A 55917-nucleotide genomic window follows, 5' to 3' on the forward strand; every position below is an offset into this window, starting at 1 on the left:
GGTGGCATTTTCTTGAGGACCTTGCCGCTCCTGGCGTCATAGAACCATATTTCGATGAGGTTTATGTAAACATAATGATACCTGCCCAGGTAGGTGCCCGGATTCTCGGCAGCTGCCTGTGACTTATTTCCTCGTACGAGGTATATGGCGCCGCAAGCCTGCCCACGAGAAGCGCCATGATGCCGCCTTCAATACGTCCTGCCTCTTCGGGTGTCATTTTTATTACCGCCGCGATCGCCTCGCGGCCTGATCCCTTATTCCCGCTGCGCGGCTTCCTGTCGTCCCCTGCATTTGCCGTCGCGGTCGTTTCTATTGGAAGGGCCCCGGTATTAACGACGACCACCGCATACTCGCTGAACTTTATCTCTTCAATGTTCACCCTGGAGCCGTCGCTTTTTGTTATCGTATACCTGTTGTCGAGCTGGGGAAGGTACCTGACCATGAAGGCCCTTTTCATTCCATCCTCCCTGCCCGCCTCAAACGCGGCGGACAACGGACAGCGCACACGCATGGCCTGGTCTTTCCGGTCGTAGAGGACTTCTTCGGGGCTGATCCTGAAGGCGTAGATGCTGTCAAAATCCATGGCGCCCATAAGGGGAAGGGATATCTCCCGGTCGATCCTGGCCCTGTACTGTTCCTCGGTTTCCCGGGAATCCTTTGCCGCCATGTGTTTCCTCATTTGAATGTTGTTGTAGAGAAGCTGCAAGTTGTGGCCCGTGTACCCGGGGGCAAGCTTGTCGACTGCCATATTGAAAGGCCTGCCATCGAACGTGGTTGAAAGAAAGATCCCTCCGGGTCCTCCCGGGTGTCCCTGCGGTCCGCCTTTTGGTCGCGTGCAGCCGGCAAAGAAAAGAATGCAGCACGCGATAAAGACGGCGATGGAAACACTGATCCTCGGATGATGATTCATGCTCTTCCCTTTATCGTTGTGCCTATCATTCTGGAATCCCAGGCCGCTGATTGTCAATATGAAAAGACCGTTCATACCTTTCCCGCCCCGCTCGTCCATGCGTTCAGGCTTAGCCCAAACGCTTCCTGAACCTCAGTGAGCTTGCGGCTACGACCGACGCACCAAGGATGAAAAGCGCCAGGAACTGGGGCCAGAGGATGGACATGCCGCTGCCCTTCAGGAAGATGCCCCGGATAATGACGAGAAAGTATCGGAGCGGATTGAGATAGGTGACGAACTGAACGGCTGCGGGCATGTTCTCTATGGGGAACATGAGACCCGAGAGGAGAACGGCGGGGGCGAAGAAAAGGAATGTCGCCATCATCGCCTGCTGTTGTGTCCGGGAAATGGTGGAGATGAAAAGACCGAAGCCCAAAACGGAAAGAAGATATACCGCGGTGGCAAGGACGAGAAGGGGGATGGAGCCCCTTATGGGCACCTCGAACCAGATGACCCCGACAAGGGTGACGAGGAACATGTCGAAGAAGCCGATGATGGCGAAGGGGATGGTCTTGCCGAGAATGAGTTCGGCGGGGCGTATGGGTGTGACCATAAGCTGTTCCATGGTGCCTATCTCGCGCTCCCGGACGATGGCCATGGATGTCAGCAGCAGGCAGACGACAAGGACCATGATGGCGATGACCCCGGGCACGTTGTAATTCTTGCTCTTGAGGTCCGCATTGTACCATGCGCGCGGCCGCACATCCAGGGAGCCCTTCGCCCGGTAGGCCGTTTTCATCGCAATGTCACGGCTGTACCGGGAAACAATGCCGTTTGCATATCCCGCCGCAACAAGGGCCGTATTGGAATCCGTACCGTCAAGGAGTATCTGCAGGGACACCTTCCTTTGCGCCTGAAGATCGGATGTGAATCCGCGGTCAAAATGGAGCGCCACCGTGGCATCTCCCTTATCGAGAAGGGTCCTGACCTCTGAATCCGACCCCGGGAAATGATCGATCCTGAAATATCCCGATGCCTCGAAGCGCCTTGCGATCTCGCGCGTTACCGATGTCTTGTCCAGGTCAAAGACGGCCATCCTGATGTTGGTGACATCCATTGTCACGGCATAGCCGAAAACAATGAGCTGGATAACGGGTGTGACGAAGATGATGGGTTTCATCTTCCTGTCCCGGAAGATCTGGATGAACTCCTTGATCACCATGTGTTTGATGCGCCGCAGCATTTCTCTCATGCTAGGCCACCCGTTTCCTGAATTTCTTCACGGCCACGGTGAAGACAATGAGGCCGAAGAGGGCAAGGAGCCCCATCTCGGTCAGAAGCATGCCGGCGGTGTTGGCCTTGAGAAATATGCCCTTGATGGCGGAGACAAAATAGCGGGCCGGTATCAGGTAGGTGATGGCCTGAAGGGGAACGGGCATATTCACTATGGAGAACATGAAACCTGAAAGAAGCAGCGCCGGCAGGTAGGATGAGACCACCGCCGCCTGGCTTGCTGCCAGTTGTGATTTCGTTATTATCGATATAAGGACGCCGATGCTCAATCCGCCGAAAAGGAAGAGGGAGGATATGAAAAGAAGGAGAAGAACACTCCCCTTAAGGGGCACGCCGAAGAGCGCCACGACGATGATGATGGATATTATGGTGTCGATGATCCCGATGGCGAAATAGGGGGCCATCTTTCCGACGATAAGCTCCGCCGGTTTTACGGGCGTGGAGATGATCTGTTCCATTGTCCCCCGCTCCCATTCCCTGGCGATGGTGAGCGACGTCAGGAGGGCCGCAACGATGGTCATGATGACTGCGATGAGCCCCGGGACGATGAAATTGCGGGATTTCAGCTCCGGGTTGTACCAGATACGGGTGCGGACGTCGATGAGGGGTATCGCGGCCCCGAGTCCGGCGTGCCTTGCCGCCTGTTCCAGCGCCGAATTGAGATAGCCGAGGGCAATGGTGGCGGTATTGGAATCGCTGCCGTCGACGATCACCTGTATCCGGGCCTCGCCTCCGGTCAGGGCGTACCTGGAAAAGTTTTCGGGTATTGATATCGCCACCCGCGCTTTTCCCTCATCGAGGGTTCTGTCGATCAGAGCGGGATCGTTCACATACCCGACCACCGAAAAATAGCGCGATGCCTCGAGCCCGCGAATGATGTCCCGGCTCAGCCTGGACATGTCCCTGTCGTAGACGACGGTCGTCAACCGGTCGACGTCGACGGTGATGGCGTACCCGAAGATAAAGAGGAGCATAACGGGCATGAGAAAGGCCAGCGCAAGGCTCAGGGGGTCCCTTCGAATCTGGATGACCTCTTTCCTGGCGATCGCCAGGACCCTGTTCAGGTTCATCTCAGGATGCCTCGATGAGCGATACGAAGACATCTTCGAGAGAAGGGCGCACCGTTGTGATATTGGAGACGGCGATACTGGCGCCGCTGAGCGACGAACGGATGGCGGCTGTCGCTGTCTCCGAGTCATCGACGGTGGCGTGGATCACGCTGCCGAAGAGCGCTACGTCAAATCCTCCCCTTCCCAGGACATCGAGGGCTTCAACGATATCGGCAACGGAAACCTCGAGGATCTGCTTGTGCATATGCTCCTTCTTCATCACGTCGGGACGCCCCCCGGCGATGATCCTTCCCCGGTAGATGAGGGCCAGGCGGTCGCAGTATTCGGCTTCGTCGAGGTAATGGGTGGTCACGAAGACCGTTGTTCCCCGGGAGGACATTTCGTAGATGAGGTCCCAGAACCTGCGCCGGGAAATGGGGTCCACGCCGGATGTGGGCTCATCGAGGAAGATGATGGACGGCTCGTGGATCACGGCGCATCCCAATGCCAGGCGCTGTTTGAACCCGCTTGCCATGGTACGTGTGATGGCCTTGCGTTTTCCCCCTATGCCCGCCATTTCGAGGACCCATTCCTTGCGCTCCTTCTTTCTTTCGTCTGGGACGCCGTAAATGCCGCTGAAGAAATCGATGTTCTCCTCTATAGTCAGATCGTCGTAGAGGGAAAATCGCTGAGACATGTAGCCGATATGCTTCTTGATCTCCTCCGATTCCCTCATGATGTCGAAACCGCCGACGGCGCCGGCGCCGGCGGAAGGAAGGAGGAGGCCGCAGAGCATGCGGATCGTTGTCGATTTACCGGCGCCGTTGGGCCCGAGGAATCCGAAGATCTCGCCTTTTGCAACAGCGAGATCGATGTTGTCGACGGCACGGAAATCGCCGAAGGTCCTCGTGAGGCCCGTGACGGCGACTGCGGTGTCCCCGGGCGGCAGAGTTTGCAGCAATGCCTGTGTCATGGTCCCGCCTTCCCGGCACGGTCGCCGATCATTGCGAAGAAAATGTCCTCAATGGAAGGTGTGATGGAGCGGTATCCCCCGGTGGCGCAGCCTCTGTCAGAGAGTATTCCCATCACAGCCTCTATATCTCCCTTGTCCTTGAAGCCGATGTGGATCCTGTCGCCGTACAGGCCGACGCTTGCGACCCTTTCGTCGTCTCTTACAACCTCCATGATCTCACGTGCCCTGTCGCACCACACCTCGATCATGGGCATGCCATGTTTTGCCTTGATTGACGACGGTGTGGCTTTCTCGAGGAGTTTGCCCTCGTAGATGAGGCCCACCTCAGTGCACCGCTCCGCCTCGTCAAGATAGGAGGTGGAGACGAAGATCGTCACGCCCTCTTTGAGGAGTTCGTAAAGGATCTTCCAGAAATCGCGCCGCGAAACGGGGTCGACGCCATTCGTTGGTTCATCAAGAAAAAGGATCTCCGGTGTGTGGATGAGGGCACAGGCCAGCCCGAGCTTTTGTTTCATCCCTCCGGAAAGCTGTCCGGCCAGCCTGCCGGTGAAAGGTGTAAGGTTGGAAAAGCCGAGCAGCCTGTCTATGCGTTCGGGGCGTTCGCCCCGGGGCACGCCGAAGATATCGGCGTAAAAGACCATGTTCTCCATGACCGTCAGGTCTTCGTAAAGACCGAAGCGCTGCGGCATATAGGCTATCTTTTCCTTGATCCTTTCCGACCCCTTCCTTATGGGATGGGCCGCCACCCAGGCGTCGCCGGACGTGGGTTCCATAACGGCAGTCAGGAGCCTTATGAGCGTTGATTTTCCCGCTCCGTCGGGGCCGACAAGGCCGAAGAGCTCTCCCTTGCGGACCTCCATGGTGATCCCATCAACGGCCGTGACGTCACCAAAGGTCTTTGTCAGAGAACCGGTCCTTATTGCGGAGAGATCATCCATGGTCACCTGAGAATGATCCTCACGTCGGCCGGCATGCCCGGTTTAAGCTCCTGATCTTTGTTTTCCACTGTGACCTTGACCCCGAAGACTAGCTTGACCCTCTCCTCCTGGGTCTGAACGTTCTTGGGAGTGAATTCAGCCTCGGAGGAGATGAAGGTGATTGTTCCGTCGTAGACCTTGTTTTTGAAGGTGTCCACGGTTACCCTTGCTTTCTGCCCCAGTTTTACGAGGCCCAGCCTGTCTTCCTTGACGTACACCTTGACCCAGGGACGGTCGAGATCACCCACGGTGAGGACGGCCGCTCCTGGCTGCACGATCTCGCCGAGCTCGACATTCTTTCTGAAGACGACGCCGGATATTGGAGCATGGAGCAGGGTGTCGGCGAGCTTCTCCTCCGTGTTTGCAACGAGCGCCGCCAGCTGTTTCACGCGAAGCTCCGCGGCCATGATGTCCTCCTTGCGCGGCCCTTCCTCGATGAGGCTCTGCTGCTGGCGGGCGCTTTTGAGCTGGCCAAGGCGCGTCTCGTAGGAGCTTTTTGCGGTGTCGAACCGTGATGCCGATATGGCCCCGTTCGCATAGAGCATCTCGGCGCGTTCGAAATCCTTGCGTACCCTGACCAACTCGGCCTCGAGGGATTCCGAATCGGCCCGGGCCTTCAATATCTCCTGACGCCGCGAGCCGCTTCTGAGTTCCTGGAGCTTCACCTGCGCCTCTTCCAGGGAGGCGCGCGTCTGGTCGACAAGCGCCTTGATGTCGCCGCTTGAGATCGCGGCAAGGAGATCACCCTCTTTTACCCGGGCGCCTTCATCGACCTTGAGAACGGCGATCCTGCCGGACACCTTGAAGCCGATATTGCATTCCGTTACCTCAACGTTACCCGAAAGTTTCATTGTCCCGTCATCGCGGTTGCGGACATAGCTGATAACGACTATGGCGGTGACGACTATGGCGGTGACGACCGCCAAGGGAATGATCTTTTTCCTGGGGATCATTTTGTATCCTCCGTCATGGATCGTGTCGGCGCGGCGGGAGTTGCCTGCGAACCTCTGCCGCCCGGAGGTGTATCCGCCGGCTTGTTCGTCGAGCCCATCGCCATTTCCAGGGCCGCGACGGCTGTATGGCGGTCGAAGCGCGCCTGGCAGTGGTCTGCCCGGGCGCGTATGAGAGCAGCCTCGGCGTTGATGACATCGGTACTGGTGTTGTCTCCCGACCTGTACCGGAGGTCCTCGATCCGCGCCTGTTCCTTTGCCGAAAGGACGGCTTTTTCCGATACGGCGATGCGTTCGTCGGCATTGACGATGGAACTCCGGGCTTCCTTGAGCTCCCTGGCTATGGAAAGGCGCAAGGCCCGCTCCTCTTCCCTGGCCTTCATGAACTCCAACCGTTCGCGGTCTATCTCCGCATCTATGCGCCCGAAATCGAAGACGGGCAGAAGGAGGCGGACGCCGACGCTCCAGTTTTCCCTGAAAGACATCCTGTCGCCCGCTTTTCCGCCGTAATCGCCGGCGCCGTAAATATCGGGCAGGCGCTTACCCCGTGCCGATGCAATGCGCTCTTCAAACATTTTTACCTTGCTCAATGCCGCCTTGTAGTCGGGCCGGGCGGCAAGGGCGCCCTCGAGGCTGGCATTCATGACCGCGCCGTTGCCGAATGGCATATCGTTGAACACAATTACCAGTTCGCCCGGGTCGTCCATGCCTATAATTGATCTCAAAAGCTCCGTCGTGTTGGTGATACTGTTCCTGGTCTGTATCCTTCTTTCCATGGCGGCTCCCAATTCCGTGTCGGCCTTGAGGAGGTCGAGCATCGGCACTGTACCGGCTCTTAGAGAGGACTCTACGTCGCGGCGATGTGATTGGAGGCCCTTTACCTGAGCATCGCAGGCACGAAGGAGTTCGTCGAACTGGGCAAGCTTGTAGTAGACAGCGGTAACATTATACGTGAGCTCGTGGAGATTGCGGGTATGGAAGTCCTGGGCCATGGACCTCTTGAGTCCCGCGATGGTGACGCCTCTCATGAGGCGCCCCCCCTTGAACAAGGGGATGGAAAAGGTGGCGAAGCCGTCATAGACATTCTTTTCGAAATCGGGAAAGTCAACGGACGTCAGGGGCGGACCGGTGATGACGATGGGTGTGAGCGGGGCAGGGTAGCGGTAGCGTGAATAACCTCCCGTAACATCGATCCGGGGCATCCGTTCCGCTCTGGCCGCCTTGAGGCCCTGGTCCTCTATCTCTACGTTCCGCTGTGCCATCTTGAGCGCGGGGTTGTGCTTCATGGCATAGCGGATGAGCGAGGAAAGGTTGAAAGAAGCCGTTGCCGGGGTCTCCTGCGCCGGGGTTGCGCCGGGGAAGAGGATGGAAGAGGCAACGGCGAGTACGATGAGTCCCGACATCCATTTCATGATGATGCTCCTTCCCGGTCTTCTCGTATCTCTAAAAGCGCCGCGATAGAAAAACGCGTGATGTGATCGGCAATATCGACCATGCTCATCGAGTTGACCCGGTCGTCACCGACCAGACGTCGAAGGACCGGCCTGGCATAGAGGAAATACAAACACTGGCCGACGATGCTGGCACAACAATAGAGCACCGTATCGCTTGCCGGGTCCCGGCCGGTGATGCGGGCGGTAATGGCCGAGATGAGATGGAACATGGGGCGTGCCGCCTCCTCCACGATCATGTCGAGCGCCGCCGTCGGCTCCGCGAACTCCCTGGCCATAAGCTTGCCGAACCGCGATTCGATCCCCCCATCGAGTATGCGAAAGACAAAGGAACGGATGAAACCCCGAAGCCTCTTTTCAGGCTCGTCGGTCTGAGAGGTCCCCAGTTCGCGGGGATATTTCCCGAATGCAACGTCCTTCCAGTACCGCAGCGTCTCCAGATACAGGTTATCCTTGCTCTGAAAATGATAATTGATCGCCGCCACGTTGACACCCGCGCGGTTGCTGATCTGCCTGATCGTTGTCTGGCGGAGTCCGGATTCAGCAAAGATCTCGCCGGCCGCTTCCAGTATCCGCTGTCTCGTGTTCGGTCTGATCTCTGTCATTGAATTGTCCCCCAATTAAACAAATGTTTCATACATCTATTTTAAACTGTTGTTTGTTCCTGTCAAGAAATTTTTTTCACATATTCCTTGTGAAGAGAATTACATGCTGAGGCAACAAAGCCCCTTTGTTATCAACAGGATGAGAGGGGTTAACGAAACGGGTATTCATTATCCTGAATCGTTTGCGGGCCAAATATGTATTGACAAGGAAAATGGAATTAGTGTTAAATACCAACAGGTTTTAAGGGGTATAGTTCATTGATAAGCAGTCTAGTTCTGTTGGCTCACTAATAGTGTTCACTATAGTGAATACATTTTCCGGAGCAGTTATTGACGAGTTCACGGGCAGAATTTAACTCTGGTAAACGGGCTCGCTGCTGCCGGCTGCAAAGGTTGGTTAATCTGAATGGATACGATCAATTTATCTGAAACAACCAATTGGGCTTTCATTGAAGAGGTCAAGAAGGAATCCGGCCAGAACCCGTCACTGTGCTATCAGTGCGGCAACTGTACCGCCGGGTGTCCGTACACCCAGTACTTCGACTATCCGGTGAGCATGGTCATGCGCCTTTTGCAGACCGGGCAGAAGGAGGCGGTTCTAACGTCCAAGGCGATATGGCTCTGCGCCACCTGTGAGACATGCACCACCCGATGTCCCTGCGAGGTCGACGTGGCTCATATCATGGACACTCTGAGGATCATGGCCCGGCGCGAGGGAAAGGTTTCCGAGAAGGACGTCCAGCTTTTCTACGATTCATTCCTCGATTCAATGAAGAAACATGGCAGGATCTTCGAGATGGGCATCCTCATGGGCTACAAGTTCAAATCAGGTCAGTTCATGGGGGATGCGGAACTCGGGCCGAAGGTCATGAGCCGCGGGAAGATCAGTTTGTTCCCCAAAACAATTAAAGGCGCCGACAAAGTAGCTCAGATTTTCAATAGATACCAGGAAAAGGCGAAAAAGCATGGCTGAGAAAGAATACGCATATTTCAGTGGTTGTTCGCTCGAAGGTACCGCGAAGGAGTACGACGATTCCCTGAGGGTTGTCATGAAGGCCCTGGGGGTGAACCTTGTGGAGCCCGATGATTGGAGCTGCTGCGGTTCCACACCGGCTCACACCGTCGATCACGTACTTGCCGCGGCGCTTGCTGCGCGGAACCTTACCCTCGTGGAGAAGATGAACAAGGACGTACTTACGACACCGTGTCCTTCCTGTCTCATGGCATTCAAGAAGGCGCAGTTCAGTATGTCCAGGGACGAGGCTTTCAAGGGCGAGGTAAACGAGCTTCTTGATGAGGCCTATAACTGCGGCGTTGAGTCGAAGTCATCTCTGCAGATAATCTACGAAGATATCGGTCTCGATGCCATCGCCGAGAAGGTCACGCATATCATGCCTGACCTGAAGGTTGCGCCGTATTACGGGTGCATCCTGTCGAGGCCGCCCGAGATTGCACAGTTCGATGATCCGGAAAACCCCGTTTCCATGGACAAGGTGCTCGCGGCCGCGGGTGTTCAGGTCCAGGATTTCGCATTCAAGATGGAATGCTGCGGGGCCGCTTTTGGTGTTCCCAAGCGGGAGATGGTGAACAGGCTGTCGGCCAAGGTACTCGAGATGGCTGTTGACGCCGGGGCGAACTGCATTGCTGTTGCGTGCCCGCTGTGCCAGCAGAATCTTGACCTTCGGCAGGAGCAGGTCAACAAGACAACGGGTTCCAACTTCGATATCCCCGTCATTTATTTCACCCAGCTCATGGGCCTTGCTTATGGATTTTCACCCAAGGAATTGGGTATGGATAAGGTGATTGTCAGCGCCGATAAGATAACGCGCAGGATCACCAAAGAAGAATACGCGAAAATAAAAGAAGAAGAAGCAGCAGCGAAGAAGCCTCAGAAGGCAAAGAAAGATGCGGCTGCGGAAGAGACCAATTAAGGAGACCTGATCGATGCGGGTTGGTGTATTTATCTGCCATTGTGGAAGCAACATCGCGGGAACCGTTGACGTCGCGAAAGTGGCCGAGGAAGCCCGGAAGATGCCCGGCGTCGCCTATGCGACGGCGTACATGTATACCTGTTCTGAGCCGGGGCAAAAAGAGATCACGGATGCCATCGAGCGGGATAAGCTCGATAGGATCGTCGTCGCTGCATGTTCGCCTCGTATGCACGAGAATACCTTTCGAAGAACGATTATGAAAGCGGGTCTTAACCGCTACTTTTTCGAACAGGCGAACATCCGGGAGCATGTGTCCTGGATCGGGCTGGACAAGGAACTCAACACGACGAAGGCGATCGATGAGGTGAGAATGGCCGTTGCAAAGGTCATGAGAAACAAGCCTCTGTTCTCATCGTCGTTCAAGATCAACAAGAGGGTTCTTGTCGTCGGCGGCGGCGTTGCGGGAATGCAGGCAGCGATCGACTGTGCCGACGGCGGACTCGAGGTTGTCATGGTCGAGAAAAGCCCGTCCATTGGCGGCATGATGGCGCGTCTCGACAAGACGTTCCCCACGGTCGACTGCTCTATCTGTATCCTCGGCCCCAAGATGGTCGACGTTGCTCAGCACGATCTTATTAAACTTCACGCATACAGTGAGATAGCCGAGATTAAGGGCTATGTCGGCAACTATCAGATAAAGATCAGGAAGAAACCGCCGTACGTTGACTGGACGAAGTGCACCGGCTGCGGGCTCTGCATGGAAAAGTGCCCTACCAAGAACGCCTACGACCATTTCAACTTCGGGGCTGCGCCGACACGGGCCATCAATATCCCCTTCCCGCAGGCGATTCCCAAGAAGGCGACAATAGACCCCAATTACTGCAGACAGTTTGTCAAGGGTAAATGCGGAGTATGTGCGAAGGTCTGCCCCACGGGTGCAATCAACTATGAGATGCAGGAAGAGTTTGTCACGGAAGAGGTTGGCGCCATCATCACGGCAACGGGATATGGCCTCATGGATATCGAGAGACTGACAGAGTATGGCGGGGGAAGGTATCCCGACGTCATCAGCGGTATTCAGTACGAGCGGTTCCTGAACGCCTCCGGGCCGACATCGGGCCACATCATCAGGCCTTCGGACCACGAAGAGCCGAAGACCATCGTTTTCGTCGCCTGCGCTGGTTCACGTGACAAATCACTGGGCGTTCCGTACTGTTCGAACTTCTGCTGCATGTACATCGCGAAACAGGCGATCCTGACAAAAGACCATATTCCCGATTCCCAGTCCTATGTTTTCTACATGGACATCAGGTCCCCGGGCAAGGGTTACGATGAATTTACACGCCGTGCTCAGGAAGAATACGGCGCTAAGTATATCCGCGGCAGGGTATCGCGGATCTATCCGAAGGGAAAGAAGATGGTGGTAAGGGGAGCAGACACGCTCCTTGGTACCCAGGTAGAGATAGAAGCCGATCTCGTGGTTCTCGGAACGGCTGTGGTCTCCGCACCCGGTGCGGCGCAGATGGCTGAAAAGCTTCACATTTCCTACGATACCTTCGGTTTTTACGTTGAGTCGCATCCGAAGCTGCGGCCCGTTGAGACGAACACTTCCGGTGTTTACCTCGCCGGTGCCTGCCAGGGTCCCAAAGACATTCCGGCATCGGTCGGACAGGGATCCGCCGCTGCGGCCAAGGTTCTGTCCCTTTTCTCGAAAGATATGCTCGAATCCGACCCGGCTATCGCCCAGGTCAATCAGAATACATGTGTGGGCTGTCTCAAGTGCCTCAAGACCTGTCCCTTCCAGGCCATCGTTGAAGATACCTTAAGAAACGGCAAGAAGGTGGCCAAGGTCATAGAGACGGTCTGTGCGGGATGTGGTGTTTGCACATCCACCTGTCCCTGCGGTGCAATTCAACTGCAGCATTTCACGGACAACCAGCTCTTAGCGGAGGTTAATGCAATATGTCAGAAGTAGCAGCCAAAGAACTGCGGATCGTTGGTTTTCTCTGTAACTGGTGTTCCTACGGCGGTGCCGATACCGCGGGTGTGGGACGGTTCAAACAGCCTACGGACCTTCGGATCATCAGGGTTCCCTGTTCGGGCCGTGTCGACCCCATGTTTGTGGTGCGCGCTCTTCTTACGGGTGCCGATGGTGTTCTCGTTTCCGGATGTCATCCGAGGGATTGCCACTACACGGACGGCAACTTCTACGCAAGGCGCAGGTTGGAAATGCTCAAAAGGCTCCTGCCGTTCATGGGCATCGACGATAAGAGATTCCACTATACATGGGTTTCAGCCTCGGAAGGCCAGAGATGGCAGCAGGTCGTGACGGATTTTACGAAACAGGTTCACGCGCTTGGGCCCATGCATCAAAAGTAAGGAGAAGGCAGATTGAGTACTCAGAAGCTTAAAGAGATCATCAAACAGGTCCTCCCCGAAGTGGAGACCGTTATATGCTGGCAGGAGGGTTTTGACAAGCTCAATGTGACGCCGATCTTTATAACGTCGTCTGAGCAGGCCGATAAGGTCGTGTGGAACCCGCTGTGCGCGCAGAACCTCGCGAGCTACCTCCCTTCACAGAAAAAGAAGGTGGCCGTTGCCGTGAAGGGGTGCGATTCGAGGACCATCGTGCAGTACATGCAGGAAGGCCTCATTGACAGGAATAACGTTGTCATCATCGGCATCCCGTGCAAGGGCATCGTGAGCAAGAAGAAGATTCAGAAGGCGATAGGGAACGAGCCGGTGGAAGACGTCACTTTTGCAGACGGTTCGGTGAAGGTTAAGACGCCGTCAGGTGAGAAGACGTTTGCAATTGCCGACGTCTGTCCGAGCAAGTGCACGTCCTGCCAGTACCCGACCCCCATTGTCTATGATCAGCTTACCGGAGATGCCATTAAATCGGACAAACCGGCCGAGAGCGTCTATGCGGACGTGGCGGAGCTGGAAGGCAAGACGGTGGAGGAGCGCAGGGCATATTTTATGGGCCAGTTCGATAAATGCATCCGCTGTTATGCCTGCCGGAACGCATGCCCCATGTGTGTGTGCCAGGACAGCTGCATTGCCGAGACACGCGACCCGCACTGGATCACGCAGAAGCTTAGCCTTGACGAAAAGCTGATGTTCCACATGATCCATGCGCTCCATCTCGCCGGGCGTTGTGTTGAGTGCGGTGAATGCGAGCGCGTGTGCCCGATGGAGATTCCCGTGGCGAAGCTGAAGAAGAAGATAAACAAAGAGATGAAAGATCTCTTCGATTATACCCCGGGAGTCAACCCCGAGGATAAGCCACCGATGTATACCTTTAATGTTGACGAAGCTAAGATCAAGGAGCATAAACTCTAATGGCGGACAAAGGATACCTTCCGAAAGAGAAGATAAAGGAATTCGTTGAGGCCCTCGGTAAAGACGCTGCTGTCTTCGCTCCGTGCCTCGAAGGGGACACGATCATCTTCCGTCAGTACACACCTGACAAGGAGATCTCCCTCGACCGGCCGGCAAATACGCCGCCCAAAGGGGCGATCTATCCCCAGTGTGAGACGCTGCTTTCCTTCGAGTTTAAGAAGGAAGCCGATAATCCCCAGAAGATGGACGTAGAGCTCAAGGTGAACACCGATTTTCCGAAGGCTGTGGTTTTCGGCGGGCGTCCCTGCGATGCAAGGGGTTTTACGGTCATCGACAGGGTATTCGTTGATACCGACACAGCCGACCCGTATTACAAGAAGCGCCGCGAGAATACGACGGTCGTTACAAAATGTTGCAATGGCCCGTCTGCCGGCTGCTTCTGCGTAGGCGTGGGCGGAGGCCCGGCTGTCACTGAAGGGTCCGACGTCGTCATGACAGAAGTGGACGGCGGGTATTACCTTGAGGCGGTTACTGATAAGGGCAAAGCCGTGATGTCATTACAGATGATCCAGGATGGAGCATCCTACGAGGCAAAAGCTAAAGAGGCCAACGTGAAGGCGACAGCGGCCGTTAGGAATCCTTTCCCTGAGGGCGCAGACAAGATATCGCCGGAATTGTTCGACAGCGGTGATTTTTGGGGGCGGGTCATCGACAAGTGCCTGAGCTGCGGTGCCTGTACATTCCTGTGTCCCACCTGCTACTGCTTCAACATTACCGACGAGCAGGCGGTAACCACGGGCGAACGGTTAAGATCATGGGATTCATGCATGTTCCAGCATTTTACACTGGAGACAAGCGGCCACAACCCGAGGCCGGTGAAGCATAAAAGATTCAGGAACCGCGTCGGGCATAAGTTCTACTACTACCCGGAAAAGTACGACGGCGCAATAGCCTGCACGGGCTGCGGACGGTGTATTCGGTACTGCCCGGTGTCCGTGGATATAAGCGAGATCGTAGGGTACCTGAGAGACCCGAAGGCGGATCCGAAAGAGTGGGCCGCGAAAAAAACAGACGCAAAGAATTAGGAGTGCGTGATGACAGGGAATGAGAATCCATACCTTCCTGAATTGGCGACGGTCACGAAGGTAATCGAAGAGACACCAAACATTAAGTCTTTCCAGGTTGTTTTCAACAATCCGGAGACGATGAAGAAGTTCACGTTTGAGCCGGGCCAGGTCGGTCAGCTCTCGGTTTTCGGTGTCGGGGAATCGACCTTTGTTATCAATTCCCCGCCGACGCGTATGGAGTATCTCCAGTTCAGCGTCATGAAGGCGGGAGAGGTGACAACCGCCCTTCATGGGATCTATGAGGGCGACGTCATCGGTGTGAGAGCACCTCTTGGGAACTGGTTCCCGTATGAGGAGATGAAAGGAAAGAACATCCTCTTTATCGGTGGCGGCATTGGGCTTGCGCCGTTGAGGACTCTTATTCTCTATATGCTCGATAACAGGGCAGACTACAAGGATATCACCATTATCTATGGATCGAGGACGCCCCCTGATCTGTGCTATAAGGATGAATTGAAGGAATGGGAAGAACGATCTGACGTGAACCTCATCCTCACCGTAGATAATGAATTTCCTGGATGGGAGAAGAGAACGGGTTTCGTGCCTACGGTGCTGAAAGAAGAGGCACCGAAAAGCGAGAACACGATTGCCATTACGTGCGGGCCTCCCATTATGATCAAATTCGTTCTCGAAGGGCTGGCGGAGCTGAAGTTTCCCGAGGAGAACATCATGACCACCCTTGAAGCGAGGATGAAATGCGGTATCGGTCTGTGCGGCCGCTGTAACCTTGGCCACAAGTACATATGTAAGGACGGACCGGTTTTCTCGCTGAAGCAGCTTAAGGAGCTTCCGAGCGACGAGTAGGAAGAAACAGTTTCAGCTTTCAAGTGGAAGATTCAGGCGGCCCCCCGGCGGGGGTCGCTTTTTTTTGGTTTCGCCTTAAATCTCTATTTTCCCAGGAATTTCAGCTCTTCGGGGTCGAAGGAGGTTATTCTCCAGTGGGTATGGGGGGAGGGCGACCTGGCCATGGTGAAGCTTACCCTGTCTTTGCCGCGCTGGCGCACTTCGGCGGTATCGCCGTGGGTTGTTACGGCCAGGGCGAATACCGTGGCCCTGCGGAGGTTGCCGAAGAGTTCTTCGTCGTTGTAGGAGAGGAGCAGGTTTGTTATGGCTTCGCCCATCTGGGCCTTGAGCTGGGGCAGAAGCTGGGCGGCGAGATCCTTGCCGGCGCTGCGCATGTGCTGCTCGAACCTGTTGCGGGGAGCTTCCTTCTTGTCCATCCGCGTAAAGACATCCCGGGCCATATTGTCAAGGATGCTGTCGGTATCGAGGTACTTCAGGACCTCGCGGGCGTCACGGCTCACAATTGCCTTTTTCAACATGTAGAGGCTGTAGTAGGGCGTGGTGCGGGCGTAGAGAAAAGCAGCGATGGCGACGATGATCGGAACTATACAGACAGAGGCAATGACGATGAGACGTTTCCTGCGTACCGGATCTTTATTCTCCATAGGGTACCCGGCCGTTTAGTGCATCTCCACTGCGGTGATGACCCATTGTTGGTTATCCGTTCTCTGCAAGGTCACTAATGTGTCCTGAACTGGTTGGGCCGTCGCTGTCTGTTGATCGCCCGCCACGGTGATGGGCCCCCGGATGACGGACCAGCCCTTCACCTCCGAAAAATAGCTCTTCTCATGAGGGGAGTCTATTTCATAGAGGAGCCGGTTCTTCACCTCTTCGTCAGGTTGACCTTGCGTGACGCTCGCGGGCAGCGCCGCGACGACCCTGTCGAAATCCATGACTTGCTGGGCCGTCTCGGAACTACTGAAGAGGATGGCCTTCTTGAACTGGATCATAGCGTAACGGGGAGTTTTCTTGAAGTACTGATAGCCGTAAAAACCCGCTGCGATGATTATAAGTATGACTATCCATCGTGTTGCGCCGCCCCGTTCATTTCCGAGATAAGCCTTCATCGATCCCTCGACCTCCTCCCCTTGCGGGTGACCGTCGCTAGAGCCCGAGCTTGTTCCTTAGAAGTTCACCGAGACTGCCCAGTTTCTCGTCAGACCTTTCCTGTTCTTTTACTTTGTCCCTGTACTGTGTGTAGCTGTCGAGCTCGATCTTTTCATCGACCTTGGTCCGGCTGAGGCTTACGCGACCCCGGGACGGATCGGTGGCGATGACGACCGCCTGAATGGTCGATCCCACAGGGAACATTCTGTTGTGGTTGGTGCCCTTGAGCGTCCCCATTTCAACGTTGGGAATGAAGCCTGTCAGGCCATCTTTGATTCTTACGATGATTCCCGACGAGATGACACGCTCCACTTTTGTCTCAAGAAGTGTGCCGACCGCCGGCAGGTCTACCTCCTCCATCACGATCTTGCGCTCCATCGAGAGGGTAAGTCTTCTCTTTTCGGTGCTTATATCGACGACTCTGGCCTCGACCTGCTGGCCCGGTTCGAGTACTTCCTTGGGATGATTGATCCTTCTGCCTGCCCCCAGTTTCGAAATGGGGATGAGCCCATCGATGCCGGGTTCGAGGTTCACGAATGCACCAAAGCTTTCGAGACGGACGACCACTCCCTGGATCGTTGAGTCCACGGGATATTTTTCCGGAACCAACAGGAAGGGGTCGGGAAGGACTGCCTTCAGGCTTAGTGTGATCCTGTCTCTCGCCCAGTCGATCTCCAGTATCCTCGTTCTCAGTTCGTCGCCGATACTGACGAGGTCCCCGGCTTTTCCTCCCTTGATCCACGAAAGCTCGCTGAGAGGTATAAGGCCATCAATCCCGCCGATGTCGACGAAAACGCCGAATCTCTGGATGGAACGCACCTTACCCGCGATATCCATGCCGATGGTGAGGGTTTCCTTCAGCTTTTCCTTTTCCTTTTCCTGTTCCTTTTCCAGCAGGGCGCGGCGGGAAAGGATGATATTGCGCCCCCTTTCTTTATATTCAAGCACCTTGAAGGGATATGTCTCGCCAATGTATGTTCCCGCAATCCTGCTTCCCTTGAGGTCCATCTGCGAGTACGGGCAGAAGCACCGCACCTTGCCGACGCGGATCTCGTAGCCGCCCTTGAGTTCCGATGCTACCTTTCCCGTAACGGGAATATCGGCATCGAAGGCGTTCTTGATGCTCTGCAGGGTGATGCTCGGAAAACTGTGGATCAAGGTGGTGAACTTTCTTGCTCCATTCTCCACGGTTACGAAGTAGGCCTCGAGCTCGTCGCCATCCTGAATGGTCACGGCCCCTTCCTCGTCGAGAAATTCCTTTCTGTCGATAACTCCCTCGCTTTTACCGCCGAGATCGATATAAACAAAATCACCCGAGATGCCGGCGACCCTGGTGGTCACCCTTTGTCCCGGTTCGAGTCTCTTGACCGACAGCGCGCTCTGTTCGAAGAGCTGCGCAAAATCTTCTTCATGTCCACTTTCCGCTGAGCTCCTTTCTTCAATATTTTCCTGATTGCTGATCTGTTCGTCTGACATCGTCCAATCTCCTGAAGTTGATTAAAAATTTTTTGTTGGAGTAATGTACAATTTCTTTAGTGTGATGTAAAGCTATAGTTCTCGTGGACAATGAATTTGACAATTCTAAGGCCATGGAATAGCATATGAAACATCAAAAACGCATGGATCGGTGCATGTGGGAGGAAAGGAGGTGCGAGTGAATTTGTTTTCCGTAAGAAGACGCTTCGTTTTGGTATTTATTGTGGTATTTTTGACGATATTCGTCATGATGACGGTGCCTGTTTTTGCTCAGAGCACGAGCGGGCCGTCGCTTTCGAGGGAAAAGGCAGGTTATGCCCTTGGCGTGAGCATCGGGCGAAATGTGAAGAACCTCGGAATTGATATCGATCCTGACATGATCGTCCGTGGCATACGGGATACCGTTCGGGGGCAGTCCACCATGTCGGACCAGGAAGTGAAGACCGCCCTTGACATCTATGAGAAAGAACTTGTCGGGAAACTGAGCGACAAGAACAAGCGCGATGGAGAGGCATTCCTCGGGGAGAACAAACAGCGCAGAAGCGTTGTCACCCTTCCCAGTGGTCTTCAGTACATGGTCCTCAGGGAAGGCAAAGGCCCCACCCCGAAGATGGATGATCTGGTCACAATTCACTACAAGGCCAGGATGATAGACGGTATGGAATTTGAAAGTTCCTATTGGAACAACAAGCCCGCTGACATCGCGGTGAACAAGGCCATTAAAGGGTGGACCGAGGCCCTGACGAAGATGCCCGTTGGTTCCATATGGCGTCTTTATATCCCCTCACAGCTTGCCTATGGAGAAGCCGGCGCAGGCACGATGATCGGCCCCAATGCCGTCATCATATGCGATCTTGAACTCCTGGCCGTGAGATGACGAAGCCGTAAGTTCGTTTCTCGCTTCTCACTTCCGGGAGGGATCGTCATGAAGGCAATGGTGATTGAAAAGGTCTGTGATCTAAGGGTTGAGAAGAGGCCCTTGAGCCTCGTGGACATACCCGTCCCTTCCGTTGGTGACAGAGAAATACTGGTGAAGGTTATTGCCTGCGGGGTCTGCCATACGGAACTCGACGAGATTGAGGGAAGGACGCCTCCGCCCCGGTTTCCCGTTGTTCCGGGCCACCAGGTGGTGGGTCTTGTCGAGAAATGCGGCGAAAAGGCGATGCGCTTTCAGACGGGCGAGAGGGTAGGTGTGGCATGGATCTATTCCGCCTGCGGCGCCTGTGCCTTCTGCCGCGAGGGTGATGAAAACCTCTGTGAGCGCTTTGTCGCTACCGGCAGGGACGCCAACGGCGGATACGCCGAGTACATGGCGGTGCCGGAGGCTTTTGCATTCAAGGTGCCTGATATCTTCGGTGACCTCGAGGCTGCTCCGCTTCTCTGTGCGGGAACGATAGGATACAGGTCCCTTCGCCTGACGGGGATGCGCGATGGCGAGAATATGGGCCTCGTGGGATTCGGCGCTTCGGCGCATCTGGTGATCCAGATGGTGCGCCACATGTACCCTTCGTCGAAGATATTCGTCTTTGCACGCAGCCCCGGTGAAAGGGATTTTTCCCGTGAGCTTGGCGCCTGCTGGGCAGGCGATACCACAGACAGTTCACCGGAAAAGCTGCATCGCGTCATCGACACAACCCCTGTCTGGGGTACCATAGTCCATGCACTCGGAAACCTTGAAAGAGGAGGGCGCCTTGTGGTCAACGCCATACGGAAGGAAGAGACCGACAAGGCAGAGCTTCTGTCACTGTCCTACCCCCGTCATCTCTGGCTTGAAAAAGAGATAAAAAGCGTCGCCAATGTGGCTTCGCGCGATGTCCGGGAATTCCTTGAGCTTGCGGCGGCCATCCCCATTCGTCCCGAGGTCGAGGTCTTTGCTCTCAATGAGGCAAACCGGGCGCTTATCGAGCTGAAGGAGCGAAAGATACGGGGCGCCAAGGTTCTCAAGGTCGCCTGAGCACGGTCACTGAACGTCACGGCCGTATGCGGGGACGGGGGCGGAGATTTGCCCGCCCGTTGAGGCTCTGCGCCGGATGAGGTTGAGAAGACACAAAGGGGTACCCGCCGATCTCTCCCCAACGAAGAGGAACTGTCGGTCTTTTTTATATAAAAACAGGATAGGATGATATACAATAAAGCGTTTGTTGTTGCGGGTGTGAGACAGGTTTGCTCTTTCTGCCTGAAACGTTTACATAAAAAAATGCCGAAGACGGGACTTGAACCCACACAGGCAAATTGCCTACTAGACCCTGAATCTAGCGCGTCTGCCAATTCCGCCACTTCGGCACGCTATAAGGTAGTATGCATGGGACAGATAAGTCAAGAGGTGAGGATGAAAATTTTAGAATCTTTCGACGTGGCCGAGAAATTTCCCAATCCCGTTCTTACCATAGGAAACTATGACGGCGTTCATATCGGCCACAAGCGCATCATAAAGAAGGTGGTGACAAAGGCCTCTGAGATCTCGGGCACTCCCATGCTCATGACCTTTTCCCCTCACCCCCACAGCGTTCTCAAGCCCGATTCCTATATCCGTCTTATCACGCCTCAGCCGGTGAAGGAGCGGCTCGTTGCAGAGAACGGTATCGAGGTGATGTTCCAGGTCCCCTTTGATGAACGTTTAAGGTCCATATCTCCCGAGAGTTTCATTGAGGATATTCTCGTCGGCAAACTTGGTGTTGCGGGCGTCATAGTTGGCTACGATTTCCGCTTCGGGAAGGGCGGTACCGGGGACGTCGAAATGCTCCGGCAGTTCGCACAAAAAAGGGGATTTTACTTCGACGTCGTGGGGGCCATCACCGTCGACGCCGAAAAGATAGGCAGTAACCGGATACGCAGGCTCATCATGGAAGGAGATGTGAAGAAAGCCAATGAGTTGCTCGACCGGCCCCATATGATCGAGGGGATAGTGGTTCACGGTGTCAATCGTGGAAAGAGCATGGGTTTCCCCACCATTAATTTCGAGACCGTCTTCGAACTCATCCCTCATAACGGCGTATACATAACGGAAGTTGAATTCGACGGCAAAAGGTGGCCATCGGTAACCAACATTGGCTACAACCCCACCTTTGACGGCAAGAAGCTCCTCGTCGAAACGCATATCCTCGACTACGTTGGCGACCTCTATGACCGCGACGTGGTCATCTATTTCCAGGACCGCATCAGAGAGGAAAAAAAGTTCAGGGACATGGCCGAACTGAAGGAACAGATAGCCGCGGATGTCGGGACGGCAAGACGGTACTTCACCGAAAGACCGCTTGAATAGCGTGAATGGTCAGAGAGGAACAGAAAGGTTTGAATCGCTTAAATTGCTTGAAAGAGATGCTGCAACCTGCGCCCTCAAAGATTCAAGCCTTTCCCTCTCAGGCGATCCGAGCGATTGAGGCTATTCAGACCGTCTTCCCTATCATGACGTATACCCCGCCGATGATGGGGTCACTGTCGTTTCTGTCCAGGAGAACCTGGAGCATGCGGTCCTGGACCTTGACGTGTTTGGGGATCAGTTTGACGCCGCTTGCCGCGTAGATGTCCTCCGCGATGACCATGCCTGGTTTGAGCTCGTCCAATGCGATCTTGCACTTGTTCACTGCAAATTCGCGGTCATTTTCGACAATATGCTCGGCGAGTGACGATGCAACCGTGGGGTCGAGGATCCTGTTGGCCGACTGTCTTATCTCGCGTAAAATGTCGTCGCGGTCATATCCTGAGCGGCACAGGTCGCTCTGAAGGACTATGCCGCGCAGGATACGCGCTCCGGAAGGTATCTCGTTGCCGATGAGGCCCTCGGGTGTGCCCGTGCCGTCAAAGTTCTCGTGCTGGTGATAGATGGCGTCGGCGGACTTCTTGAATCCCGAGATAGTGGATATTATGAGAGAGCCGATGACGGGGTGCTGGTTGTAGATGTTGCGGTCGCTCATAGCCATAGCGTTCTTGCTCTTGTCGGCGATGGTATCGGGCAGTCCGATCTTTCCGATCTCGTGCAATTGTGCTCCAAAGAGGATCTTGTCCGTTTCCTCCTCGTCGGTTCCCATTTTCTTGCAGATGAAACGAGCCGCCTCTCGTGCCGCGTGTGCGCGGTCGGCGGCACCGGGCACCCGCACATCGATGATCTTCAGGAGGATCTGGGTCAGCTCCTTGAAATTGCGCTCCAGGGTCTGATTTGCGTCGGCAAGCTTTTCTTTCTCGTCGACGAGTTCGTTCTGAAGCTGTTTGATTCGCAGAAATGCCCTTATCTTGCTCGTCAGGATGACGGGAGGGGTCGATTTTTCGATGTAGTCGTCGGCGCCGCACTCGAAGGCCTGAATCTTCAGCTTCTCGTCCTTTTCCGCGGTAAGGAAGAGGAAGAACACCGAAGCGGTCTCGGGGGTGTTTCGGATCTGACGGCAGAATTCCAGGCCGTCGATGATAGGCATGTCATAGTCGCTCAGGATGAGGTCGGGCCGGATGTCCCGTGCCTTGCGAAGACCTTCCTGACCGTTGCCTGCCTCGTGGATCTCGAAGCCGGGATACCGGGCGAAGAATTTTGCGAAGATGCCGCGAAAAGTATTGTCGTCGTCTACGAGAAGGATGCGCACCGCCGGTCTTTCCATTATTTTGTCTCGATCCCGGGTGAGACGGAAGGGGCCTTAGGTGCCACCGATTCCTTCTGCGGTGCTGCAGCGGGAGCGGCAGGCGTGATGGCATCCGCCGGTTTTGCTTCCATCGTCGTGACAAGTATGCTCACCCGCCTGTTTCCAAAATCCAGGGGCTTGTCAGGGTGCTTGAGGTTGCGGTCGGCAAAACCGCGCACCTGGGAGATCTGCTCCTTTCCGATCCCGTTCTGTTCAAGGATCCTTCTGGCCATGTTCGCCCGGTCGGCGCTCAGCTCCCAGTTCGTATAATCGGGGTTGACGTAGGGCCGTGCATCGGTATAGCCCTCGATCATGATCTTGTTCTTGAGCCGGCCCACGTCTGCGGCGACGAGCTTGAGGAGGCTTACCGTTTCCGGCTTGAGCTTGGCGCTGCCGACATCGAAGAAGAGACCATTGGAATTTTCCAGGAGTTCGATGCGCAGACCTTCCCTGGTCACGGTGATCTCTATCCTGTCCCTGAACCTGTCAAATTCGGGATGGGCCTTGATCACGGCTTCCAGCTTCTTCGCCTCAGCCTTCAATTTATCGATCTCCGAGGAGATGTCCATTGTCGGACCTGGCGCGGGTCCGGTGGAACCCTGGAGCAGGCTCCCTCCGCGGCCGCTGTCGAAGACCCCGGGATCCTGGAAATAGGCCGATACTGCCTGCTTGACGGCGTTGCTCTGGCCCACGATCCACAGGACGATGAAGAGGGCCATCATTGCAGTGACAAAATCCGCATATGCCACTTTCCATGCTCCGCCGTGGTGCCCCCCGTGCCCCCTCTTCTTTTTGACTATTATCCGTACAGGAGTCTGGTGGTCATCGATCATTATTTGACGACTCCTTTTACGAAGGATTCCATTTCCTGGAAGGTGGGCCGGTAATCATTGGGAATCGACCTCCGGGCGAATTCCACGGAGACTATCGGGTTGAACCCTTTGGCGAGGGAGATGATACCGGACTTTATGGCCTCGTATACCTGTGATTCCTCTTCCGCGGCAAGGTCCAGGTTGGTGGCGAGGGGCTGGATAAAGCCATATGACAAAAAGATGCCCAGAAAGGTGCCGACGAGGGCAACCGCCACTTTGTGACCGATCTCCTCGGGCGGGCCGTTGATCGCCTGCATGGTTATGACGATGCCGAGAACAGCGGCAACAATTCCGAGGCCCGGCATGGAATCGCCGATCTTCTGCAGGATCATGCCCGGCAGGGAACCTTCCTGATGGTGTGTTTCGATGTCGAGGTCCATGAGGCTTTCTATATCATGGGGCGCGATGCCTCCGAGAACGATGAGTCTGAAGGTGTCCGTCATGAAAGATATTATGTGGTGCTGGTTTGTAATGTTGGGGTACTTGGTGAAGATCTTGCTTTGTTCCGGGTGCTCGATGTGGGATTCAAGCGCGATAAGGCCGTCCTTGCGGGTGACCTGGAAGATCTCGTACATGAGTCTCAGAAGGTCGAGGTAAAGCTGACGGTTCACACTGGCTCCTTTCAGTGAACCGATTGCCTTTGCGAGGATCTTCATGAGAAGCTTCTTGGGGGCCGATATGACCATTGCCCCCAGGGCCGCCCCGCCTATGATGAGGAATTCCACCGGCTGTACGATGAGCTTCAGGGGACCGCCTTCCAGGACGAAGCCCCCGAACACAGAAACCAAAACGACGATCGCACCGATTATGACAAACATTATATCTTCCGCATCCTCAAGGAACCCCTTTGCCTCCGCGAGGTCATATAGGACCCATCACCCTGTACGAACCAGAACGCTAATACTATGCTGTGCTTCATTCCGTATGAAGGTTATCGGACGGACAATGAAAAGATTAAAGGAATGTTTCGGGTTTCAGGGGAATCAGGAAGGAGCAGGTGAGAGAGCGTGGGCCGCTGAAGGTACAGCGGGGAGGGGTGCTATACCCGGTATACCCAGCCTTTTCAACTTGGAACGGCCTCTACATTTGGTTATAGACGACCTTTCCGCTTACCATGGTGAGGAGGTTTTTGCCGTGGAGGGTCATACCGTGGAAGGGGGTGTTCCTTCCCTTGGACGCAAAGGAATCTCTGTCTACAGTCCATTCGATGTCGGGGTCGAAAATGATGAGGTCTGCCGGGGCGCCTTCAGCTACGACTCCCGACCCTATGCCCAGCAATTCCGCCGGGTTCATGGTCATCTTCGCCAGAAGACCCCTCATGTCAAGGACGTCCTCGCGCACAAGCCCCAGCGCAAGGGCGAAGGCCGTCTCGAAACCCGAAATGCCGAAGCTTGCCAGATCGAATTCCATGTCTTTGGAGGTGAATTCATGGGGGGCGTGGTCCGTTGCTATGATGTCGATAGTCCCCTTTCGAAGCCCCTCCCTGATGGCCCTGACATCCTCTTTCGACCTCAGGGGTGGATTCACCTTTGTGTTCGTGTCGTATGTGAGAGTCGCTTCATCGGTGAGCGTGAAATAATGGGGACATGTGTCGCAGGTGATCTTCTTGAATGACCGCCTGGCCCGCTCGATGATCTCGACGCTGCCGGCCGTGGAGATATGGGTGATGTGGAGGGGCGCGTCGACGTATCGCGCGACGGCGATATCCCTTCCCACGATGAGTTCTTCGGCGATGGCGGGAACTCCCTCGAGTCCGCTCAGGAGCGAGGCATGGCCTTCGTGCACACAACCTCCGGAGAGGGTATCGTCCTCGCAGTGGGATATGACGGGAAGGCTGAAGATCTTTGTGTATTCAAGGGCTTTGCGCAAGAGCCCTGCGCCGCGGACGGACTTTCCGTCGTCTGAGACAGCCACTATGCCGGCTGCGTACATCTCGCCGATCTCGGAGAGTTCCTCACTGCGAAGCCCCTTTGTGATGGCGCCGCAGGGAAGAACCTTGCAGAAGCCTTCCGCACGGGCTCTCTCGACGATAAATTCGGTGACGCTCCGCGAATCATTGACGGGGTTTGTGTTCGCCATGCAGACAATAGTGGTGAACCCGCCGCGCACCGCCGCCATCGTGCCCGTCCTTATGGTTTCCTTGTATTCGAAACCGGGTTCCCGCAGATGGCAGTGCACGTCGATAAGACCGGGCGCCACGATCCGTTTTGATGCATCTATTATCTTTGTGTTGCCATCGACCTTCCGGATATTTTTTGAAACCCCCTTGATCACCGGACCATCGATGAGGATATCGTACCTGTCATCGATGGCGTTCTTCGGGTCGACGAGACGGCCTCCCCGTATCAGGACTTTCACGCTTCACCTCCAATGAGGAGATAAAGGACGGCCATGCGGACGGCGACGCCGTTCTCAACCTGGTCGAGGATCACCGATGAAGGTCCGTCTGCGACCTCGTCGGAAATCTCGATGCCCCGGTTCATGGGACCGGGGTGCATGATTATCACGTTATCGCCGGCGGCTTCGATGTGTTGCTTCCCGAGGCCGTAGAGGGTGGAATACTCCTTTGTTGAGGGTATGTATGTCGTACCACCCCGTTCTTTCTGGATCCTGAGCATCATGATGACGTCGGCGTTCTTAACCGCCTTGTTGAGATCATATTCCATCCTGACCCCCAGGGTCTCGATGTGGGGAGGTATCATAGTGGGCGGTCCGCAGCAGATGACCTCGTTGCCGAATTTCCTGAGTGAGAAGATGTTCGACCGGGCAACCCTGCTGTGGGCTATGTCTCCGACGATGACCACCTTGAGCCCGTCGATGCGTCCCTTCTTATCGCGTATCGTGAAAAGGTCGAGCAGCGCCTGCGTCGGATGTTCATGGGAGCCGTCACCTCCATTTATGACGCAGGAGTCGAGAATGCCGGCGAGCATGTGGGGCGCTCCCGGCATGCCGTGGCGGATGACAATGGCGTCAGGGTGCATGGATTGAAGGTTCCTGGCCGTATCTTTGAGGCTTTCTCCTTTGGTCGAACTGCTTGTGCTTGAAGATATGTTTATCGTGTCGGCGCTGAGGCGCTTCGCGGCTATCTCGAAGGATGTGCGCGTCCGGGTGCTTGGCTCGTAAAAGAGAGTGATGACCGTTTTGCCCCGGAGTGTTGGGACCTTTTTGATCTCCCTTTTTGAAATGTCCTTGAAGGATTCGGCCGTATCGAGAATAAAAAGCATCTCCTCCTTCGAGAGGTCGCGAATGCCGAGGAGGTCTTTTCTTTTCCAGTTCATCAGGCCTTTACGATCACTACTTCATCCCTGCTGTCTATCTCGCTCATCCGGACGAGAATCTCTTCGTTCTCATTCACCGGGCAGACGATGCCCGCATAATCCGGATGAATGGGCAATTCACGCTCGCCCCGGTCGACGAGCACGGCAAGCTGTATCTTTTTCGGTCTTCCGAGGTCCATGATGGCATCTATGGCTGCCCGGGTCGTCCGGCCCGTGTGCAGAACGTCATCGACGAGGACGACGGTCATGTTATTGACATCGAAGGATATCTCCGTCTTTTTGACCTCGGGCCACCTGAGCTTCGATATATCGTCACGATACATGGTGATGTCGAGGGCGCCGAAGGGCAATTCGATGCCTTCCACGTCCCTCACCGTGTCGTGAATACGGTGGGCCAGATAGACGCCCCGCGTTCTTATCCCGATAAGGCACAGTTCCGTGCACCCCTCGCTCTTTTCCAGCATTTCGTGGGTGATGCGGGTGACCGTGCGCCCAATAGCTTTCTTGTCGAGAATGATCCTTTTTCTCATTTAATCGCCGAAATAGACAGCATTCTGTTCACAGCTCTCCATGCATGCCCCGCATTCGATGCAATCCTCCGGTGTCAGAACCACGACGAGACCATCGTTTTTCACGATCACCTCGTAGGGGCATATCGATACACATTCCCCGCAATCAGTGCAGGATGCCCGGGAGATATAAGGTCGCACAGTACTTTAGTACTATAGAAAGTTTTCCAAAAAAAAGCAATAAGAAGACAGGGAATAGAGATGGTTTCAGGTCTGGATATCGCTGAAAGCCGGGGAGGGTCAGACCCCATGCCGGCTTTCAGCTCGAAAGAGAGTTTTCTTGAAGCTGGTCAACCTAGGATTCGTATTCCTCGTTTTCGCCGCCGTATGATGATTCGGTGCTTTCTTCCGTCGCGACAGGCTCCGGTTCGGCGTATTCCTGGGTCTCCACGGGAGGCGCTGAAGCGGTGTCGGACTGCCTTCTCTCCATCACGCAGGAACCATTGAAGACGGCCCCGTTCTCGATCATGACGAAAGGTGAATTAAGATCGCCGTTATGCGTCGCCGAGTTCTTAAGGACGATCTGTTCACCGGCAACGACGTTGCCCGTGATGGATCCGTGAGAAATGAGTGTCCTGGTGTTGATGCTGGCGGTTACCCTGGCGGTGGGTCCGACAACGAGCAATCCTTCGGAAATGATCTCGCCCTCGACCACCCCTTTGAGCATGACTGAACTCTTAAATCTGATACTGCCTTTTATTTCCAGATCTTCGGCAACTACGGTCGTGATCTGTCCTTCCGCTATTTCCCTTATTTCGGGAATATCTATTGACATACCGAACCCCCTTTGAATGAGTTTATCACTATCTGACCGTGATGTCTTTGGCTCTCATAGCGCATGAGCCGTTGAATACGGAACCGTTCTCTATAATGACATTGGGCGTGGAAATGTCGCCGTTGTGAATGGAAGTGCTCTTAAGTGTCACCTGCTCGTTGGCTATCACGTTTCCCGTGATCTCCCCGTGGGAGACAAGCGTCTGGGTCGTGATGCTTGCCATTACGCGTGCGGTAGGCCCGACGACAAGGAGCCCTTCAGAGTATATCTCTCCCTCGAATACGCCCTTCAACATGACGGATGTCTTGAAACGTATCGTTCCCTTGATCTCGAGGTCGTCGGCAACTATGGTAGTGATGTCTTTTTCATCGAAATCGGTTGCTGCTTTCTTCTCGCTTATCATTGCAAACTCTCCTTTTTTATTTTAGATATACCTCAGCAACGCCTGTCATATCATCCATATGCCAAAAGTGTTGCAAGAAGCTTACCACAACAAAAGACCTCGCCTGAATTTTTAATTTATAGCATAAGAGTTTGTTCGTTACAATGCGGAAAATAAGGAATAAGGGGACAGGGAGCGGGGGGCGGCAGGGCAGGCGAAAGAAGGATTCAGGGGACGGGATCCAGGGCAAAGAGAGAACAGGGTTCTTTCTGGCCCCCTTCCTCTTAATTTCTGTTGTGTTTTTTGACAGTGACCGTCAGAAGAAGAAGATCCTTTTGAGCTTTTTCTTTTCCTGAGCGGGTTCAGCGGTTTCCTCGGCGGTCTCCGTGTTCTCCAAAGTCTCCTCTTCCGGCTTTTCGATCTTGCGCGGTCTTTCCATGAAGGAGGTACCTGAGAAAAAAGCGCCTTCGGTGATTATGAGTTTTGCGGTGCGGATGTTGCCCTCCACTGCGCCGTCGGGATTTATCTCCACCAGTTCCTCGGCCTGCAGATCGCCTTCCACCGTACCGTCGATGACGATCTCCCGTGCGGACATGTCGCCTTTGACGGAACCCGATCTGCCCAGGATCAGGTAGTCGGCCTGAATGCTTCCTTCGAGAGTGCCGTCAAGTCTGACGACGCCTTTCGATATGATCTCACCGCGGATGATGGAATCCTGACCTATAAGGGTCTCGAGGGATCCCGCCTCATGTTTCTTGTTTGCCATTCTTATCCATCCTTCAGGAATTGAGCAGGATCGACCGGTTTGCCGTTCTTCCACACCTCGTAATGAAGGTGGGGGCCTGTTGACATGCCCGTCGAACCGGAAGCTGCAATCTGTTGCCCTTTCTTGACCATCTGACCGACCTTGACGAAGTTTTCCTTATTATGCGCATAAGCGGTGGAAAAACCATAGCCGTGTTCGATCACTATGATATGGCCATTTCCTCCCGACCAACCGGAATAACTGACAATGCCGTCGGCGGTCGCCTTGATGGGGGTTCCCCGAGGTGCTCGCATGTCGAGCCCGGAATGGTGTGACCTGACACCGGTGACGGGATGATGACGGGTCCCGAAGCGGGAGCTGATCTGTCCCTGAATGGGCCATCCCTGAGGGGTCGCAAGATAAATGTTCTTCTGGTCGGTGATATATTTCTTGATCTCCGCCACGGACTCTATGGTCTCCGCCATTTCTTTCTTTATGGCCTCGATATCTATGGAGCCCGAGTCACTGAATTCGGCGGACTTGAGGATGTCGTTCTTTGATTTGAGTTCCACGAGGCGTGAAAGCTCATTGTTCGTTTCCTTGAGGGAGGAAATGCTCTGCTTCAGCGCGTTGAACTCTCTCGTGAAGTAGGACAGCCTGCCTTTCATTACATAGTAGTCCGCGGTCCTGATCCCGGCGGCCGCGACGTAGACGGCGCCGACGACAGCGAGGACCATGCATGCCAGGAGGCCGGCCACGGGCAGCCGCAGCTTCAAAGGCTGCGACTTGGAATGAGGGACGACCAGAATGGTGACGGATGTCATGCATCTTTTTTTGAGCCGTTTCAGCTTCATAGCACTATCCTCGGAACTTGCAAACCTTATACCGTTATCGGCAAATCTGTCAAGTCCTTAACCTAACGGAGGGTATTTAAAGCAAAATATGTACTTTGCCTGCCCGGAGCGAGAAGAAACATGTGAAGTAAGCGCATCATCAGAATTGGCACAGGTAATTTGCTTTCCTTCCATTTTCACCCCGGTGGGGACTTTTTCTCTTACTTTATCCTCAAAAATTGGCTATATATATTGGTGTGTTCATATGGGTACCATTAAATATGTATGTAAAGAGACGTGTACAATGAAGAAAACCGGCCTCGCTGTTCTATCTTTTCTGGTGATCTTTCTTGCGGCGTCGGCGGGTCTTGCCTCCGATGACCTCAAGATCGTCAGGGACAAACAGGGCACCACTTGGTCCGTCGGTTCCGACGAATCACGAGAAAGGGCCAGGGCGGAAGAAGAGCGCGATAAGGATCGCGCCTGGGACATGCTCAAGAACCAGTCGATCATAATCGACAAGCGGACAACGAAATAGGGATGGAAAAAGGAAGGGTCATCATTGTTGAAGATGAGGAGAATATCCTCTCCATGCTCGGCGAATTCCTCGGTGCCAACGGCTATACCGTCGACCCCTACATCGACAGCAGAAAGGCCCTGTCGGCCCTGAAGAACAACGGGTATCATGTCCTGATAACGGACCTGATGATGCCCAAGGTCGACGGGCTTCAGCTCATCAACTTCATTCAGAAGGAGTATCTCGATACCCTTGGCATCGTCATGACAGGGTATGGAAGCATGGAAAGCGCCATAAGTGCCATGCGGTGCGGCGCCTTCGACTACATCCTCAAACCCTTCAAGTTCGAGGAAGTCCTCGCCACCGTCGATTCGGCCATATATTACTTCAACCTCCTCAAGAGCGACAATATCCCCAAGGGGCTTACCCTCAAGGCCAATCTCCTGAGGCGGTATTCCGAGAACAAGATGGTCCGGGAGAACACTATCCTGCGATCGGCATTGAAGGACAAGTACAAGTTCGAGAACATCATTGGCGTGAGTTTTCCCATGCAGAAGGTTTTCGAGATGATCGAACGTGTTGCCGACACCAACGCCACGGTTCTCATTACCGGGGAGAGCGGTGTGGGTAAGGAACTTGTGGCGAGGGCGATCCATTACAACTCGTCAAAACGGGACAATCCCCTCGTTGTGGTCAATTGCGGCGCCATACCGGAAACTCTTCTGGAAAGCGAGCTTTTCGGCTATGAGAAGGGAGCCTTCACGGGAGCCGTCAGTACCCGCTTCGGCCGGTTCGAGCTGGCGGCCGGCGGCTCGATCTTCCTTGACGAGATCGGGGACATGAGCTTCAATTTACAGGTCAAGCTCTTGAGGGTCCTCCAGGAGAAGTCCTTCGAGCGGATCGGAGGGTCGAAGACGATAAAGGTCGATGTGCGGATCATTGCCGCGACGAACCGCAAACTGGAAGAGCTCGTCAGCGAGAACAAATTTCGCGAGGACCTTTACTACCGGCTCAACGTCGTTCCCATTGAGATCCCGCCATTGCGGGATCGGCGCCAGGACGTCCCTCTTCTTATCCACTTCTTTCTCGAACAGTCCAACAGGATCAACTCCGCCGCCATCGAAGGTTTTTCCGAAGAGGCCATGAAGGCGCTCATGGAATATGATTTCCCCGGCAACGTTAGGGAATTGCAGAACATCGTGGAGCGGATGGTGGTTCTTAAGAGGGAGGGCCATATCGATATAGAGGACCTTCCCGAGAAACTGTACAGCCTGGAAAAGGAAGAGGCCAGGTCATCGGATATCGACATAGACAGGGGCTACGACACCCTTGTTTCAGAATTCGAGAAAACCCTCATCATGAAGGCACTCACCGAAACCCGGGGCGTAAAGAGCAGGGCTGCCCAGGCCCTCAGCATCAACCGCACAACCCTCATAGAAAAGATGAAAAGGCTGGGTCTGGACTAGAGTCGGGCTGTCAAAAAAATGACAAATGGGGAATCAGACTGAGATCCCTGAATGGTCAATGACCAAACTCCAATGACCAGGAAATAAAGATAACGGCCAGTGACCAAATTTCAGGAACCGCATGGAATCCGCATGTGTGCGGTTGTTGACTTTTGTCTGGTCATTGAAGAATCGGCCGTTTCCTTCCGCTGGTTATTGGAATTTGGTCATTGGCCATAGCTGTATCTTTCCTTGGCACCCTTCTTGCAATCTTTTCCCTCATGCAAATCCCGGAAGCCAAGATCCTCGAAAACGCCTTCAATGAGTTTTCCAAGGCCTCTGATTCCATAATAAACCATTACGGGACACTGGAAAACCAGATCAAGGAGCTGAAAAGAGAGCTTGAGGAGAAGAACAGGGCGTTGGAGAGGGCAAGCGAGTACCTTTATACAATACTCGATTCCCTGCCTGTCGGTGTCGTCGTCGTTGACGGCAAGTCCATCCTTTTTGCGAACAAGAATGCCGAGGAACTGATCCCCGAGGGCATCATCGGGAGCCTCAGCAGCACGTCGGACAGAAAGGGAGAGATAAAGTGCGGTCTCGGCCGGTACCGGTGGAAGACCCAGGTTCTCCACAACGGGTTCGAAGGCAAGCATGTCGTCGCAATTGAGGACGTCACCGAGATTGAACGGATGAAGGAGCATATGGAGCGGGACGAGCGCCTCATGGCCATGGGAGAGATGGCGGCGCGGATATCCCATGAGATCAAGAACCCCCTGGGAAGCATGGAACTTTTCCTTTCCATGCTTATGGCAGGCAAGATGCGGGTACGTGACCGCAAGTATGTCGAATATATCCTTTTCGGTGTCAAGACCATCGATAGGATCATCAACAATATACTCTCCTATACCCGTCCCCGCGAATTGTCCCTGAAAGAGGGGGAACTTCAGTCCATCGTCGGCGACACCCTCGATTTCATGAGCGTCTCCACGGCGGTCAGGAATATAGACCTTGAGTTTGAGCCTGCCTGTTCGGGGCGGGCGCTTTTCGATCCCGATATGATCAAGCTCGTCGTGATGAACCTCGTGAGCAACGCCATGGATGCGGTAGGTTCCAAAGGCAGGATCAAGGTCGATATACGCGAGAACGAACGCTATGCGGTTCTCGTTGTGAGCGACAACGGGCCGGGCATGGCGGAGGAATTGCGCAGAAGCATTTTCAACCCCTTTTTCACAACGAAGGACAAGGGCGTTGGCCTGGGGCTTTTCATCGTCTACAACATCGTGAAGGCACACCGCGGTTCGATCGAGGTTGAGTCCGATGAGGGATCGGGTTCATCCTTCCTCATCTATATCCCGAAGGAGAGGCTGGCAGTCATATGAAAACCAATGTCCTTGTAGTCGATGATGACAATCACATGCGCATAGCGCTGAAGGAATCGCTGGTACGCGCCGGCTACAATGTCGCCCTGGCGGAGGACGGCAAGAAGGCCATGGTCGAGATTGACAGGAACATCTTCGACCTCGTCATAACCGATGTGAAGATGCCCCATCTGGGAGGCATCGACCTTCTTAAGGCCATAAAGGAGACGTCGCCTCTTGTGCCCGTCATCCTCATGACGGGGTACGGCACGGTCCAGGATGCGGTAAAGGTCATTAAAGAGGGGGCCTATGACTACATTCAGAAGCCCTTCAACACCGATATGCTCTACAGCGTGGTAAGGCGGGCCCTCGGCGTGAACAACGGGAAGATAGTCCTTGCCTCCAGGGAGATGAAAGAGGTGCTCCAGAAGGCGCAAAGGGTTGCCGGGTCGGATGCCACGGTGCTGGTTCTCGGAGAGAGCGGTGTCGGCAAAGAGGTGGTATCGAAATTCATCCACGAGAATTCCGGCCGCGCCCACATGCCCTTTGTTGCCGTGAATTGCGCCGCCCTGCCGGAGAACCTCCTCGAGAGCGAGCTTTTCGGCTACGAGAAAGGGGCCTTTACAGGCGCCATGTCGCGAAAACCGGGAAAGTTCGAGCTTGCAGACAAGGGGACCATCCTCCTCGACGAGATCACCGAAATGGACCTCAAGCTCCAGGCAAAGCTGCTTCGGGTCCTCCAGGAAAGGGAGGTGGAAGTCCTTGGCTCCCGCTCCCCCAGGAAGATCGATGTCCGGGTCATTGCCACCACGAACCGGGACATCGTGAAAACCGTCAGCGACGGGAGTTTTCGCGAGGATCTGTACTATCGCCTCAGTGTTTTTCCCATTACCATCCCCGCGCTGCGCGACCGCCGCGAAGACATAGCGCCGCTCGTCGGTCACCTCCTGAAGAAACATTCCCGGGGAATGGATATCGGCGTCTGTGACGAGGTGATGGAACATCTCACCGGCAGGTACTGGAAGGGCAATGTGCGGGAACTGGAAAACGTCATAGCCAGGGCATGCATACTCTCCAACGGCTCTGTGATCACCATGAGCCACCTGGATGAGGGAAGGCCGGCCCAGGACATGGCGGTTGGTTCCGTCAGGGAAATGGAGACGAAGCTCATCATCGATGCCCTGAGGTCCGTCAGGGGCAACCGGTCGAAGGCCGCGGGCATACTGGGCATCACGGCGCGGACCCTGCGCAACAAGATCAATGAATACAGGTCCATGGGCATTGATGTGCCGGTAAGGGAGTACTGATATGCAGATAGTGGATCTCATTGGAAAAGCGCTTTCGATCAGGGCCTTCTACCACAAGGTGATCTCAGGCAATATCGCCAACTCACAGACCCCGGGGTACAAGGAGAAAGAGATCGATTTCCAGCGCGAACTGCAAAGACGCGTTGGCGCTGATGCGGGGATGACCCCCTCGGGCGAAGCGGGCTTCACGATCACGGAAAACCCTGGCCGCGACGGTCTTGCGCGCCTTGATGGAAACACCGTCAGTCTGGAAGACCAGACGGTAAAGCTCACGGAGAACCAGCTCATGTACCAGGCATTGGTCCAGATGGCCTCAAAACGTTTTGCTATGATGAGATACCTTATAGGCGAGGGAAAGAGGTAAGAATATGGGAGCATTGGATATTTTCAAGATCAGCGCTTCGGGGATGAAGGCACAGAGGACACGCATGGACATCGTGGCATCGAACCTTGCCAACGTTCAGACGACGAGCACGGAAGAGGGCGGGCCGTACAGGAAAAAGGATGTCGTCTTCAAGTCCGTCGACGTGTCCGATGACAAGACCTTCTCGGGAGGCCTCTCGAAGAAGATCGAAGGCGTCAATGTCGATACCATCAAGGAGAGCGACAAACCTTTCCAGATGGTGTTCAACCCGAGCCATCCCGACGCCAATTCGGAAGGGTATGTCACGCTTCCCAACGTGAACCTTATGGAAGAGATGACGGATATGACGGCGGCGGCGCGTGCGTACGAGGCGAACGCCAACGTTCTCAGCACGACAAAGGACATGTTCCTGAAGACTCTCGAGCTTATAAAATAGGGGGCGGACCCATGAAGGTAGAAAACTTTACTCTTCCCAACTTCGGCGAGGTTCAGAAACCGGCCAACGAAAAGGCCAAAACCTCCTTCGGTGATGTCCTCAAGGACTCCATCAAGAAGGTCGTGGAACTCGAGAAAGAAGCCGACCAGGAAGTGGAAAAACTGGTCAAGATGGAAAATACCGATGTTCAAACCACCATGATCGCCATCGAGAAAGCGGACCTGTCCTTCCAGATGATGATGCAGATACGGAACAAGATCATCTCCGCGTACGAAGAGATCATGAGAATGCAGGTGTAACCCATGCCGCCGATGGACGAACTTCTCAACACCACAAGGAATTACCTGAAGACGACTCCGAAGAGCAAGCTCTACATGTATCTCTTCGTCTTCATAGCGCTGGTGGGCGGCTCCATTATCGGCCTTTCCCTTCTCCAGAAGGAGAATTACCAGACGCTTTTCGCGGGCCTCTCCACGGAAGACGCCTCGGTGGTCGTAACGAAGCTCAAGGAGCTCAAGGTGCCCTACAAACTGGGCCTCGGCGGCACTTCGATCTCCGTCCCCAGGGAAAAGGTCTATGATGTGCGGCTCATGCTGGCCGGTCAGAACGCCCTTCCCGGAGGAGGAGGGGTCGGTTTCGAACTTTTTGACAAGACGAACTACGGCATGACGGAATTCATGCAGAATATCAATTATAAACGCGCGATACAGGGAGAGCTTTCGCGCACCATCAACCAGATGCCGGAGGTCAGGTCCTCCCGGGTGCACATCGCTATCCCGGAGCAGACCCTCTTTACCGACAGGGAGAAGGACGTTACCGCATCGGTCTTTCTGAAACTCAGGGGCGGCAAGTCGCTCTCCAAGGAACAGGTGGCCGGCATCGTCCACCTGGTATCGGGCAGCATAGAAGGTCTCAAGACCGACAACGTGACCATCGTCGATTCCTTCGGGAAGATCCTCTACAAGGCCGGCAGCGCAGGGACCGCGGTGGCCCTTTCAGGCCAGCAGTTCGAACTGCAGAAGGGTGTGGAGAGGACCATCGAGGAATCCGTTCAATCCATGCTCGACAGGTTCATACCCGCCAACAAGTCCATCATACGGGCAAATGTGGAACTCAACCTTCGCAAGGTGGAAAAGGTGGAGGAGGAGTTCGACCCCAACAGGAGGGTCCCCATCAGCGAGCGCAAGAGCAGGGAGAAGCTGCTGAACCGCCTTGGCGCGACGGCAGGTGTGCCGGGAGTTGCATCCAACGTCCCGAACGTTGCCGGCAGAAACACGAATGGGAGGTCCGCCGCGGCCAGTGTTCAGAGTGCCGCAGCAGGGACGCGCGGCAGCGAATCCGAGCGCGAAGAGTCTCAGGTGACCTACGAGGTCAGCAAGACCGTCAAGAAGATAGTGGAGCCCTTCGGCGACATCAAGCGCCTTTCCATTGCCATCGTTCTCGACGGGAAGTATGAAAAGGTGAAGGGCCAGAATGGGGAGGAGTTGAAGTATTCCCCCCGGTCCCAGAAGGAGCTTGCCGATATAAAGGGGATTGTGGCCAGAGCGGTCGGGATCGACGAGGCACGCGGGGACAAGATAGAGGTCCTCAACGTTCCCTTCGAGGCTGAGGGCCTTGCAGACGAGAAGGGACTTCTCGACGCGGCGGAACGGAAAGAAATGATATTCAGCTTCAGCAAATACGGTTTTTACGCTCTCATCATTGCGGCCCTGTTCTTCTTCGTGATCAGGCCCCTGCTGGGATTCCTGAAATCGAGGGCCGATCGCGCACCACTTTATCATGTCAAGGATGTGTACATGAAGAGCGGCAATGCCGCGGTGGCAGGAGGAGACCAGCCTGCCGCAATAGAAAACAAGCAGCAGACGGCGATAAATGATGTGATGAGGGACAAGAGTGTTGTCGGTTCCGTGATCAAAGAGTGGGTCAAGGAAGGGACGTGATCCATGAATGCTGAAGATCTGTCGGGAATCAGAAAAGCCGCTATTCTCCTTCTCACCATGGATGACGAGGTGACGAAGGAGGTTATGAAGGGCCTCGATGAACAGGAGATAGAGGCCATCGGCAAGGAGATCACCAATCTCAAATTGATTCCCGACCATATAGTGCACAAGGTCCAGGACGAGTTCATGACGAAGGCCTCCAGGAAAGGCAAGAATGTTGTCGGTGGAGAGAGCAAGTTCCGCCTTCTTGTCAAAAAGAGCTTCGACGAGGAAAAGGCGGAGATCCTTCTTGGCAATCTTGATACGAGGAAGGGCGTTCCCGGAGAGTTCCTGAAACGCTGTGACCCGAGGGTTCTCGCGAACGTGATCAGGGGAGAGCATCCCCAGACGATGGCCCTGGTCCTGTCGGTACTGGGTACCAAGAAAGCCGGAGATGCCATAAGCTGCCTGCCCGACAGGGTTCAGACGGAAGTTGTCGTGCGGATGGCAAACCTCGAAAAGGTGGAGCTCAAGATACTCGCCGAGATCGAAAGCGTGATACGGGATCAGCTTGAAAGCACCATGGGCGGCGCCGAAGGCAAACGGCTCGGCGGTGTCGAGGTGGTGGCCAGCATTCTCAACCAGATGGACAGGACGCTCGAGTCGGAGCTTCTGGGAAAACTCGAGGAGACGAATCCCGAACTGGCGGAGCGTATCCGGCAGCTCATGTTCACCTTCGAAGACCTTGCCAACCTTGATGACCGCAGCGTCCAGACGCTGCTTAAGGAAATCTCGTCAGAGGATGTGGGCATTGCCCTCAAAGGCGCCTCCGACAGCATGAAGGAGAAGATATTCTCCAATATGTCCGAACGCGCGGCGGCCATGCTAAAGGAAGACCTCGAGGCGATGGGCCCCGTGCGCCTCTCGGATGTCGAAAAGTCTCAGGTGAAGATCGCCATGGTCGCCAAGAAGCTTGAAAGCGAGGGCAAGATCTTTCTTTCCCGGGGGAATGAAGAGTTCGTTTGAAAGACCAGGACACGGAACGCTTTACCCTGTACGACCTCAGCGGAGAAATGCCGGAGGAAAGATCTTCGGATTTCATCAGGCTTTTTGACGAAGAGCAGGGTCCCGCCGACAAAGAGGAACCCGTCGTGGCTCCGGCACCGGTCAATATGGAGGAAGAGGCCCGAAAGGTCTTTGAAGAGGCCTTTGCGCAGGGCGAAAAGGCCGGGCACGAGCTTGGCATGAAGAAGGTGGATCCCCTCATCAAGCGGCTGGGCGGTTTCATGGCTGAACTCTCCCTGTTCAAGGAGGATCTGGTGAAAAGGGCCGAGAACCTCTCTACGGAACTGGCCCTGGTCTTCGCGGAGGCCATCATACTCAGGGAATGCAGGGAGCATCACGATGCCATTTTGAGGATGGTGAGGAAGGCGCTTTCCCTCTGTGAGGAACGAAGCGGAACGACGATACGCCTGCGCAGCGAGGACGCCGAACTCATTTCCGGGTCGGAGCTGAGCAACTTCAAGATCGTAAAGGATGACACGATGCACGAGCCCGGTTTCGTCATCGAGACGAACTTCGGTGACATAGACGGCCGCATATCCGTCCAGATGGAAGAACTTAAGAAAGAGCTTTTCAATGGAAACCTCGATTGATCAGATCCTGCCCCTGAAGAGGGACATGTTGTCAGACCTCTATCCCTACCGCGTTTACGGAAAGGTGAACCAGGTCGTGGGCCTCGTCATCGAAGGGAAAGGGCCAATCTCGTCCGTCGGTGATTCTGCCCTTATCTATCCCGTTGACAGTGCAGTTCCCATCGACGCAGAGGTGGTGGGCTTCAGGGACGGCAAGACGCTGCTCATGCCCCTTGGTGACATACGGGGGGTGGGCATCGGTTCGAGGATACTCTCCAGGAGGAAGACCGTCGATATCACCGTCGGCGAAGGCCTTCTCGGCCGCGTCATCGACGGTCTGGGCAACCCCATGGACGGGAAAGGTCCCCTCCAGTGCAGCGAAAAGGTTCCCATCTATCGCGATACCGTGAACCCCATGTTTAAGAGGCGCATCACGGAACCCCTCGATCTCGGTATCCGCAGCATCAATGGACTCCTGACGTGCGGCAAGGGACAGAGGATGGGCATCTTTGCCGGCTCCGGAGTGGGCAAGAGCGTCCTTCTGGGTATGATCGCCCGCCATACCGAAGCGAACGTGAACGTCATCGGGCTTATCGGCGAGCGCGGCCGCGAGGTGAGGGAATTTATCGAGCGCGACCTGGGCGACGGCATAAAGAATTCCGTCGTCGTCGTCGCGACGTCCGACCAACCGCCCCTCATAAGGGTAAGGGGCGCCTTTCTCACGATTGCCCTTGCCGAGTATTTTCGGGACAGGGGAAACGACGTGCTGCTTCTCATGGATTCCCTGACGCGTTTCAGCATGGCCCAGCGCGAGGTCGGCCTCGCCATCGGCGAACCTCCCACGTCAAAGGGGTACACGCCGAGCGTCTTCTCGCTCCTTGCGAAGGTTCTCGAGCGAGCGGGCAACGGTGAGGGAAGCGGGACCATGACAGCCATCTACACGGTCCTTGTGGAAGGCGACGATCTCGACGATCCCATAGCCGACTCTGCCCGGTCCATCCTCGACGGCCACGTGGTTCTTTCGCGGAAGCTCGCCGATGCCAACCATTATCCGCCCATAGATGTCCTTCGCAGCGTATCGAGACTCATGAAGGACATAACCCCCGGGGACCAGACGGAATACGCAAGCCGGATAGTGGAGATACTCGCCGAGTTCGAGCGGGCGGAGGACCTCATCAACATCGGCGCCTACACCCCGGGGAACAACCAGAAGGTGGATCATGCCATATCCATGATAGACAAGGTCAGGACCTTCCTCCAACAGGGTGTGGACGAGCGCGTCCCCCTGGAGGAGACGCAGAACAGTATGAAGATACTCTTTTATGTGTAGAAGATAGGTCATGGACCGCAAGCGCATAGACCGCATTATCGAGATCAAGGAGAAGCTCAAGAAGGACAAGGAGCGCGAGATCGAGGAGGCCGCCGCGAAGATGGCCGCCATCTGCCAGGAGATCGCCTCCGTTGACAGACAGATCGACGACAGCTATGCAAGGCTCACCGCCCGTTCGGTTTCCGGCAATGACTTTGCCGTGATAAAGGATTATCTCGACTATCTGGACGTATCAAGATCAAGTCTCGTTTACGAAAAGGACTCAATGCAGGAGACCATCGATGTCCTGCAGCAGGAATTCTATGAATTTGCCCGGGAGTTGAAGATGCTCTCCAAGCTCCAGGAAAAGATAAACAAAGCCTTCAAAAAAAGTGAAAACCGCCGCGAACAGAAACTCCTCGACGAAATAGCCCTGAGACTCGAAGCCAGGAAAGCGTAAAGACGGTTAGCCTGAAAGCTGAGACCGTCCTGTCTCCCTGCAGGAAATTATTTCCCCTTCGTGGAAATAATTTCCCTGGTAATGGGGGTTGTCATCCCGACCAGTGTTCCGTAACAGCTGGAAATTATTGACTGTGACGTCATGGCACAGAATTTGTTTTAGGGAAGGGCATGGAAAGCCAACTTTTGAATAGCCTGTTTACGAATTTGATCGGACTGGGGAGGCAGTTGTTTCCCCAGGGAGACGCTGGGTTGTCGAGCGAAGGACAGAATGCCTTCTTTGACATACTTGCGCAGAAGATGGGTGGGACCGTGAATATGTCGTTGTCTTCGATGCCCGCGGGTGTCGCGGCGGATAACGGCAAGGCCGCAGGCGGCGAGGCGGAGGATGTCTGCTCCTGCCCTGTCGCAGCAGCGAGCCAGGATCCTGAGGAGATCTCGATTCTCGTTTCTTCCCTCATTGCTGCGATAGGTCAACCCGTCGTCACAGACAACACTGCGGACGTTGAAGAGGTGGACCCAGAGGCAATAGCCGACTTTCTCCGCGGTGTTCTCGAGGTCCTCTCCGGCGGCGATGAGGTCGAGCTGAAGAGCGCTGAAGACACGAACGCAAAACCGACTCAATCCGGAGAGGGTTGTGAGGACAAGGACATGGAAGGCGCGAACCGCTACATGGGGTGTCTTGCATCGGTCCTTCTCCAACTCGAGGGGAGGACGGGGAAGAGCGGCACCGCAGACGCGTCTTCCGCCGGGAAGGATGCGGTTCCCGTTGAACAGCCCGAAAAGCCGGACTGGTCTGCGATCAAGACGGAGGCGCCGAAAGGACCCGCCCAGACCGGTGTGTCTGAAGACCAGGAGGCCCCCGCATTTGTCGTTGAGGTTGTGAGGGCTGCAAAAAAGGCAGTGGTGCCGGATCCATCGATGAAGAAGGAAATGGGGACACAGGCGGCGGCACCGGCAGCCGAGACCCCCGCTGCCGCGAAGGATGACAGGGCGATCCTTGCTTCCCGCCCGACAGCAGCACTGAAGGATACAACGGAGCCCGACAAGATCGTCATACGGGTCAAAGAAACGATGGACACGGAGATCGGGGAGGAGCGCGACAGCGGTGACAATCCTGTCATTCAGCAGAACGATTCATCCCGCCATGGTACCCGCCAGGCCGCGCCGGAGACGAAAGGCGTCGTGAAGAATGATTTTGGCGCAATGATGGTGGAAAAAATAGAGAAACTTACGGAGCAGTTCGCCGGCAGGAGCATGAACATGGACATGACGGTGAGACTGAAGATCGATGATAATGAAACGGTCCTTGTCGGTCTGAGGGATGAAGGGTCTTCCGTGACGGTTGAAGTGAAAACCACGAGCGAGACGACCATGAATTTCCTTCAGTCCCAAAAGGAGGACATCGCAAGAGTCCTTGAGAACAGGAACATCCAGACGACGATCCATGTCGATATCGACCAGGACGCGCAGGGGAAGAGGCAGCAGAAACAGCATCAAGACGCCGAGGAAAACGAAACGGCTGAGCAGCAGGACTTCGGCTCCTTTTTCGAAACCCTGGCATAAGGAGGCACCATGGCTATTACAAGCGTCACAAACACAGTGGATACAACGGGAACAAGCTCGACGACGTCATCAGCGGCAACCACGGAGCTTCTCGATACGAACGCCTTCATGAACATGCTCGTCACCCAGCTCAAATACCAGGACCCTCTCGATCCCATGGAGACAAATGAGTTCATGAGCCAGCTGGCGCAGCTGACCCAGGTCGAGAGGCTTCAGAACATCTACGATTCCCTTGCGGACCTGGAGACCACCATCGAAACGGGAAATCTTCTCGACATGATAGGGAAGAAGATCTCCGTCGACGGCAACACTCTCTCGCAGGGCGACGAGATAACGGCAGCGCCTTCGGCCGACTACGACAAGGTGGTCTTTTCCATCACCAACATCAATGATGGCAGCGTGGAGGAAGTGACCAGAAACAACGGCGAATCCCTTACATACACGAACGAGAGCGCCGATACCGTGGAGGTGACGGCCTCCGCGTTCAAAAATGGTTCCGCCGTCGAATGCGCCACGGCGGCATACCGGATCGTCACGGGAGTGAAAAGTACCGACACCAGTGTCGTCCTCGTTGCTGGCAATGGGGACCAATACACGGCAAGCTCGGTTACAACGATCAAGAATTAGAAAGGAGGCAAACAACCATGCTAAGCTCATTTTTCTCAGGCATCAGCGGTCTGATGGCCAACAGCAATTCCATCAATGTTGTGGGCAACAACATCGCCAACGTCAATACCGTCGGGTTCAAAGGGAGCAGGGCGACCTTCGAGGATGTCCTGTATCAGTCGATCAACGGGACCTCCGGCTCGAGCCAGGTCGGCAGGGGCACGGCGCTGAGTTCCGTCGACACGTCCTTTGGCCAGGGCAGCTTTGAAAGCACCAGCGAGTCCACGGACCTTGCAATCGGAGGTAAAGGGTTCTTCATTGTCCGGTCTTCGGAAAGCCAGACCAACTACTACACGAGGGCGGGCCAGTTCCGTTTTGACGCTGACGGCTACATGACGAACCCCGCGGGTGATATCCTCCAGGGACGGCAGATAGACCGGACCACGAACGCCCCCTATGGCGTCGATACGGACATCATCATATCCCAGGCCCCCAGCGAACCAAGGGCCACCGAGTTCATAGGGATGAACGTGAACCTCCAGTCCGACGCGACTGTGGCGGGCAACCTGGGGACATTGAGCGGTGTGGCCAATGGGACCGTCACCAGCGTGACTCTGAGCGAGGGCAGGTATCCGAGGACCGGTGCCTACACGATATCCTATGCAGACCCGGTTGCGCCTGCCACTCAGGGGACATTGACGATACAATGTGATCTTACGGATCCGACAGGTGCCGCGACGGGATCCACGGTCACATACACCGCTCTCGTTGATGCGGCAACGTCATACACCAATATCGGCGGTTCGGGACTTGACATTATCACTGACACCGCCCTTACCGACGGAGCGTCGAGGACGATCGCCTACACAGGATTCTCCACGGACTATGTGAGCGCAACAAAGAACCCGACGACGACATCGAACTATTCATCGTCCGTCACGGCATACGACTCCCTTGGCCAGCCCCACGTGGTAACGGTCTATTTTCGCAAGGCCTACGAGACGACCTCTCCACAGACCAGCGTCTGGGAGTGGATGGCCCACCTTGACGCGGCTGATTCCGCGACCGGTGCCAATGACCTTGCCGGCTGGGGTACCCTCACATTCAACAACAACGGTGCGTTGACAACCGGCGGCGACGCGACAACCGTCAGCTTCGATTTCTCCCAGGGTGCCAACCCGGCCCAGGCGATCGATCTTGTTTTCGGTTCGGGCTCCGGCGGCGGTACAACGACCCAGTACCCCATCGCCTCGACTACGAACTTTCAGACCCAGGACGGCTATCCCCCCGGCGTCCTCCAGAACGTGACGGTCAGTGCCGAAGGTGTCATCTCCGGCCACTACTCCAACGGCCAGATCCTGAACCTCTACCAGATCACCCTGGCAAATTTCAACAATCCCAACGGGTTGACAAAGGAAGGCAGCAACCTCTATTCAGAGACCATCGACTCCGGCGTTGCCTACACCAATGCTCCCGGCGAAGGCGGCCTCGGCAAGATCAGCGCCAACTCCCTCGAGCAGTCCAACGTGGACCTCGCTACGGAGTTTGTAAAAATGATCATCGCACAGAGAGGCTACCAGGCAAATTCCCGCGTTATCACCACCACCGACGAGGTTCTGCAGGAGCTTATGAATATCAAACGATAAAGAAGTCTCAGGTTTCAAATTTCAAGTAAGGGACAGGGGTCGGAAAACCGACCCCTGTCTTCCTGCCACGAAGCACCGGACACCCGTTCTTTTCGTTTTTCCTGAAAGCTGAAACCGCCTCTCTGTCAATTCCCTGACGCGATGTGGCCCGCGGCAGCTGGCTGAATCATTATTTTCCCTGTAATGTCAAGCCGTTTTCTTGTTGGCACACTTATTGCTTCTTCGTTTCTCCAAGGAGAATCCTGATGGCCGAAGAGAGACAAGAAAAAACAGATGCTGCGGAAATGGGGCAAATGGAGGAGCAGGAGAAGCCTGTCAGGAAAAAGGGCAAGTTCAAGCTTATCCTCCTCGTTGTCTTCGTTCTCATCATTGCCGGCGGTGCCGGCGGTTACTTCATGTTCGGCAAGAAGATAGCGGCCAAATATCTCGGCAAAGAGCCTGCGGCGGCCAAAGAGACGGCGGCGAAAAAGGAGGCTGTGGGGCCTATCCTTCAACTGGAGCCTTTCGTCTTCAACCTGACGGGCAGCCAGGCTAAGTACGCAAAGGTGTCCCTGGGGCTTGAGGTCAAGGACGTCAAGGCCATGGAGGAGACAAAGAAGATAATACCCGTTATCCGTGACAGGATACTCTTCATATTCGGCGCGAAGGCGGCCGAGGTGCTCATGGATGTCAACCAGCGGGAGACAATCAAGAAAGAGGTCCATGACAGCCTGAAGGCTATTTTCAGGAGCGATGGGGAACTGAAGGCCGTGTATATCACGGACATTATAATCCAGTGAGGTATTGATGGACCAGGTTCTTTCACAGGCTGAGATCGATGCTCTGCTCGGGGGCATATCGGAAGGCGAGATCCTGACGGAGAGCGCTCCCCCCGAGGAACCAATACAACAGGCAGCCGAAGAGAAGGCAGTGGCCGATTTCGATTTTGTCCGTTTCACGAAGGGCAAGAAGGAAAGGCTGCCGGCACTGGAGTTCATATACGACAGGTTCTCCAAATCCTTCCGGTCGGCCCTCTCCCTTTTCATGGAGCGTGAGATCGAAGTGGGTCCCGCGCCGGCTCAGTACGTGGAATACAGCGAATTCATAAAGACACTTCCCCTGCCCACGAACATGAACATTGTCGTGACAGAGAATCTCAACGGCTTTTTCATTGTGATCTTCGATGCCAAGCTTATCTTTTCTGTTCTGGAGACCGTCTTCGGAAGCGCCTCGATATCCCACGCCAGGATCGAAGGCAGGGAGTTCACGAAGATCGAGTTCAGCGTCATCAAGAAACTCATCGACCTCGTTTCCGTGGAAATGGAAAAGGCCTGGGAGCCCGTGTACGAGATACACTGCAAATATTCCCGTTCCGAGATAAACCCCAACTACATCACCATGGTCGCGCGCGAGGAGATCGTCAACCTCAACGAGTTTTCCATAGAGATCGGGGACATCACGAGCTGGATGAAGATCTGCATGCCCTACGGCGTTCTTGAGAGCATAAAGGGCTATCTCATTTCCACTCCGTCCCGCGAGGACATGGAAATGCGCGAAAAGTGGCTGACAAAGATGCGGGAGCGCATCATGGACGTGCCCGTCCAGGTGTGCGCCATCCTGGGGAGAAAGAAGATGTCCCTCCACGAATTCGCGTCGCTGGGCGCCGGGAATGTGGTGATGGTCGACCGGTATGTTAATGATGCCGTCGATATGGAGATCCACAAGAAGACGAAGTTTCGCGGAAAGATGGGCGTTTTCAAAGGCAGTAAAGCGGTCAGGATAGATGACATCATCCAGTAGAAGCGGCAAAAGAGGCTGTGAGACGGTCCATTCCCCGGACGGGGGTTTCAGGGCCATGGAGGAATAATGGAAGAGCTTTTGAATGAATCACCCGCCGCCGTTGCGAACGGCGGCCCAAAGAAATTCGAGATGAACATCGATAGCCTTCTCGACATCTCCGTGGAGATCTCCGTCGAGATAGGCCGGACGAAACTTACCATAGGCGAACTTCTGGCCCTTTCCAAGGGTTCCATCATTGAGCTGAACAGGATAGCCGGAGAGTCCGTCGATATCTACGTCAACGACAAGCTTCTGGGCAAGGGCGAGATAGTTCTCGTCAACGAGCGGCTCGGAGTGAGGATCATGGAGATCCTTACCCCCAAGGAACGCGTCCAGGAGCTTGGTTGATGGATACGTACCTCGGCATGATCAAGGTCATCTTCATCATGGCGGGGATGATCGCCGGCATCTACCTGCTCTCCCGGTACGCCGGCAAACTGAACCTCAGGTTCAGGCCGAAGGATGCCGCAAATTACGGCCTCAAGAAAGTCGACACCATTTACCTCGCGCCCAGGAAATTCATATCCGTGGTCGAGGTCAGGGACCATGTCCTCGTGATCGGAGCAGGGGACAAGGAGATAACTCTTCTCGCGAAGTGGCACAAGCAGCAAGGGGAGAGTTCATGAAATACCTCGTGGTGATATGCATCGTCCTCTCCCTCGTCGCATTGCCCGCCGTTGTTTCGGCAAAGGCGGACAAGGCCGCGTCGGTGAACATGCTCAATTCCCTCGTCGGAGCCGACGGCGGACGGAATCTCATCAACATCGTCATAGTGCTGACGGTACTTGCCTTCGCCCCGGCTATTCTTCTTCTCATGAGTTCCTTTACCCGCATCGTCATCGTCCTGTCTTTCCTGCGGCAGGCAATGGGCATACAGCAGCTTCCGCCAAACCAGGTGGTGGTCGGTCTTTCCCTCTTCCTCACCCTTTTCGTCATGGCCCCGACATACGACAGGGTCAACGAAGCGGCGCTCAAGCCCTATCTTGCCAACAAGATCGGTTTCGAGGAGTTTATGGACAAATCCACCAGGGAATTGGGCACCTTCATGCTCAAATACACGAAGGAGAAGGATCTGGCCCTCTTCATGAACATCGCCAAGCTCAAGAGACCGGAAGGGCCGAAGGACCTGCCGCTGCGGGTCATCGTTCCCGCCTTTGCCATAAGCGAGCTCAAGAGGGCATTCCAGATCGGGTTTCTCCTCTACATACCCTTTTTGATGATAGACATGGTCGTCGCGAGCGTCCTTCTATCGGCAGGCATGATGATGCTTCCTCCCATCTTCATATCCCTGCCTTTCAAAGTTATGCTCTTTGTTCTTGTGGATGGGTGGAACCTCCTCGTGGGGTCGATCATCAAAGGTTTTCAATAGGAGACTTCAATGAGCCAGGACCTTGTTATTCAGATATTCAGAGACTTCCTTAAATCGACGCTCATCCTCATGGCGCCCCTTCTCGTGGCCTCCATATCGGTGGGTCTCATCATCAGCATATTTCAGGCGGCCACGCAGATCCATGAGATGACGCTCGTCTTCGTACCGAAGATCCTTGTCATATCCGTCTGCCTGATCGTTCTTTTCCCCTGGATGATGAATTTCGCCATCTCCTTTACGGTGAATCTCATCAGCAACATACCGCTATACGTGAGATAGATGACGGACATAGCCATCACATTCGAGATCCAGAGATTTCTCCTCGTCTTTTTCCGGGTAGCGGCGGTGCTTTTCATGATACCCCTTTTCACCTCGCGATCAGTATCCGCCATGTTCAAGGGCGGTCTTTCCCTTATGATCGCCTACCTTCTCTACGATATCGTCAGGACGAATGTCGTTGTGCACCAGGACTCTTTCATGCTCTTCATCATGTGCGCAAAGGAGGTGTTCGTCGGGGCGACCATCGGCTTCATCGTTCGCCTCGTCTTTGTTTCGGCCAGCATGTCCGGTGAGATCATATCCCTGCAGGCCGGTCTCGGGTTTGCTCGTTTCATGGACCCCTATTCCCAGCAGCAGGTGTCCATCCTGGAACAGATCAAGAACCTCATCGCCCTCCTGATATTCTTCGTCATCGACGCGCACCACATGGTCATCAAGGGGATAGCCTACAGTCTTCGGGAACTGCCCATCGGCGCCGTGACCCTTCACTCTTCCCTCGCGGGCTTTCTTGTCAGCGCAACGGGCAGCATCTTCGGGGCGGCCTTCAGGATAGGGGCCCCGATAATCGTGACGCTCTTTCTCGTGGAACTGGCCTTTGGAATGCTCTCGCGGATGATACCCCAGGCAAATGTCTTCGTTGACGCCATACCCGTGAAGATACTCATAACGGTCTTGATGCTGGGCATGTCGCTGGGCTATATCGTGCCGAATATTAGCGGCCTCTTCCGGGGGCTTGAAACAGATTTTATCCGGGTTATCCGGATGATGGGATAGGACATGTCGGATAGTTTTCAGGAGAAGACCGAACAGCCAACCGAAAAACGGTTGGAGGATGCACGGAAGAAGGGGAAGGTGGCGATCTCCCGCGAGGTTAACACCTCCATTATCATCCTCTTTTCAACCATCTTCCTCTATTTCATGGTGTCCAAGGGCTTCCAGGAGATGTTCAAGGTGTATGCCAATTTTGCCAGGAACGCCAACATGGAGGTGGGACCCGGCAACATGTACGACATCTTTTCCTTCGCCCTCGTCCGGTGGTGGTATATCGTGGTGCCCGTGTTCGCCATCGTTACCGTTCTCGGGCTTGCCGGCAGCATCATGCAGTCGGGGTTCATGTGGAGTTTTGAGGCCCTCAGCCCCGACATGGGCAAGATGAACCCGGCCAAGGGAATAAAGAACCTTGTCTCCAAGAAATCCTTTGTGGAGCTCCTGAAATCGATCATCAAGATCATCCTTCTCATCTATGTGGCACGCAGTCTCATCGTAAGTCAGATGCCCGTCATCTTCGGTCTCACCGGCCAGGATCCGGGCACGATCGTCAGTTTTCTGGGACAGGCATCATTCAGCCTGACCCTCAAGATCGGGATCATCTTCCTTTTTCTGGCGGCCCTCGATTTCGCCTATCAGAAGTGGGACTTCAAGAAATCCATGATGATGACGATGCAGGAGGTCAAGGAGGAGCACAAGGAACGCGAGGGCAACCCGCTTGTCAAGGGGAGGATCCGCAACCTTCAGCGCGAGATGGCCCGCCGCAGGATGATGGACGATGTGAAGACGGCCGATGTGATCGTGACGAACCCGACGCACTTCGCCGTGGCCCTGAAATACAGGGCGCATGAAATGCCCGCGCCGAAGGTCGTTGCCAGGGGAGCAGGGTTTGTGGCCCTGAGGATAAAGGAGGTGGCGGCCCAGCACCGGGTGCCTCTCGTCGAGAACAAACCGCTGGCGCAGGGTCTCTATCACGCGGTGAACGTGGGCGATTACATACCCGAGAAGTTCTATCTCATCGTGGCCGAGCTCCTGGCGGGCATCTTCAAAAGGAAAGGGAGGGGGTCACTGTAAATGGGTGCGATGGGTGCCAGCCTGAAAAGCAAAAGCGACATGCTCATTGCCGTGAGTGTCGTTTTCGTCATCATGATAATGATCGTTCCTCTCAACAGTTTCTTCATTGATATCTTCCTGTCGATGAGCATATCCATCTCGCTGGTCATTCTTTTCATTGCCATGTACATCAAGAGACCCCTTGATTTCTCAGTCTTCCCGTCGATACTTCTCATCGTGACGCTATTCCGTCTCTCTCTGAACATTGCCTCGACGCGGCTCATCCTCGTTCACGGCGACGAGGGCGCACAGGCGGCAGGCAAGATCATCAAGGGTTTCGGCAGCTTCATCGTCGGCGGCAACTATGTCGTCGGAGCCGTCGTCTTCCTCATCCTCATGATCATCAACTTTGTGGTTATCACGAAGGGCGCGGGAAGGGTTGCCGAGGTGGCCGCCCGTTTCACCCTTGACGCCATGCCGGGAAAGCAGATGAGCATCGACGCCGATCTGAACGCCGGCCTCATCGACGATACGGCGGCCCGCAAGCGCAGGGAACGGGTGGAGATGGAGGCCGACTTCTACGGCGCCATGGATGGTTCAAGCAAGTTCGTCCGCGGCGACGCCATTGCCGGGATCATCATCATCTTCGTCAATATCATAGGCGGCCTGGTCATCGGCGTCGTGCAGAAGGGGATGAGCATCAACGACGCTCTCTCCGTTTACACGCTCCTGACAATAGGCGAAGGGCTTGTCGCCCAGATACCGGCACTCCTCACATCCACGGCGGCAGGCATCATCGTCACACGGGCGGCGAGCGAATCCAACCTGGGAAGCGACGTCGTCTCCCAGCTTTCCACCCAGCCCAGGGCCCTTATGCTCGCCTCCTTCGTAATCCTCTCCATCGGCATGGTCCCGGGCATCCCGCTGGTGCCCTTTCTCATACTCTCGTCCATTACCTACGGCGTCAGCCACGTCATGAAAAAGGCGCCCGAGGAGGAACTGCCCGCTGTCCCCGAGGCTTCCACGGAATCGAGGGAGAGGGCGGAGACCATCCAGCCTCTCGAGATACTGGAAGTGGAGATCGGCTATGGCCTCATTCCCATCGTCGACGCCGAGCAGAACGGCGAGCTTCTCGACAAGATACGGGCCATCCGCAAACAGATAGCCGTGGAGCTTGGCATCGTCGTCCCGCCGATGAAACTGAGGGACAACCTGCAGCTCGGCGCGTCAGAATACGTGGTATTGCTCAAGGGAATAGAGATGGGTCGGGGGAGCCTCATTTCGGGTAATCTGCTTGCCATGGGACCGGAGGGAAAGGAAAGACCGGCCGACGGCATCCCCACAAAGGAGCCGGTCTTCAATCTTGATGCCTACTGGATAGCCGAGAAGGACCGCGACACCTACATATCGGAAGGGTTTACCGTCGTCGATCATCCGACGGTCATCGCGACGCATCTCACGGAACTTGTAAGGAACAATGCCCATGAGCTCCTGACGAGGCAGGAGACCCAGAAGCTCATCGATAACGTTGCCCCGACGCACCAGAAGGTGATCGAGGAGATCTCGCAGAACCAGGTGAACGTGGGTGTTGTCCAGAAGGTCCTCCAGAACCTGCTTCGCGAGCAGGTGTCCATTCGCGACCTCATAACCATTCTCGAGGCGATAGCGGATGCGTCGTCATCAACGAAAGACCCCGATATCATCACCGAATATGTTCGTCAGAAAATGGCGCGAAGCATCCTCAAACCGTACCTGGTGGATGGCATCCTCAATATCCACATCCTCGAGAAGACCCTTGAGGAGCGGCTTCTGGGCAGCGTCCAGCCGACGGACCAGGGCTCGGTTCTCGCTCTTGACCTGGGTTTCAGCCAGAAGCTGATAGAGAAGATCGGAAATGAGGCCAAAAAGGCGATGCTCCAGAATTATCAGCCCGTTCTTCTTGTTCACCCGATCCTGCGGGGACGGCTCAGGAGGTTCCTTGACAGGTACATCCAGGGTATAACAGTCATTTCCCATAACGAAATACCGCCTCAGATAAGGATCCAATCAGTGGGGGTCATAAGAATAAATGAAGGTTAAGACCTATACTTTCGACGATATTCGCAGGGGTATGGATGTCATCAAGGAGCAGTTCGGCCCCGATACCATCATCATGGACATCAAGCAGAACAACCACAACGGCAACGGCTGGACACAGAAGGGCTGCGAGATATCCATAGCGGTGGAGAACGATCCCGCCACCACCATGGAGACAGACCTCGGGGAGATCAGGAAGAAGACCGAGGCCATCTGGAGCGATGCGGCACGGTATCTTACGGAGCGCCTCGTTTCCATCGAAACGGACATGTTCGTCGACAGGCTCAAGGCATACCCGATGCCGCTGAAGATCCTTCATGACAGGATGGCGAGGGCCGGCTTTGACAGGCACACCTCCATGTCCCTTCTCTCCGATGTTTTTGCGGAGATAGGGGCCATCGCGGATAACAGCACCAAAGCCCTCTTTTTCCTGAAGGCCAAACTCGGCAAACGAATTGCCCTGTGCAACGCTATGACGGCCGATGAATCTTTGCTTCTTATCGGACCCACGGGGTCGGGAAAGACGGAAACAACCAAGAAGCTGGCCAGGCTCATGCATGGACGGGATCTCCATCCTTCTATCATTGCCTTTGACCCCGTAAGAAGAGGCACATATGAAGAGCTCCGCGCCTTCTCGGAACAGACGGCGATCCCTTTCCAGTTCGCTACGAGCATAGAAGACCTTCGCCGTAAGGCGAACGAGGGAGACGGCAAGAAGCTCATCGACATCACGGGTCACCTGACCTACCAGGGAGAGGTGGTCGACAACCTTCGGGGAATGAAGAAGCTTGCAGTTTTCCCGGCGGGAACGAGGGATGAGACGCTGGAACATTACCTCAGCATCATGGACGGGACATCCATCGCGGGACTTATCTTTACAAAACTGGACGAGGAGGAGCGCCTCGGCCACCTGTGCAACAGTATCCTGAGGCTATCAAGGCCCATTGCGGCCCTGACCAGGGGAGTCGGTATCGGAGACATCGTGATCCCGGACCAGGAAACATTCGGCAGAATACTCATCGAGGGGAAGGCATGGTAGACAACGGAAGCAGGACGATCACGATAACGAGCGGAAAGGGAGGAGTGGGCAAGTCTTCGATAGCGTCTAACATGGCCTATCTTCTGGGAAGCATGAACAGGTCCACCTTCATTCTCGACGCCGACCTTTCGCTGGGGAATATCGACATCATGTTCGGTATGGTGCCGAAGTTCAACGTCCGCGACGTTATCGACGGTTCACGCCAGATCAGCGATGTCATCCTCGAGGGGCCCTGCGGCATAAGGATCATCCCGGCCACTTCGGGAGTGAGCGAATTCTCCCACCTGAGTGAGGATGAAAGGGCGGTCCTCATGAACTCCCTGAGTACGCTGCCGAAGCACGATTTTCTCATTGTCGACACCTCCGCGGGAATATCGTCCGACGTGCTCTACTTCAACTCGATGAGCCATGATATCTTTGTCGTGGTCACGCCGGACCCGGCAAGCATCACCGATTCCTACGCCATGATCAAGGTTTTGAGCACAAAGACGGGCAGGAAGGATTTCAATATCATCGTCAACATGGTCAGGGAAGAGAGAGAGGCGCTCGAACTCTTCAGGAGCGTGGTAGGCGTCACCGACAGGTTTCTCGATGTCTATCTCAATTATTTCGGTTACATCCCGCACGATCAGCACGTGAACATGGCCACAAGGAAACAGAAACTGTGGGCCGAGCGTTTTCCCGATGCTGTTGCTACTCGTGCGCTTGCAAAAATATGCGACAGGTTGGTGTCATGATGACATGGAAAAAAGGATACGCGACAACATTCAAAGACGAACGTGAAAGGACCATCGACGAGTTCATACCCATAATCAAGCACCTGGCTTACAAGGTCTCCAGGCGGTACGAAGATGACGCGATCATAGAAGACCTCATCTCCGCGGGCATCGTGGGACTTCTGGAGGCAATGGAGAAGTACGACGCCACGAAGGGCGCCAAGCTCAACACCTTTGCCTACCTCAGGATACGCGGTGCCATGATAGACGAACTGCGTTCCCGCGACTGGTTTCCGAGAAGCGCCCGGTCAAAATCGAAGAAGATCAATGAAGTCGTCAGAAAGCTGGAGAACAAGCTCGGCAGGCTGCCAAAGGAAGAGGAGGTGGCCGAAGCGCTGGGAATGAGACTCGAGGACTATTTCAAGATGCTCAAGAACTACGGGAACCTCTCGGTCCTCAGCATGGAGGACCTCCACGAACTGCTCGGGGAAGACCGCGACAGGATAATGCGCTACGTCACGGAAGAGGGCGACGACCCGGAGAAATGTGCCGAGGCCCTGGAGCTGGAAGGCATAATGGCCAAAGAGTTCGACAAGCTGCCTGAGAGGCAGCGTTATGTTCTGAGCCTCTACTACCACGAGGACCTGAACATGAAGGAGATCGCCCGCGTCCTGAGCATTACCGAGGCACGGGTGTGCCAGATACACTCCCAGGCGATCCTGAACATGAGGGTCTCCATGAAGAAGTTCCTTCGTAATTAAGGTTTCTCCTGAGCTACCGATAATATCTCTGACTATTATGGAACGCGAAGAGATTCTGAAGAGACTCAGGAAAATAGATGTATTGCCTACCTTCCCGGAGGTCATGGCCGAGGTCATCAGTGTCATAGAGGATCCGATGAGCTCCGCCGGGGACCTGGCGAGGACCATGGACCCGTCGATGGCGAGTGAGGTACTGCGTCTTGCCAACACCGCCTATTTTGGAACCCGCAACTTCCGCAAGATCACGTCCATCGAGCACGCCATCGCCATAGTCGGACTGGAACAGCTTTCCCAGATCATCCTTCATATGCCTTTTCTTTCCATGATGGGGGGCGAAGGCGGCCTCGACAGGGAAAAGTTCGTACGCCACTCCATGATATGCGGCATAGCATCGAAGGTCATGAGCGGTACCCTTCACGTGGGGGAGGAGCACGCCGTCTACATCGGCGGTCTCATGCATGATATCGGCGCCATCATCATATACCGGTATTTCAACGAGGAATGGAAGACAATAAGCGCCCTCGTGAGGAATGGGGGCTGTGCATGGACGCAGGCGGAGGAAGAGGTGCTCTCCTGCGATCACGGCATGATCGGAGCGTGCCTTTTGACCATGTGGAACATACCTCAATCGGTTACGGATGGGGTCATGCATCATCACTCTCCCCGGAGAGCCGCTGAGAATATATGGAGTGCGAAGCTCATCGATGCGGGAAATAGGTTTGCAAAAAAGGTCGATCTAAGCGATAATTTCGCAAGTCTGGATGAATTTATTAATAATAACAGAGACTTCATTCCTCTCGTCGAGCAAATGGGCCTTAAAGTGTCGCTCGCGCAGGAACTGGATCTTTATGAAGGCGTGTACGCTCTCATGAAGAATGCGCGGGGTTTGCTGTCATGCACAGGAGAAGACAAGGATGATCAGGGTACTGATTGTTGATGATTCGCTGGTGATGCGAAAGACGATATCAAGGATGCTGTCGAGGGACACGTCCATCGAGGTCGTAGGCACTGCCGTTGACGGCAAGGACGCCCTCGAAAAGGTCGAGTCCCTGAAGCCCGACGTCATCACCATGGACGTGGAGATGCCCATCATGAACGGCATCGAGGCCCTGAAAAAGATCATGGCGAAAGACCCTGTGCCTGTGATCATCATGAGCGCCCTGACCAGGGAGGGGGCCGAGATCACCATGGAGGCCCTGCAGCTTGGCGCCTGTGATTTCATCACCAAGGATTTCACAAATATAGGCGGCTCCTTTTCCTCGAAGGAAACGGAAGTGATCACGAAGGTGAAGAACGTTGCAAAGAACAAGGTAAGGTTTCTCCTTCGCAAGCTGGATATCAAGCAGAAGCCCGCCGTCATCAGGGCCGACCAGAATATCCGCCACGAGATCCTGG

General features: G+C 55.0%; 61 protein-coding genes and 1 tRNA gene (1 of these 62 only partly in view). 39 read left to right on the plus strand and 23 right to left on the minus strand.

From position 1 onward, the window contains the following. Nucleotides 1–61 precede the first annotated feature (61 nt). Genes PHC90_06220 through PHC90_06255 form a run of 8 tightly spaced genes read right to left on the minus strand, consistent with a single transcriptional unit; the run spans nt 62 to nt 8187 of the window. The gene (locus PHC90_06220; GenBank protein ID MDD3845942.1) at nt 62–985 is read right to left on the minus strand and encodes a hypothetical protein; all 924 of its coding nucleotides are present in this window, start codon (nt 983–985) and stop codon (nt 62–64) included. A gap of 34 nt (nt 986–1019) precedes the next feature. Beyond that, the gene (locus PHC90_06225) at nt 1020–2141 is read right to left on the minus strand and encodes an ABC transporter permease (GenBank protein MDD3845943.1); all 1122 of its coding nucleotides are present in this window, start codon (nt 2139–2141) and stop codon (nt 1020–1022) included. Nucleotide 2142: 1 nt separating this feature from the next. Next, nucleotides 2143–3252, minus strand: coding sequence for an ABC transporter permease (locus tag PHC90_06230; GenBank protein ID MDD3845944.1), 1110 nt, complete (start codon nt 3250–3252; stop codon nt 2143–2145). A gap of 1 nt (nt 3253) precedes the next feature. Continuing rightward, complete coding sequence (locus PHC90_06235) at nt 3254–4204, minus strand: ABC transporter ATP-binding protein (GenBank protein MDD3845945.1); 951 nt, start codon at nt 4202–4204, stop codon at nt 3254–3256. Further along, entirely contained in the window at nt 4201–5142 is a 942-nt protein-coding gene (locus PHC90_06240; GenBank protein ID MDD3845946.1) for an ABC transporter ATP-binding protein, read from the minus strand. The genes PHC90_06235 and PHC90_06240 overlap by 4 nt, the downstream gene beginning before the upstream one ends. Before the next feature lie 2 nt (nt 5143–5144). Further along, nucleotides 5145–6134, minus strand: coding sequence for an efflux RND transporter periplasmic adaptor subunit (locus PHC90_06245; protein MDD3845947.1), 990 nt, complete (start codon nt 6132–6134; stop codon nt 5145–5147). Next, nucleotides 6131–7543 (minus strand): TolC family protein, encoded by a 1413-nt coding sequence (locus tag PHC90_06250; protein ID MDD3845948.1) that lies wholly within the window; start codon nt 7541–7543, stop codon nt 6131–6133. The genes PHC90_06245 and PHC90_06250 overlap by 4 nt, the downstream gene beginning before the upstream one ends. Beyond that, nucleotides 7540–8187, minus strand: a complete 648-nt coding sequence (locus tag PHC90_06255) for a CerR family C-terminal domain-containing protein (GenBank protein MDD3845949.1) — start codon at nt 8185–8187, stop codon at nt 7540–7542. Before PHC90_06255 ends, PHC90_06250 begins: the two co-directional genes overlap by 4 nt. Nucleotides 8188–8593: 406 nt before the next feature. Here PHC90_06255 and PHC90_06260 point away from each other — a divergent pair, with 406 nt between their 5' ends. From PHC90_06260 to PHC90_06290, 7 genes are read left to right on the plus strand one after another with little or no spacing between them, the layout of a single operon-like run. Continuing rightward, the gene (locus PHC90_06260) at nt 8594–9160 is read left to right on the plus strand and encodes a 4Fe-4S dicluster domain-containing protein (protein ID MDD3845950.1); all 567 of its coding nucleotides are present in this window, start codon (nt 8594–8596) and stop codon (nt 9158–9160) included. Next, entirely contained in the window at nt 9153–10118 is a 966-nt protein-coding gene (locus PHC90_06265) for a CoB--CoM heterodisulfide reductase iron-sulfur subunit B family protein (GenBank protein MDD3845951.1), read from the plus strand. Before PHC90_06260 ends, PHC90_06265 begins: the two co-directional genes overlap by 8 nt. A gap of 13 nt (nt 10119–10131) precedes the next feature. After that, nucleotides 10132–12093 carry a CoB--CoM heterodisulfide reductase iron-sulfur subunit A family protein gene (locus tag PHC90_06270; GenBank protein MDD3845952.1) on the plus strand — a complete coding sequence of 654 codons (1962 nt, stop codon included), beginning with the start codon at nt 10132–10134 and terminating at the stop codon, nt 12091–12093. Then, nucleotides 12081–12497, plus strand: a complete 417-nt coding sequence (locus PHC90_06275) for a hydrogenase iron-sulfur subunit (GenBank protein ID MDD3845953.1) — start codon at nt 12081–12083, stop codon at nt 12495–12497. Before PHC90_06270 ends, PHC90_06275 begins: the two co-directional genes overlap by 13 nt. A 12-nt stretch (nt 12498–12509) precedes the next feature. Beyond that, complete coding sequence (locus PHC90_06280) at nt 12510–13460, plus strand: 4Fe-4S dicluster domain-containing protein (GenBank protein MDD3845954.1); 951 nt, start codon at nt 12510–12512, stop codon at nt 13458–13460. Beyond that, a complete protein-coding gene (locus PHC90_06285) occupies nt 13460–14545 on the plus strand; it encodes a 4Fe-4S dicluster domain-containing protein (protein ID MDD3845955.1) in 1086 nt (361 codons plus the stop codon). Before PHC90_06280 ends, PHC90_06285 begins: the two co-directional genes overlap by 1 nt. A 9-nt stretch (nt 14546–14554) precedes the next feature. Next, nucleotides 14555–15391, plus strand: coding sequence for an FAD/NAD(P)-binding protein (locus PHC90_06290; GenBank protein MDD3845956.1), 837 nt, complete (start codon nt 14555–14557; stop codon nt 15389–15391). An 83-nt stretch (nt 15392–15474) separates the two neighbouring features. On the opposite strand, the gene PHC90_06295 is transcribed toward PHC90_06290, so the two are convergent. From PHC90_06295 to PHC90_06305, 3 genes are read right to left on the minus strand one after another with little or no spacing between them, the layout of a single operon-like run. Beyond that, nucleotides 15475–16035 carry a DUF2939 domain-containing protein gene (locus PHC90_06295; GenBank protein MDD3845957.1) on the minus strand — a complete coding sequence of 187 codons (561 nt, stop codon included), beginning with the start codon at nt 16033–16035 and terminating at the stop codon, nt 15475–15477. A gap of 15 nt (nt 16036–16050) precedes the next feature. Next, nucleotides 16051–16497, minus strand: coding sequence for a hypothetical protein (locus PHC90_06300; GenBank protein ID MDD3845958.1), 447 nt, complete (start codon nt 16495–16497; stop codon nt 16051–16053). Between the two features lie 37 nt (nt 16498–16534). Continuing rightward, the gene (locus PHC90_06305) at nt 16535–18013 is read right to left on the minus strand and encodes a S1 RNA-binding domain-containing protein (protein ID MDD3845959.1); all 1479 of its coding nucleotides are present in this window, start codon (nt 18011–18013) and stop codon (nt 16535–16537) included. 178 nt (nt 18014–18191) lie between these two features. Here PHC90_06305 and PHC90_06310 point away from each other — a divergent pair, with 178 nt between their 5' ends. After that, nucleotides 18192–18890 carry an FKBP-type peptidyl-prolyl cis-trans isomerase gene (locus tag PHC90_06310; protein MDD3845960.1) on the plus strand — a complete coding sequence of 233 codons (699 nt, stop codon included), beginning with the start codon at nt 18192–18194 and terminating at the stop codon, nt 18888–18890. Nucleotides 18891–18938: 48 nt separating this feature from the next. Then, a complete protein-coding gene (locus PHC90_06315) occupies nt 18939–19967 on the plus strand; it encodes a zinc-dependent alcohol dehydrogenase family protein (GenBank protein MDD3845961.1) in 1029 nt (342 codons plus the stop codon). A 244-nt stretch (nt 19968–20211) separates the two neighbouring features. On the opposite strand, the gene PHC90_06320 is transcribed toward PHC90_06315, so the two are convergent. Then, nucleotides 20212–20296: transfer RNA gene (locus PHC90_06320), tRNA-Leu, on the minus strand. A 46-nt stretch (nt 20297–20342) separates the two neighbouring features. Here PHC90_06320 and PHC90_06325 point away from each other — a divergent pair. Further along, nucleotides 20343–21275 carry a bifunctional riboflavin kinase/FAD synthetase gene (locus PHC90_06325; protein MDD3845962.1) on the plus strand — a complete coding sequence of 311 codons (933 nt, stop codon included), beginning with the start codon at nt 20343–20345 and terminating at the stop codon, nt 21273–21275. Nucleotides 21276–21399: 124 nt separating this feature from the next. On the opposite strand, the gene PHC90_06330 is transcribed toward PHC90_06325, so the two are convergent. The 11 genes from PHC90_06330 to PHC90_06380 all read right to left on the minus strand — a co-directional run bounded on the left by PHC90_06330 (nt 21400) and on the right by PHC90_06380 (nt 30095). Continuing rightward, entirely contained in the window at nt 21400–22599 is a 1200-nt protein-coding gene (locus PHC90_06330) for a response regulator (GenBank protein ID MDD3845963.1), read from the minus strand. Next, nucleotides 22599–23453: a flagellar motor protein MotB gene (locus tag PHC90_06335; protein MDD3845964.1), complete on the minus strand. Its 855-nt coding sequence runs from the start codon at nt 23451–23453 to the stop codon at nt 22599–22601. Before PHC90_06335 ends, PHC90_06330 begins: the two co-directional genes overlap by 1 nt. Continuing rightward, the gene (motA, locus tag PHC90_06340) at nt 23453–24310 is read right to left on the minus strand and encodes a flagellar motor stator protein MotA (GenBank protein MDD3845965.1); all 858 of its coding nucleotides are present in this window, start codon (nt 24308–24310) and stop codon (nt 23453–23455) included. Before motA ends, PHC90_06335 begins: the two co-directional genes overlap by 1 nt. Nucleotides 24311–24572: 262 nt before the next feature. Further along, nucleotides 24573–25850, minus strand: a complete 1278-nt coding sequence (locus PHC90_06345; protein ID MDD3845966.1) for a dihydroorotase — start codon at nt 25848–25850, stop codon at nt 24573–24575. Next, nucleotides 25847–26770 (minus strand): aspartate carbamoyltransferase catalytic subunit, encoded by a 924-nt coding sequence (locus tag PHC90_06350; protein MDD3845967.1) that lies wholly within the window; start codon nt 26768–26770, stop codon nt 25847–25849. The genes PHC90_06345 and PHC90_06350 overlap by 4 nt, the downstream gene beginning before the upstream one ends. After that, nucleotides 26770–27300 (minus strand): bifunctional pyr operon transcriptional regulator/uracil phosphoribosyltransferase PyrR, encoded by a 531-nt coding sequence (gene pyrR, locus PHC90_06355; protein MDD3845968.1) that lies wholly within the window; start codon nt 27298–27300, stop codon nt 26770–26772. The genes PHC90_06350 and pyrR overlap by 1 nt, the downstream gene beginning before the upstream one ends. After that, nucleotides 27301–27480: a 4Fe-4S binding protein gene (locus tag PHC90_06360; protein ID MDD3845969.1), complete on the minus strand. Its 180-nt coding sequence runs from the start codon at nt 27478–27480 to the stop codon at nt 27301–27303. Nucleotides 27481–27634: 154 nt separating this feature from the next. After that, a complete protein-coding gene (locus tag PHC90_06365; GenBank protein MDD3845970.1) occupies nt 27635–28114 on the minus strand; it encodes a polymer-forming cytoskeletal protein in 480 nt (159 codons plus the stop codon). 28 nt (nt 28115–28142) lie between these two features. After that, entirely contained in the window at nt 28143–28517 is a 375-nt protein-coding gene (locus PHC90_06370; GenBank protein MDD3845971.1) for a polymer-forming cytoskeletal protein, read from the minus strand. A gap of 295 nt (nt 28518–28812) precedes the next feature. Continuing rightward, nucleotides 28813–29262, minus strand: coding sequence for a polymer-forming cytoskeletal protein (locus PHC90_06375; GenBank protein ID MDD3845972.1), 450 nt, complete (start codon nt 29260–29262; stop codon nt 28813–28815). A 2-nt stretch (nt 29263–29264) separates the two neighbouring features. Further along, nucleotides 29265–30095 carry a peptidoglycan DD-metalloendopeptidase family protein gene (locus PHC90_06380; protein ID MDD3845973.1) on the minus strand — a complete coding sequence of 277 codons (831 nt, stop codon included), beginning with the start codon at nt 30093–30095 and terminating at the stop codon, nt 29265–29267. Nucleotides 30096–30378: 283 nt separating this feature from the next. On the opposite strand from PHC90_06380, the gene PHC90_06385 reads away from it, so the two are divergent. From PHC90_06385 to PHC90_06525, 29 genes are all read left to right on the plus strand, one after another. After that, entirely contained in the window at nt 30379–30612 is a 234-nt protein-coding gene (locus PHC90_06385; GenBank protein ID MDD3845974.1) for a hypothetical protein, read from the plus strand. A gap of 2 nt (nt 30613–30614) precedes the next feature. Then, nucleotides 30615–32057 (plus strand): sigma-54 dependent transcriptional regulator, encoded by a 1443-nt coding sequence (locus PHC90_06390; GenBank protein ID MDD3845975.1) that lies wholly within the window; start codon nt 30615–30617, stop codon nt 32055–32057. A 209-nt stretch (nt 32058–32266) separates the two neighbouring features. After that, nucleotides 32267–33418 (plus strand): ATP-binding protein, encoded by a 1152-nt coding sequence (locus PHC90_06395; GenBank protein MDD3845976.1) that lies wholly within the window; start codon nt 32267–32269, stop codon nt 33416–33418. Beyond that, nucleotides 33415–34704, plus strand: a complete 1290-nt coding sequence (locus PHC90_06400) for a sigma-54 dependent transcriptional regulator (protein MDD3845977.1) — start codon at nt 33415–33417, stop codon at nt 34702–34704. Before PHC90_06395 ends, PHC90_06400 begins: the two co-directional genes overlap by 4 nt. Nucleotide 34705: 1 nt before the next feature. Next, nucleotides 34706–35068, plus strand: a complete 363-nt coding sequence (gene flgB / locus PHC90_06405; protein ID MDD3845978.1) for a flagellar basal body rod protein FlgB — start codon at nt 34706–34708, stop codon at nt 35066–35068. Nucleotides 35069–35072: 4 nt separating this feature from the next. Continuing rightward, nucleotides 35073–35504, plus strand: a complete 432-nt coding sequence (gene flgC / locus PHC90_06410) for a flagellar basal body rod protein FlgC (GenBank protein MDD3845979.1) — start codon at nt 35073–35075, stop codon at nt 35502–35504. An 11-nt stretch (nt 35505–35515) separates the two neighbouring features. Beyond that, nucleotides 35516–35803, plus strand: coding sequence for a flagellar hook-basal body complex protein FliE (gene fliE, locus PHC90_06415; GenBank protein MDD3845980.1), 288 nt, complete (start codon nt 35516–35518; stop codon nt 35801–35803). Between the two features lie 3 nt (nt 35804–35806). Continuing rightward, the gene (fliF, locus tag PHC90_06420; GenBank protein MDD3845981.1) at nt 35807–37444 is read left to right on the plus strand and encodes a flagellar basal-body MS-ring/collar protein FliF; all 1638 of its coding nucleotides are present in this window, start codon (nt 35807–35809) and stop codon (nt 37442–37444) included. A 3-nt stretch (nt 37445–37447) separates the two neighbouring features. Then, nucleotides 37448–38449 carry a flagellar motor switch protein FliG gene (gene fliG, locus PHC90_06425; GenBank protein ID MDD3845982.1) on the plus strand — a complete coding sequence of 334 codons (1002 nt, stop codon included), beginning with the start codon at nt 37448–37450 and terminating at the stop codon, nt 38447–38449. After that, nucleotides 38446–39078 (plus strand): FliH/SctL family protein, encoded by a 633-nt coding sequence (locus PHC90_06430; protein MDD3845983.1) that lies wholly within the window; start codon nt 38446–38448, stop codon nt 39076–39078. Before fliG ends, PHC90_06430 begins: the two co-directional genes overlap by 4 nt. Then, nucleotides 39062–40387: a FliI/YscN family ATPase gene (locus PHC90_06435; GenBank protein ID MDD3845984.1), complete on the plus strand. Its 1326-nt coding sequence runs from the start codon at nt 39062–39064 to the stop codon at nt 40385–40387. The genes PHC90_06430 and PHC90_06435 overlap by 17 nt, the downstream gene beginning before the upstream one ends. A 10-nt stretch (nt 40388–40397) precedes the next feature. After that, nucleotides 40398–40826 carry a flagellar export protein FliJ gene (gene fliJ, locus PHC90_06440; GenBank protein MDD3845985.1) on the plus strand — a complete coding sequence of 143 codons (429 nt, stop codon included), beginning with the start codon at nt 40398–40400 and terminating at the stop codon, nt 40824–40826. A gap of 251 nt (nt 40827–41077) precedes the next feature. Further along, on the plus strand, nt 41078–42391 hold the full coding sequence (locus tag PHC90_06445; GenBank protein ID MDD3845986.1) for a hypothetical protein: 1314 nt from the start codon (nt 41078–41080) through the stop codon (nt 42389–42391). Between the two features lie 9 nt (nt 42392–42400). Next, nucleotides 42401–43018 (plus strand): flagellar hook capping FlgD N-terminal domain-containing protein, encoded by a 618-nt coding sequence (locus PHC90_06450; GenBank protein MDD3845987.1) that lies wholly within the window; start codon nt 42401–42403, stop codon nt 43016–43018. Between the two features lie 17 nt (nt 43019–43035). Further along, nucleotides 43036–44643, plus strand: a complete 1608-nt coding sequence (locus tag PHC90_06455) for a flagellar hook protein FlgE (GenBank protein MDD3845988.1) — start codon at nt 43036–43038, stop codon at nt 44641–44643. A 245-nt stretch (nt 44644–44888) separates the two neighbouring features. Then, nucleotides 44889–45422, plus strand: a complete 534-nt coding sequence (locus PHC90_06460) for a flagellar basal body-associated FliL family protein (protein MDD3845989.1) — start codon at nt 44889–44891, stop codon at nt 45420–45422. A gap of 7 nt (nt 45423–45429) precedes the next feature. Beyond that, nucleotides 45430–46422, plus strand: coding sequence for a flagellar motor switch protein FliM (gene fliM, locus PHC90_06465; GenBank protein ID MDD3845990.1), 993 nt, complete (start codon nt 45430–45432; stop codon nt 46420–46422). Between the two features lie 66 nt (nt 46423–46488). After that, entirely contained in the window at nt 46489–46809 is a 321-nt protein-coding gene (gene fliN / locus PHC90_06470; GenBank protein MDD3845991.1) for a flagellar motor switch protein FliN, read from the plus strand. Beyond that, nucleotides 46809–47087, plus strand: coding sequence for a flagellar biosynthetic protein FliO (locus PHC90_06475; protein MDD3845992.1), 279 nt, complete (start codon nt 46809–46811; stop codon nt 47085–47087). Before fliN ends, PHC90_06475 begins: the two co-directional genes overlap by 1 nt. Continuing rightward, entirely contained in the window at nt 47084–47830 is a 747-nt protein-coding gene (gene fliP, locus PHC90_06480) for a flagellar type III secretion system pore protein FliP (protein MDD3845993.1), read from the plus strand. Before PHC90_06475 ends, fliP begins: the two co-directional genes overlap by 4 nt. A 9-nt stretch (nt 47831–47839) precedes the next feature. Further along, the gene (gene fliQ / locus PHC90_06485) at nt 47840–48109 is read left to right on the plus strand and encodes a flagellar biosynthesis protein FliQ (protein MDD3845994.1); all 270 of its coding nucleotides are present in this window, start codon (nt 47840–47842) and stop codon (nt 48107–48109) included. Continuing rightward, nucleotides 48110–48883 (plus strand): flagellar biosynthetic protein FliR, encoded by a 774-nt coding sequence (fliR, locus tag PHC90_06490; protein MDD3845995.1) that lies wholly within the window; start codon nt 48110–48112, stop codon nt 48881–48883. 3 nt (nt 48884–48886) lie between these two features. Continuing rightward, entirely contained in the window at nt 48887–49951 is a 1065-nt protein-coding gene (gene flhB, locus PHC90_06495; GenBank protein ID MDD3845996.1) for a flagellar biosynthesis protein FlhB, read from the plus strand. After that, nucleotides 49952–52009 (plus strand): flagellar biosynthesis protein FlhA, encoded by a 2058-nt coding sequence (gene flhA / locus PHC90_06500; GenBank protein ID MDD3845997.1) that lies wholly within the window; start codon nt 49952–49954, stop codon nt 52007–52009. It begins immediately after the preceding gene. Continuing rightward, the gene (locus PHC90_06505) at nt 51999–53045 is read left to right on the plus strand and encodes a hypothetical protein (GenBank protein ID MDD3845998.1); all 1047 of its coding nucleotides are present in this window, start codon (nt 51999–52001) and stop codon (nt 53043–53045) included. The genes flhA and PHC90_06505 overlap by 11 nt, the downstream gene beginning before the upstream one ends. After that, complete coding sequence (locus PHC90_06510) at nt 53039–53782, plus strand: MinD/ParA family protein (protein MDD3845999.1); 744 nt, start codon at nt 53039–53041, stop codon at nt 53780–53782. The genes PHC90_06505 and PHC90_06510 overlap by 7 nt, the downstream gene beginning before the upstream one ends. Continuing rightward, a complete protein-coding gene (locus PHC90_06515; GenBank protein MDD3846000.1) occupies nt 53779–54522 on the plus strand; it encodes a FliA/WhiG family RNA polymerase sigma factor in 744 nt (247 codons plus the stop codon). Before PHC90_06510 ends, PHC90_06515 begins: the two co-directional genes overlap by 4 nt. 37 nt (nt 54523–54559) lie before the next feature. Then, nucleotides 54560–55459: an HDOD domain-containing protein gene (locus tag PHC90_06520; GenBank protein ID MDD3846001.1), complete on the plus strand. Its 900-nt coding sequence runs from the start codon at nt 54560–54562 to the stop codon at nt 55457–55459. Then, nucleotides 55437–55917, plus strand: the 5' end (the start) of a protein-coding gene (locus PHC90_06525; GenBank protein MDD3846002.1) for a chemotaxis response regulator protein-glutamate methylesterase. Its footprint extends 548 nt past the window's final position; 481 of the gene's 1029 nt are visible here — the first part of the coding sequence; the start codon lies at nt 55437–55439; its stop codon lies beyond the right edge, outside the window. The genes PHC90_06520 and PHC90_06525 overlap by 23 nt, the downstream gene beginning before the upstream one ends.

The organism is Syntrophorhabdaceae bacterium (assembly GCA_028698615.1).
GTDB lineage: Bacteria > Desulfobacterota > Syntrophorhabdia > Syntrophorhabdales > Syntrophorhabdaceae > Delta-02.

Bases quoted from the DNA above. Each gene is read 5' to 3' on its own strand.
- PHC90_06350 (MDD3845967.1), bottom strand. From the start codon at position 26,770: ATGAACTGGAAAAGAAAAGACCTCCTCGGCATTCGCGACCTCTCGAAG.
- fliR (MDD3845995.1), top strand. From the start codon at position 48,110: ATGACGGACATAGCCATCACATTCGAGATCCAGAGATTTCTCCTCGTC.
- PHC90_06455 (MDD3845988.1), top strand. From the start codon at position 43,036: ATGCTAAGCTCATTTTTCTCAGGCATCAGCGGTCTGATGGCCAACAGC.
- PHC90_06450 (MDD3845987.1), top strand. From the start codon at position 42,401: ATGGCTATTACAAGCGTCACAAACACAGTGGATACAACGGGAACAAGC.
- PHC90_06250 (MDD3845948.1), bottom strand. From the start codon at position 7,543: ATGAAATGGATGTCGGGACTCATCGTACTCGCCGTTGCCTCTTCCATC.
- PHC90_06400 (MDD3845977.1), top strand. From the start codon at position 33,415: ATGAAAACCAATGTCCTTGTAGTCGATGATGACAATCACATGCGCATA.
- flgB (MDD3845978.1), top strand. From the start codon at position 34,706: ATGCAGATAGTGGATCTCATTGGAAAAGCGCTTTCGATCAGGGCCTTC.
- PHC90_06260 (MDD3845950.1), top strand. From the start codon at position 8,594: ATGGATACGATCAATTTATCTGAAACAACCAATTGGGCTTTCATTGAA.
- PHC90_06255 (MDD3845949.1), bottom strand. From the start codon at position 8,187: ATGACAGAGATCAGACCGAACACGAGACAGCGGATACTGGAAGCGGCC.
- PHC90_06460 (MDD3845989.1), top strand. From the start codon at position 44,889: ATGGCCGAAGAGAGACAAGAAAAAACAGATGCTGCGGAAATGGGGCAA.
- PHC90_06370 (MDD3845971.1), bottom strand. From the start codon at position 28,517: ATGATAAGCGAGAAGAAAGCAGCAACCGATTTCGATGAAAAAGACATC.
- fliN (MDD3845991.1), top strand. From the start codon at position 46,489: ATGGAAGAGCTTTTGAATGAATCACCCGCCGCCGTTGCGAACGGCGGC.
- PHC90_06385 (MDD3845974.1), top strand. From the start codon at position 30,379: ATGAAGAAAACCGGCCTCGCTGTTCTATCTTTTCTGGTGATCTTTCTT.
- PHC90_06505 (MDD3845998.1), top strand. From the start codon at position 51,999: ATGAAGGTTAAGACCTATACTTTCGACGATATTCGCAGGGGTATGGAT.
- fliM (MDD3845990.1), top strand. From the start codon at position 45,430: ATGGACCAGGTTCTTTCACAGGCTGAGATCGATGCTCTGCTCGGGGGC.
- PHC90_06275 (MDD3845953.1), top strand. From the start codon at position 12,081: ATGTCAGAAGTAGCAGCCAAAGAACTGCGGATCGTTGGTTTTCTCTGT.
- pyrR (MDD3845968.1), bottom strand. From the start codon at position 27,300: ATGAGAAAAAGGATCATTCTCGACAAGAAAGCTATTGGGCGCACGGTC.
- PHC90_06285 (MDD3845955.1), top strand. From the start codon at position 13,460: ATGGCGGACAAAGGATACCTTCCGAAAGAGAAGATAAAGGAATTCGTT.
- PHC90_06520 (MDD3846001.1), top strand. From the start codon at position 54,560: ATGGAACGCGAAGAGATTCTGAAGAGACTCAGGAAAATAGATGTATTG.
- PHC90_06435 (MDD3845984.1), top strand. From the start codon at position 39,062: ATGGAAACCTCGATTGATCAGATCCTGCCCCTGAAGAGGGACATGTTG.
- PHC90_06230 (MDD3845944.1), bottom strand. From the start codon at position 3,252: ATGAACCTGAACAGGGTCCTGGCGATCGCCAGGAAAGAGGTCATCCAG.
- flgC (MDD3845979.1), top strand. From the start codon at position 35,073: ATGGGAGCATTGGATATTTTCAAGATCAGCGCTTCGGGGATGAAGGCA.
- fliQ (MDD3845994.1), top strand. From the start codon at position 47,840: ATGAGCCAGGACCTTGTTATTCAGATATTCAGAGACTTCCTTAAATCG.
- PHC90_06265 (MDD3845951.1), top strand. From the start codon at position 9,153: ATGGCTGAGAAAGAATACGCATATTTCAGTGGTTGTTCGCTCGAAGGT.
- PHC90_06515 (MDD3846000.1), top strand. From the start codon at position 53,779: ATGATGACATGGAAAAAAGGATACGCGACAACATTCAAAGACGAACGT.
- fliP (MDD3845993.1), top strand. From the start codon at position 47,084: ATGAAATACCTCGTGGTGATATGCATCGTCCTCTCCCTCGTCGCATTG.
- PHC90_06305 (MDD3845959.1), bottom strand. From the start codon at position 18,013: ATGTCAGACGAACAGATCAGCAATCAGGAAAATATTGAAGAAAGGAGC.
- PHC90_06330 (MDD3845963.1), bottom strand. From the start codon at position 22,599: ATGGAAAGACCGGCGGTGCGCATCCTTCTCGTAGACGACGACAATACT.
- PHC90_06510 (MDD3845999.1), top strand. From the start codon at position 53,039: ATGGTAGACAACGGAAGCAGGACGATCACGATAACGAGCGGAAAGGGA.
- PHC90_06380 (MDD3845973.1), bottom strand. From the start codon at position 30,095: ATGAAGCTGAAACGGCTCAAAAAAAGATGCATGACATCCGTCACCATT.
- fliJ (MDD3845985.1), top strand. From the start codon at position 40,398: ATGGACCGCAAGCGCATAGACCGCATTATCGAGATCAAGGAGAAGCTC.
- PHC90_06300 (MDD3845958.1), bottom strand. From the start codon at position 16,497: ATGAAGGCTTATCTCGGAAATGAACGGGGCGGCGCAACACGATGGATA.
- PHC90_06225 (MDD3845943.1), bottom strand. From the start codon at position 2,141: ATGAGAGAAATGCTGCGGCGCATCAAACACATGGTGATCAAGGAGTTC.
- PHC90_06325 (MDD3845962.1), top strand. From the start codon at position 20,343: ATGAAAATTTTAGAATCTTTCGACGTGGCCGAGAAATTTCCCAATCCC.
- PHC90_06315 (MDD3845961.1), top strand. From the start codon at position 18,939: ATGAAGGCAATGGTGATTGAAAAGGTCTGTGATCTAAGGGTTGAGAAG.
- PHC90_06235 (MDD3845945.1), bottom strand. From the start codon at position 4,204: ATGACACAGGCATTGCTGCAAACTCTGCCGCCCGGGGACACCGCAGTC.
- flhA (MDD3845997.1), top strand. From the start codon at position 49,952: ATGGGTGCGATGGGTGCCAGCCTGAAAAGCAAAAGCGACATGCTCATT.
- PHC90_06270 (MDD3845952.1), top strand. From the start codon at position 10,132: ATGCGGGTTGGTGTATTTATCTGCCATTGTGGAAGCAACATCGCGGGA.
- PHC90_06245 (MDD3845947.1), bottom strand. From the start codon at position 6,134: ATGATCCCCAGGAAAAAGATCATTCCCTTGGCGGTCGTCACCGCCATA.
- PHC90_06365 (MDD3845970.1), bottom strand. From the start codon at position 28,114: ATGTCAATAGATATTCCCGAAATAAGGGAAATAGCGGAAGGACAGATC.
- PHC90_06290 (MDD3845956.1), top strand. From the start codon at position 14,555: ATGACAGGGAATGAGAATCCATACCTTCCTGAATTGGCGACGGTCACG.
- fliE (MDD3845980.1), top strand. From the start codon at position 35,516: ATGAAGGTAGAAAACTTTACTCTTCCCAACTTCGGCGAGGTTCAGAAA.
- PHC90_06375 (MDD3845972.1), bottom strand. From the start codon at position 29,262: ATGGCAAACAAGAAACATGAGGCGGGATCCCTCGAGACCCTTATAGGT.
- fliG (MDD3845982.1), top strand. From the start codon at position 37,448: ATGAATGCTGAAGATCTGTCGGGAATCAGAAAAGCCGCTATTCTCCTT.
- PHC90_06390 (MDD3845975.1), top strand. From the start codon at position 30,615: ATGGAAAAAGGAAGGGTCATCATTGTTGAAGATGAGGAGAATATCCTC.
- PHC90_06220 (MDD3845942.1), bottom strand. From the start codon at position 985: ATGAACGGTCTTTTCATATTGACAATCAGCGGCCTGGGATTCCAGAAT.
- flhB (MDD3845996.1), top strand. From the start codon at position 48,887: ATGTCGGATAGTTTTCAGGAGAAGACCGAACAGCCAACCGAAAAACGG.
- PHC90_06335 (MDD3845964.1), bottom strand. From the start codon at position 23,453: ATGATCGATGACCACCAGACTCCTGTACGGATAATAGTCAAAAAGAAG.
- motA (MDD3845965.1), bottom strand. From the start codon at position 24,310: ATGTTTGTCATAATCGGTGCGATCGTCGTTTTGGTTTCTGTGTTCGGG.
- PHC90_06475 (MDD3845992.1), top strand. From the start codon at position 46,809: ATGGATACGTACCTCGGCATGATCAAGGTCATCTTCATCATGGCGGGG.
- PHC90_06240 (MDD3845946.1), bottom strand. From the start codon at position 5,142: ATGGATGATCTCTCCGCAATAAGGACCGGTTCTCTGACAAAGACCTTT.
- fliF (MDD3845981.1), top strand. From the start codon at position 35,807: ATGCCGCCGATGGACGAACTTCTCAACACCACAAGGAATTACCTGAAG.
- PHC90_06295 (MDD3845957.1), bottom strand. From the start codon at position 16,035: ATGGAGAATAAAGATCCGGTACGCAGGAAACGTCTCATCGTCATTGCC.